The sequence below is a fragment of the Spirosoma aureum genome (genome assembly GCF_011604685.1).
GTDB classification, from domain to species: Bacteria; Bacteroidota; Bacteroidia; order Cytophagales; family Spirosomataceae; genus Spirosoma; species Spirosoma aureum.
This window is the reverse complement of record NZ_CP050063.1, coordinates 5,256,221-5,313,891: the sequence shown is the minus strand read 5'-3', so window position 1 is coordinate 5,313,891 and position 57,671 is coordinate 5,256,221. Positions and strand designations below refer to the sequence as shown.

Genomic DNA, 57,671 nt, shown 5'->3' with positions numbered 1-57,671 from the left:
TGAACCAGTTGTAATGGATACTGAATTTCTGATTCGGCAGGCATTTGATGAGAATGCCCGTCGGGGCTATGAACTTCTGTTTCGACGCTATTATCGAACGCTGTGCAGTCAGGCCGTTCGTTTTGTGCATTCACGTACCATTGCCGAAGATCTGGTGAGTGAGGTATTTTTCAGCTTCTGGAAAAATCAGGTTCATCAGCACATTACAACCTCATATCAGGCTTATCTCTACGGAGCCGTCAGGAAGCGGGCCTATTCACACCTACGGCAGGAATTTCAACAGGAGCCAATGTCATCGGAGGCCGAATCATACGCGACAGATGCCGTTGGTTCGCTCGATCCGGAGCAATTACTTCAGTATACGGAGTTGTATCAGCGAATTGAAGAAACCGTTCGGACGCTCCCGCCCCAGTGTCAGCGGGTGTTTATCATGAGCCGATTCGAAGGCAAAAAGCACCGCGAAATTGCCAATGAACTCCAGATTTCGCCGAAAACAATCGAAGCCCATTTAAGTCGGGCGCTTTCGCAACTACGCCAAATGCTACAGTTGGGCCTTTTCTGCTGGCTAACGGCTTTCGCTAGTATTCAGTCGTCTACCCAGCCGGTCTCCTCTGCATCGGTACAAACGTTCGTCATCAAATGAATCAGGCTATTAGGAAAGAAACGCTTTTTGAGCACTTCGCCGGTCGCTCAACAGCCCTGCAACGAACGATGATAGCCGACTGGTTACAGCAACCGGCTAACCAGATGCAATACGTAGCCTGGCTCGATGAGTGGGAACACCAGAACCTTCAATACCTGGCCGATGAAGACGCAGCGCTTCGCCGGCTTTCGAATAAAATTGAGGTCTGGGAGCAGCAGCAACACCCCCTGAGTACGGAAGCACAACAGGTACCTATTCGTTCGATGCCCATATCCCCACGATGGCTGGTCGCGGCCTCCGTGATCCTGTGTGTGCTGGCAGGACTTTATGCGGGTCGGCAACTACTGCTTTATCAAACGCTGGAAACAGGTTTTGGGGAAACCAATCAGTTAACCCTCCCTGATGGTTCGACGGTAACGCTGAATGCTCATTCGACTCTTCGTATACCGCGTTTTGGCTTTGGTAATAAAACACGGGCGGTGTACTTAACAGGTGAAGCGGCTTTTTCGATCAAACATACACCTTCCCATCAGCGATTTGTTGTCCACACGAATCGGGGTGTTGATGTTGAGGTATTAGGGACAGAATTTGACGTATATGACCGGCCAGCCGGAACCAGAGTTGTTCTGAGCAGGGGAGCTATTCAACTTAACTATACCAGCTCATCGAAACCTGTTCGCCGGTTGCGTCTAAAGCCGGGCGATGCGGTTAGTGTAGATTCGTTGGGGCAACTAACACAAAGTTTCACCACACAGCCCGAAGTTAGTATGGCCTGGCGTGACCACCGGTTTGTGTTTAAAAGTACGTCCGTTCGGGAAATCGCAGACCTTCTTCGCGATACCTATGGTCTGCGTGTGATCCTGAAAGACCCGGAGTTAGCCAATCGTACGGTTACGGGTTCTTTTCAAGTCAATAATGCGGATGAATTTCTGCAGGTGGTGGCCGAATTGCTGGAAATCAACTATAAGCAGAAAGACGATACAGTCACTCTTTTCGAATAACCATCCGACTTACTTACCCTTACACAAAGTCACTATGTGTTCACGTTTGAACTCCGCTATGCTGCTGTTTTGCGCGTTGTTGAGCGGCCCTCAACCTGCCAGTAGCCAGACAATTGCCATGGCCGGGCAACAGACTCGACCGGCTCCAGCCCTTCCGGCAATTGCCACACTCCGACTGGCTGATGCATTAAGTGAGCTGAAAATACGTTACCGGACCGATATCCTGTTTGAAGACCGGACCATTGCCAATCTGACCGTTCCGGCCGATGTTTTAGCCGGAAGTACGAGCCTGGAAAATGCGTTAAGCCGATTACTAAAACCGTTTGACCTGCGCTACAAACAGGTTAAACCGGGCATTTGGGTCGTTCTGAACCGGAAAAAGTCAGTGTCAGACAACAGCCGAACCGGTGGATCGCCCCGATTTCCGGAAGCTCTAACCACGGAGCAGGGTCTTTCCGATAATAAACAGCTTAATCTCCGGTTGCCATCATCGACGACAACGTCGATGGTTACAGCCCCTGAGGATATTTCAATCAGCGGTCGGGTGAGTGCTGCCGACAATAGCCGTACTGGTGGATCTGAGCCTTTGCCCGGCGTCAGTGTGGTCGTGAAAGGTACCAATCGGGGAACGACCACTGATGCCAATGGCCGTTATCAGTTAAGCATTCCAGAACCGGCGTCAGGGCCGGGCTCGTTAACGCTGGTGTTCTCCTATGTGGGCTACGTTGCCCAGGAAATCAGCCTGCTCAATGGAAACGGCCAGCCGCGGTCCGAGATCAATGTCCAGTTAGAGGAAACTAATCAGTCCCTGAATGAGGTGGTCGTTGTGGGATATGGTTCTGTACGGAAAAGTGACCTGACCGGATCAGTAACCTCCCTAAAAGCGCAGGATTTAACCCGAGGGACCAATGTTAACCTACAACAAACTCTGATCGGGCGATCGCCGGGCGTACAGATCTATCAGAAAAGTGGTGAACCCGGTGCAACGATGAGCGTACAGATTAGAGGAATTACGTCCATTACGGGCAATAATGACCCTTTATACGTAGTCGATGGGTTACCGGTCAACGATGGTACGGCTATTGGTACGGCGAGCGCTGGCGGTACGACCAGCAATCCGAATAATAGAACGCCCTTGAATAGCCTGAATCCCGCTGATATTGAGTCGATTGAAATTTTGAAAGATGCATCGGCTTCGGCGATTTATGGTTCCCGTGGAGCGAATGGAGTGGTGATTATTACGACCAAAAAAGGCAAGGAGGGCAAACTGAAGGTCGAGTACAACGGAACGTACGGCGTTCAGAAAGTTGCCCATACCCAGCGATTTATGACCGGCGATGAATATACAAAAGCCATCAATGAAATCATCGATCTTGGAAAGTTAAGTACGCCTAAAGTAACCGGTTCAAATGCCAATACGGACTGGCAAAAACTCTTGCTGCGGGATGCGCCCATTCAATCGCATGACCTTTCGTTTAGCGGAGCCGGTGGAAACACCAGATTTTATATGTCGGCCGGTTACTTCAATCAGGACGGGATCATGCTCAAGTCGGGTACACGCCGGTATAATGCGCGGGTGAATGTGGAGAATGGCATTGCAAACAAATACAATATTGGCATCAGCCTGACGACATCGTATACCCGTGATTACTACAACGCAACTGGTGTGGGGTTAAATGACAATGCGAGTGCCTTGTATATGGCCCAGAATTACGACCCAACAGCACCACCTTATAACGCCGATGGCTCTTACTACCGATCGCCGTTGATGGCCCCAATGGATAATCCCCTGGCGGTTATTAATGGACAATACGGGATGGGTGACACGTATCGTACGTTTGGTAATCTGTATGCCGAATACTTCCTGGCTCCAGCTTTATCGGCCAAAGTACGAGTAGGTGTTGATCTGAACGACAACCAGCGTTATTTCTGGATTGATCCAACGACATTAACCGGGTTATCCTACAACGGTTATGCCGACGTGCGTGACGGTAAACGCGGTTACTACCTGGCTGAAGGTACGCTGAACTACAATAAATCGGTTAAAGATCACCGGATTAGCGCTGTGGTCGGCTCCACCTATGAGCGTTACACGTCGAGTTCATTAACGGCCAGTTCACGCTCCTTTGCCCTTGCTGACCTTACATACGATGCTCTGGGCACTGGCGATAATACGCTGAATGGCGTCAGCAGTGGTCGTCAGGAGAATAAACTCATCTCGTTTCTGGGCCGGGTGAACTACGCCTACAAAGGGAAATATCTCCTCACTGGCTCCATCCGCGCCGATGGCTCGGCGCGGTTCGGCCCTAATAAACGGTTCGGTTATTTTCCATCTGCCGCTCTAGCCTGGCGTATCCATGATGAGGATTTCCTGAAAAACAGCCGGTCGTTGAGCGAATTGAAATTTAGAGCCAGTTACGGCGTAACCGGTAACCAGCCAACCGTCAATTACCTGTATTTTTCGACCTACTCAGCGGGTCGCAATGCCGTATTTAATGGAAACAAAGTTAGCTCCTTACAACCTTCCCGGAGTGCCAATCCCAACCTGCAATGGGAGTCGGCGGTGCAGGCTGATATAGGTGTTGATTTTGGGTTCTTTAACTCCCGCCTGACGGGTAGCATCGACTACTATAATCGGAAAACGTCTAATCTCTTGTATGATATTCCACAGCCATCGAGTACCGGTTTTGGCAGCCGTACTGAGAATGTAGGCAGTATGCGTAACAGCGGGCTTGAATTTGCCCTGAAAGGTGTTGTGCTCAACAAGAAAGATTTCAGGATCGATGCGGGCTTTAACATCACCACGTTAAAAAATCAGGTCCTAAGCCTAGGAAATGTGAGCCAGTCTATTGGTACAGGGCCGGGTAGCATTGGGCAGGTCAGCATACTGAAACCGGGCGAATCCATCGGATCATTCTACGGCTATATTGTCGATGGAGTCTGGCAGACAGGTGACGATTTCGGTCAGGCTCAAACGGGAGTTCGACCCGGTGATCCAAAATACCGGGATCTGGACGGCAACAAAATTATCAATGCCAATGATCGTGTCATTCTTGGGAAAGCGCTGCCCGATTTTTACTACGGCTTCAACTCAAGCGTTTCGTTCAGGGGACTTGTTCTCGATGTATTTTTAGAAGGATCGCAGGGAGCTAAAATGCTGAATAGCAGCCTGGTCGATTCATACTATCCGGTCGATTACCGGCGCAATAAACTCGCTGACCCTTACCTGAACCGCTGGACGCCAACGAATCCAACCAACGAATACCCTTCTTTCCTGCCGAATGATGTTCAGGGGCAGAGGCAGGTAACCAACAAAACGGTTGAAGATGCTTCTTATCTGCGCCTTCAGGCCATACGATTGTCGTATAAAATTCCAGTACCTACTAACCGATATATCAGTGGTGCCTCGGTATTTGTGAACGGGCAGAACCTCTATACCTTCACCAAATACAGTGGCTCCGATCCGGCAGCTAATGCGCTGGGTGATAATATTTTACGGATCGATTATAATACATACCCACTAACGAGAACCTTTACAACCGGTCTTAATCTGCAATTCTGAACTAAAGAGACATCACGTACAGAATGAAACTGGATCTCCCATGAAAAAGATAGTCCTCTATATATCCCTGACCTGCTCCCTGTTTGTGCTTTCTTCCTGCGAAGAAGCACTGGAGGTAACCCCAAAGTCTGAATTTTCACCGAGCAACGTACTGACGTCCGAAGCAGGTATCAAATCGCTGTTATTTTCGGCTTACGCACAGCAGCAAACGCAATCCAATTCCCGCTACGTCATTAATGATTCGGAAGTATGTACCGATATGGGGTTTAATACGGGTGGGGCCGAGAATGGGCAGCTGATTACGCTCATCAATTTTACCTGGGACCCCTCAATTGGAACCTTTAACGATGATATGTGGACCCCAAATTATCGGACGATTCGTGATGCCAATGGCGTTATCGATAACATTGCCAACGTAAATACCACCGATGCCATTAAAAAACTGTACAAGGCCGAAGCGCGGGTTTTGCGGGCCCAGGCCTATGCACTTCTGTACAGTTTTTTTGGAACGGTTCCCCTCAGAACGCCCACTAATCAGACCGGTGATCTGGCACGAGCGACCGACGATGAACTCAAAACCTTTATCGAAACCGACATTACCCAATCCATTGCTGATTTGCCCGATCCGGGAAAAGAAGAAGCCTTTGGCCGTTTAAACAAGGGAAATGCGAACGGGATTCTGGCCAAGTTTTATCTGAATACGAAACAGTGGCAAAAAGCGGCTGATGCTGCGAAGGCTGTCATCGACCTGAATTATTACGCCCTGAATCCTAGTTTTGTAAATCTGTTTCGGGTAGAAAATGAAGGCAGTAGCAACCGCGAAATGATGTTAGCCTTACAATGTCGCCCTGAAGACCCGTTCGGGAACTGGTATCAGGCGGGTGCTTTGCCTCCTGCCTATAAAAGCAGTCCACAATTCCCTGCATACGTCTATAAGTCTACCATGTCTAACTTTGCGACTCAGTATCGACTACGTACGGCCTTCACCAATACGTTTGCGGCAACGGATAAACGGCTGCAACTGATCTGTACCAGTTACGTGAACAACAGTGATCAGACAGTCGATCTATCGACGGGAGACAATGCCCGCAGTTTTAAATACTGGGACAACAGTACCGTCGGGAATAACAGCGGAACCGATGTGCCGGTTATTCGCTATGCCGATATGTTGCTGACACGAGCAGAAGCCCTAAACGAGTTGAATGGCCCGACAACGGAGTGTTTTTCATTGATCAATCAGGTTCGTGCCCGTGCGGGTATTGCTAACCTGACAGCCGCCGATGTACCGACCAGGGAGGCATTTCGCACGGCAATTTTCAGAGAAAGAGGTTGGGAATTCGTTTCAGAAGGCAAACGCCGGGAAGATCTGATTCGTCAGGGAACGTTTATCTCACTGGCCCAGGCCAGAGGAGTAACCAACGCCAAACCAGAACGGGTATTATTCCCAATTCCGCAGTCAGAGATCGATGCCAACAAGCTCTGCGTTCAAAATCCTGGCTATTAGATTAGCCCGTAACTAAAGATGGCTGGTGTGTCTGTCGCCGGGTTTTAGTCATTCTGCAAAAAGTGAATGACAGGAAACGTACCCAATCCTGTATGCATTCAATTGAGATTCCGAATTATTTTCTATGAAAAAACTACTGATCGTACCTATTTTCCTGTTGCTTTCCGCAGCCGGTTTACATGCTCAAAAAAAGATTTGGTCAACTGAAAAAGCCAACGAATGGTACCAGAAACAAGGGTGGATGAGAGGTTGTAATTTCCAGCCAAGCACCGCCATAAACCAGTTGGAAATGTTTCAGGCCGCTACGTTCGATCCCCAGACCATCGATCGTGAATTGGGCTGGGCCGAAGGACTGGGGCTAAATGCGATGCGGGTCTACCTGCACCATGTCGCCTGGACTTCGGACAAAGCCGGGTTTAAAAGTCGGCTTGGTCAATATCTTCAGATAGCCCAAAAACACGGTATCAAAACCATTCTGGTATTTTTTGACGACTGCTGGAACGATGAATACCATCCCGGTAAACAGCCAGAACCCAAAACGGGAATTCACAACAGTGGCTGGGTGCGCGACCCCGGAACCATGATTCTGAATCATCCGGATAGCCTTTCGGTGCTGGAAAGTTATGTGAAGGACGTGATGACTACCTTTAAAAATGACGACCGGATCTTGCTCTGGGATCTGTATAACGAACCGGGTAACAATCAGTACTTCGGCAAAAGTTTACCTCTTCTTAAGGCAGTATATGGCTGGGCTCGTTCGGTTGACACTTCGCAACCGATTAGCGCAGGGGTTTGGAACTGGGGCGAAAAGTTTAACGAGCTAAACAAGTTTCAACTGGAAAACTCGGACGTGATTACCTACCACAATTACCGGTATATTGACAATCATCAGAACCTGATCAAAGACCTGCGAAAATACAATCGTCCGTTAATCTGTACGGAATACATGGCCCGCAAAAACGGCAGCCTGTTCCAGACCATAATGCCCATGCTGAAAAAGGAAAACATCGGCGCGATCAACTGGGGGTTTGTTGCCGGAAAAACCAATACGATCTATGCCTGGGGAACGCCCATGCCTGATGGCAAGGAACCTGAGTTGTGGTTTCATGATATTTTCAGAAAAGACGGAACCCCCTTCAGTGAAGATGAGGTCAGTAACATAAAAGCGTTAACCGGTAAAAAGTAAGCCTTGGCACAATTACAATTTGTCTCTATGAAAAAAGGGCTATTTATCCTGTTTTTTCCATTGATGGCCGTAGTTGCTATCCTGTTTTCCGGCGGATTCAACAAAAAACGCCCGGAGATGCAGTTACCAAGGGCAACATCCCGGCCCAACATCATTGTGATACTGGCTGATGACCTGGGTTTTTCGGACATAGGTTGCTATGGAAGCGAAATCCACACCCCGAACATTGATTATCTGGCCAATAACGGGATTCGTTATACGCAGTTTTATAACACTTCCCGTTGCTGTCCGACGCGAGCCTCATTGCTGACCGGACTCTATAATCAGCAGGCAGGCATTGGCAAGATGACCGATGCAGAAGATGAACCTGGTTATCGGGGACACATGACCGAAAACACGGTTACACTAGCCGAAGTACTCAAATCGGCAGGCTATCAGACAGCCATGACCGGTAAGTGGCATGTATCCAATACCAACGTACAGAAAACCCCGCAGGAGCAGTTGGACTGGCTGAATCACCAGAAAGATTACGGCGATTTTGCCCCCATCGAGCAATATCCTACCAGCCGTGGATTCGACAGGTATTTCGGAAATATCTGGGGCGTCGTTGATTTTTTCGATCCATTTAGTCTGGTGAGCGGTACCAAACCGATTAAACAGGTGCCGAAGAATTACTATCATACCGATGCGATCAGCGATACGACAGTGGCCTACATAAAGTCCTTTGCAAAGTCATCGGCCCCGTTTTTCCTGTATGTTGCCGAAACTGCTCCGCACTGGCCACTGATGGCTCCCCCCGAGGATATTGCCAGATACAAAGATACCTACAAATCGGGTTGGGATTCCATCCGGAAAGCCCGTTATCAGAAAATGAGTAAACTAGGGTTGATTGATCCAGCTCAAACCAAGCTTTCTGAACGTTGGGAGGATGAACTGACCTGGGAAAATAACCCGGATAAAGAATGGGATGCTCGTGCAATGGCCGTTCATGCGGCCATGATCGACCGGATGGATCAGGGAATTGGGCGCATGCTTAAAGCCCTTCGTGAAACGGGTCAGCTGGATAATACGCTGATTCTTTTCTTATCAGACAATGGAGCGAGTCCTGAAAACTGCACCGCCTACGGTCCCGGATTCGACCGGCCCAGCAAAACCAGAGATGGTCGCCCGATTGTCTATGACCTGAAAAAGAAGGTAATGCCCGGTTCCGAAACCTCCTACGCTTCGATTGGCCAGCGTTGGGCAAATGTGGCTAATACGCCCTACCGATACTGGAAGTCTGAGTCGTATGAAGGTGGCGTTCATACGCCATTGGTAGCCTTTTGGCCAAAAGGCATTACGGCCAAAAAAGGTAGCTACAGCCCACAAGTGGGCCACGTGATGGACTTTATGCCTACTTTCGTCGAACTGACCGGTGCAAAATACCCGTCGACCTTAAACGGTCATCCGATCACACCAACAACCGGAGTTAGTCTGGTTCCTTCTTTACGAGGCAAGGCGTCTGCTGGCCACGAAACGCTATTTAACGAGCATTTTGGCGCCCGCTATGCCCGGTCGGGTGACTGGAAGCTCGTTTCGGCAAGCCGTGACTCTAGCTGGCACCTGTTCAATCTCGCCACCGACAAATCCGAAACTCAGGATGTGACGGCCCGATACCCCGACAAAGTACGCCAACTGGAAAGCTTGTGGCAGCAGTGGGCTCATACGCATCAGGTATTTCCTAAGCCGGGCAAAAAAGCCAGGTAGTGCGACCTCGACGGAAGGCCCGACAAAATTCCTAAACCAGCAAATAGCCTACTCCATGACAGGCTATTCGCTGGTTTAGGAATTTTATGTGATTTGATCAGACACCAAAATGCATTCGAGCAACTAATTCTGATGCTTAGCGCCCCCCAATGGGGATCAGGTAGCCCACCGACAACATAGCGTTCTGGGGCGTTAATTTCGTCTCATCACTGCTATTCGAGAATAAATACGAGTATCTGCCTTCCAGCAAAAACTTACCCGGTCCGGCCTTCAGCGATACACCGGCTCCACCCGACGCGCCATAGGAAAACCGTCCTTCGTTGGTCATATCCATGGTCTGCGAATCAGATTGACCCCCTTCCCGAACCGAAATCGTTCCACTCAGCGTGTAGGTAGCAACAGGCCCGGCATTCACAAAGAATTGGGCGTTGGACGTACCAAATGTAGCTTTCAGGAGAACGGGCACTTCCACCAGATTGTATTTGATCTGTAGGTAGTCGGCGTTAAACGCCATGCGAACACCGTATTGTGTATACAGAATTTCGGGTTGAACCGAGAACGTTGGACCACCAATGTTGAAAACGACTCCGCCATGAAAGCCAGTTACCCGTTCTAATTTAACACCTGGGCCTAACTCGGAAACGTCGACACCACCGATTGTAGACGAGTTGCCGCCGAGCCGGAAGCCAATCTGGAAATGACTTTCCCTGGCAGGTATCGTCGGTTGAAGGGCCGGACGGCTGGTTGCCAACGTCTGAGATTTAGCCGGTGTAGGTGTCGGAGCAGCCGTAGCCTGTTCCTGATAGGCGGTGGCTGGCTGAGGAGTGGGTTTCGTTGCCGCAACGGGCTTATTCTGGGGCGTTGTGGTTGTCTTGGCTGAATTTGACTGCGTCGCTGTCGTACGAACGGCGGGGTTAACAGGCTTACGCACAGCGGGTTTTGGTTGAGCCGACAAACTTAGCGATACTAAGGTAAATGCAAAAAGCGAGAGAAGGTTCTTCATGTTAAATTGTCTTTGGTTGTTTACGGCTTCAAAGTTGAGTCTTTGCCTGGCAGTATCCAGCACCTGAATAGCTGAACTGGCATTTCAACGGGTTGAACCGAAAAAAAGACTGTTCGAAAGCTGTATTCACCGCAGGCATGCATACGGTCATGCTTAGCCCGAGCACCGATTTATTGATGACCCGTATCGGGTGGGACAAATAAGTCGATATATTGACGTTCGAATTCAGCAGGACCTGTCGAATAAAACAGTGAAAAACACGCGTCGTCGTTTCATCAAGCAGAGCGCATCGTTTGCCGCCCTGTCAGTAACCGGGCAATCTGCCGAAGTGCCCGCCCAGTTGGATATCGCCCGTGAATCCTACAGTAAAGACGGGGGAATTCAGTTCTGCCTGGCTCACTTCTATGGCATGGATAAGCGCCGGATAGAGCTGTCGAAGCAGCTTCAGGTGATGAATGCGGTAGGGGGTATCAATGCCCGAACACTGGGTGTAACGGATGTCAATCCCTGGGATTACAAAGCCATTATGGCCGTTAAAGAGGCCTGGGCTAAAGAAGGATTGACGTTTCGGGTGGTCGAAGGCCCACCTGCCCTCAACGAAAAAACAAAACTGGGTCTGGATGGTCGAGATCAGGAAATTGAAAACTTTATCAGCTTCATCGGCAATCTGGCCAAAGCCGGAATCGACACGATCTGTTATAACTGGATGCCGGTTATCAGTTGGGCCCGAACCAGCATGGATCGTCCCAGCCGGGGTGGGGCGCTGGTCAGTGCATTCGATATCGATGGCATAAAAGACAATACACTGACTTCCTTTGGTGAATTTACGAAAGAGACCATGTGGAAGAATCTGACCTATTTTCTGAAAGCCGTTGTGCCTGAAGCCGAAAAGCATGGTGTTAAGCTGGCACTGCACCCCGACGATCCACCGGTAGATGCAATTCGGGGCATACCCCGGATTATGACGTCGGCAGATGCCTTCAAACGAATGATCGAGATTGTGCCAAGTCCCAGCAATGGCATTACACTGTGCCAGGGTACGTTTGCGACAATGGGCGAAGACATTCCGGCCGTGATTAAGTACTTTGGCAAGCGTAACAAAATTCATTTTGTCCATTTTCGCGACGTTCGCGGGGATCGGAATCATTTCGAGGAAACCTTCCACGATGATGGTAAAACTGATATGTACGAAGCCATGAAGACCTATTTTGAGATCGGATTTCGTGGACCTATGCGTCCCGATCATGTGCCAACCATGGCCGGAGACAGCAATGAACATCCCGGCTACAGTAACATTGGTGCTTTATTCGCCATCGGTTATATGCGGGGCTTAATTGAAGCCATCGTTAAAGGCCGTCGTTCCTGACAGTTCTGGTCTAAAATCCATGAACCATTGCATATAAGCCCCAGTAAGTATGCCAGCCCACAGGCTGATGTGTACGTACTGGGGCTTATAATTGTTGCTGTATCCCGGTTCACAGGAGCCAGTTAGTCAGAAGAATCGAATGCAAATCTGCCCTTGATTTAATCAAAACATGTCGGTTTTGTTCTATCCCGGAAATTTGAGTACGCATAGCTTTGCAGTCGATTCCCGACCTGGCTTTCAACGATGTAGTAACTGATTTGCATTAAAGTCGACACCTGAATAGAAAATTGGGTGTAAGCAGTAGTGTCGTAAACTGGTAAACTTTTGGCGTATCTGGATAATCATGTTAAGAAAGAGCACCACTACTTTTGATGGAGAGTGAATAAGCTTCCATTAAAAATGCCTGATTTGTCGCAAGATGACTATAAAATTGCCGGATTCACCCCCTGCGGTCTTAGGCAAAAGGATGTAAGTTTGGGCACTAATCGGCCTTGAATTCACTCCCTAATCGTCAACTGTCGGTTTTGACCTGACACAGGCAGAAATAAGCGGAGAATTTGTCAATGGATAGGGATCAGGCGGTTTCTAAACCGCGGAGGAAGCTAATGCAGGTTGTTTTACAGCAAAGTAAAAAGGAAAATTTATTGCTATGACAGCAAGTAGGCCAGAGGAGATGCAACGCCATTATTCGAATTACCTGATCCGGGAGCGTCATGACGACGAACCCGTTCCGTATGATCTGTTGCTCCTGGCGGACCCCAACCCTGAGCAAATTGATACCTATTTACCCGACAGCCGAATCTATTTGCTAGAGGTGGAAGGAAGGATCATAGGTATTGGCGTTTGGCAAATATACGAATCAGGCGCAGGGGAAGTACTTAACCTGGCCGTTGCAGCCAACTATCAGAATCAGGGATTCGGAAAGGCGATGTTACAGGCAATAATCGTTGCAGCCCGGCAGAGTAGTGTGCAGCGGTTACTGATTGCAACGGGAAATTCAAGTATCGGTCAGATTGCTCTTTACCAGCAACAGGGATTCGACCTGATCGACATTGATCGAGATTATTTTGTACGCCTGTATCCCGATCCCATTTGGGAGAATGGAATTCAGTGCAGGCATCAATTGATTTTTCAGAAGCGATTAAGCCACAGCTGACGATGTGGCCTTAGTAGCCAATTACAAAATACACTATAAAATTTCTTGAGAATCAATTGATGCCTTTGCCGGGTTCAGATATACGCTAGGAATCGATCCCAAATAGCCCCACAATTACGCCCAACGCGCCCACCAGACTCAAAATAAGGCCAATAAAAGCAACCGTACCACTTCCCAGGATTAACAAAAGTAAGCCTGCAACCAAGAGAACAATACCACCAATCAGCTTTCCACCATTGACAAGTGCCTTGTCGGGATGAGTCGCAGCCAGTTGCTTGCCGATTCGCTTGTTTAGTTTCTTTTGTATCAGCCGTTCAAGCCCATTTTTCGAACCAGGAGCATGTGTGGTCTTCATGTCAGGCACGCCTGAAGTAGAAGCCAGCAATGTCTTAATCCGGGCCATGTGCCTACTCAAATTTTTGTTTGCGGCCAGTTTGTTATCGTTACGGACGTAGGTGTCAAGCTGGGTAATAACTGAATTTGCCTGCACGAGTGGCTCTTTTTGTACCGAAATAGATTCGGTAGGCGTCTCTACTGATATGGTGCCGGAAGGAGCAGAGGCATAGCTTTTACTTGGGCTCTTCTGAAAATAAGCAACCGGACGACTACAGGAGCAAACTAATATAGTGCCAATTAATGCAACCCAAATGTACTTCGTGAAGGTAGAAATCATTGATTACGTTAAGTTTGAGCGAAAAAGTTGTTTTAGGGCTTTTCTCCGGAATCGTATTAACTACTAAAAAGTAGAGTAATGCGATCGGGAATAAAGCGTGTACTTAGTAAACCAGTAAAAAGTGCAAAGCCCAGGTAAACTGGGCTCAGTGCGTCAAATGTAGGGCGGTGAGACGTACAGCTAATTAATTATCGCTTAAATTCCAGTCGGGAGTTGCAAAAAAATGCCCAACTGTGTCGGGTGATAGTAACAGTAAGATTACGCCCATTTTCATCACAAAGGCTTTGAATCGCCCAGCCTATACCCAGCTAACCGGATTTACTGATTTTGTCGCGTCCTGAACATTATCTGAGCGTTTTTGGAATGATTTATCATGAGAATTAAATAATCTGAAAAAAAATAATCGAAAAATAGGATTAAAAGCGAATAAACTTGGCATTAGTATATATAGAGCCCCTGGTTGGGTCGATAGCTCCAGCCATTGCTCTGATTGATCCATCACTAACTCATAAAAATACGGTGCCGATACAGCCTTCTCCCAGCGACCTATGGTATGCCTTTCGTCAGGGGGATGGTGCAGCCTTTCAACAGATTTACCGGCTCTACGCCCCTGATCTGCTGAATTACGGCCATAAGGTTACGAACGATGTACCCCTGATCGAGGATAGTATTCATGATCTGTTTATTGAACTCTGGCAGAGCCGGGCTAATCTGAGCGATACCGATTCGATCAAATTCTACCTGTTCCGGTCGTTACGGAATAAAATCAATAAAGTTCGCAATCGTGATTTATTCTTTCAGGCGTCTGATATTGACTCGGCACCCATTCCCGCTGATGACTTTGTCATTGAAAACAACCTCATCGAGCGTGAGGAAATCGAACAACTTTTCCGACAGCTCCGCAAAAGTTACGCTTTGCTGACACCTCGTCAGCAGGAAGCGCTGAATTTGCGGTTCTACCAGCATTTCAGCAACGAAGAGATTGCTCAGATCATGGGGGTCAATTACCAGTCTGCCTGCAAATTTATTTACTCAGCCCTGAAAACACTCCGCGAAGTCGTCCGAATTTTTTCGTTATCGCTGCTGTGGTTCGAATTAGCACGATTAGTTTAAAGATCATAGAACGCTGATTGTTAAGGTGATTAAGATGAGGTATGATTCCCTTTGTTTTTTGTGAAATCATACACCTAAAATTTTAATTATTGATGATTATATATGGTTTGTTGTTGGAAAAATCATGTAAACCATAAGAATCTTAAAAATCAGCGGACTATTGAAAAGCGCTACAACCATGAATTATTATCAATTTAATGCGGAGGATCTGGCGGCCGACGACTACTTTAAGGAGTGGATCAACGCGCCCACGCCAGAGACAGAAGCGTTCTGGAAAGAATTTCTGCGGGAATATCCGGAGCGATATTACCAGATCGAGGAAGCCCGGCGGTTAGTCACTGGTTTGCAGCATATTCAGCAGACACCAGTATTGAGCGAAACAGTCGATACCATCTGGAACCGGATTGAAAACACGCTGGAAGAGTCACGCACAATCCCGATGACGCGTTGGCTGAACTGGCAGCGTGGCTGGAAAATTGCGGCCTCGATTGGGCTGATCCTGGGTATTGGTTTACTGGTCCGACAATTGACCAAAAAAGAAACAGACGCTGCACCGGGAGTCGCCCGGACAGCCGACGAATGGGTCGAAACCGTAAATGAAGCGAATCAGATCATGCAGGTTCAACTGGCCGATGGAAGCCGGGTTGATCTGAATAAAGGGGGTCGATTGCGTTACAGAACTGAGCTGGCAGGTGCCCAGCGTGAGGTATATCTGACCGGAGAAGCATTTTTTGACGTTAAAAAGAATCCGAAAAAACCCTTTGTCGTTTATGCCAATGGTCTGGTTACCAAAGTTTTGGGTACGAGTTTTCGGATTAAAGCGCTGGTCGATGCACCGACGGTGACGGTAACCGTGCGAACGGGTCGGGTTTCGGTCTACCCAAATCAGCCGGGCCGGGTCCATGATCCGGAATCGAAAGGCATGGTTCTGACCCCCAATCAGGAAGCTGTCTTTCAACGCGATGCGTCTACGCTTAATAAAACATTAGTCGAAAGTCCTCGCTTACTTATTCCCCAAAAAGAGGTGCTGGCGTTTGCATTTGACGATGCATCAGCAGCCCAGGTATTTAAAGCCATTGAGCGGGCTTACGGGGTCGATGTCATTTATGACGAAGAAGTGATGCGGTATTGCACGCTAACACTAAGTCTTACGGATGAAGATCTCTTTCAGAAATTAGATGTCATCTGTAAGGTACTGGATGCGGATTACAAGCTCATCGACGCCCAGGTAGTCATTTATAGTAAAGGTTGCCAGAAACTGAATTAATCACCTAAACAAATATCCAGTCATAAGCACCAGATAGCATCTCCAGAAAAAAGAACATCCGTAGTGCTCGTAACACCACGGATGTCGGAAATCCCCTTCACGCGTTTGGTTCGCAGGCATCTCATGAAAAGATGCAGGGGGCGTTTTTGTCCTAAAACTTTCAAAAACAGGTAAAACTAATGAAAAAACCAGTACCCGTCCAAACCCTCTTTCACCTCATGAAACTCTCGCTGTTACAAGCGCTTTTAGTGGTGATTTTTGCGGGGGCTTCACTGGCAAACGATGCCACCGCCCAGGAATTACTCAATAAGCGGGTGACTTTCCGGCTCGAAAATCAGGGTCTCCGTAAAGTGCTGAAAGAAATTGAAAGCCAAACGAATATACGGTTTGCGTTTCGGCCGCGCGAAATACCTTTTGACCTCAAAATCACGGTCGTAGCCACCAACGAATCGCTGGGCGAGGTTCTGGATAAAGTCGTCAAACCGCTTCGGTTACGGTACGAAGTCGTGGGTCGACAGATCGTGTTGAGTCCAGTGGCGGTGCCCGATGAAACTCAACCCTCATTTCAGGCTGAGGCCATCGTTCCCGCTGATCAGACCGTTTCTGGAACCATCTCCGACGAAATGGGGCAGGCGCTACCGGGAGTAAGTATTGTGGTGAAAGGGACAAACCGGGGCACTACCTCGGATGGGGACGGAAAGTTTCGCCTTTTGGTGCAGGATGGAAGATCGGTACTGATCTTTTCTTATGTTGGCTATGAGCCGCAGGAGGTAACCGTTGGCAATCAGGCAACGATCAATATTGCCCTTAAAGCCGATAACAAATCACTCAATGAGGTCGTGGTCATTGGGTATGGTGCGGTCAAAAAACGGGATTTAACCGGTTCGGTGGCTTCAATCGGGTCAACCGAATTGAAGGCACAGCCGGTTACTTCCTTTAATCAGGCTTTGCAGGGACGGGTATCAGGTGTGCAGGTGACTAACTCCTCGAATGCGCCGGGAGGTGGGGTCACCATCCGAATCAGGGGCGGCAACTCGATTTCTGCCTCCAACGATCCCCTGTATGTCATCGATGGTTTTCCGGTAACCAATCCCACAACGGCGCAGGGAGCCGGAGGTTCCGTGGGTTTTCCAAACGTTCTGGCAACCATCAATCCAAGTGATATTGAGAGTATCGAAGTACTGAAAGATGCGTCGGCAACGGCTATTTATGGCTCTCGCGGGGCTAACGGTGTGGTGCTGGTTACAACCCGACGGGGTAAGGAAGGTCAGTCGAGCGTTGATTTTGAAGCCTATTATGGCGTATCGAACATCATTAAAATGCTGGATTTGGCAACTGCCGAAGAACAAACGGCGCTTAAAAATGAGCAGCTACGAAACCTCGGCTTTGCTGAACGCTACGGTTATACGCCTGCTTACCCCAAAAAACCAGCAGAATACGGCGTCGGTACGAATTGGCAGAAGGAAATTTACCGGGCAGCTCCCATGCAGAATTACCAGCTTTCCTTTTCAGGAGGCACTGATAAACTGCGCTATTTAGTGAGCACCAACTATTTCAATCAGGATGGGATTATTATTGCCAATAACTACAAACGGTATACGGGTCGGATCAATCTGGACGCGAACGTAAATGACCGGCTAAAAATTGGGACGACACTCACCGTAAGCCGGAGTGTTAATAATGGGGTCAATGAGAGTGGATACGGGGGAAGTCCTGTTGGATCGGCCCGGACCATTTCTCCGGCCAGCCCCGTATATGATGCCAGCGGCAATTGGCAATTGCTGAACGTGGGACCAGGCTCGGGTATGGCCAGTATCGCCAATCCAGTGGCTTTGTTACGAACGTCCACTAATATTTTGTATAGCGATCGGGTACTGGGTAGTCTTTTCGGAGACTATAAAGTGCTGACCGGGTTAACCGCGCGCGTTAGTGTAGGTGTTGACTTGCTCAATACCCGACGAAATGTCTTTTTTACCCCACAGACCCTGGTTGCCAATACAGTAAACGGATACGGCTCGAACGGGACATCGAGCAACGTGAATCTGTTGAACGAAAACACACTCACCTATGCGCGCACACTGAATGCCAGCCATGCCTTCGATGTACTGGCGGGGATCACATTCCAATCCAATCGGGAGGAACGAACCTATCAGGAAGCTCAGAATTTTGCCAATTATACGCTGGGCGCGAACAGTCTGGCTCAGGCATCGGTGCTGATTGCCCCCACCAATTCAGTTCAGAAATGGGGCCTGAACTCCTATTTAGGTCGGGTCAATTACCGGTTTAAGGATCGGTATCTGTTCACGCTCACAGGTCGGGTAGATGGATCTTCCCGGTTTGGGCTTAACAATAAATATGGTTTCTTCCCTTCCGGTGCCTTTGCCTGGCGGGTATCCGATGAGCCCTTCCTGAAAAATGTGCAGGCACTTAGTGATTTGAAGTTTCGCCTGAGCTATGGGATTACCGGAAATGATGGTATTGGTCTCTACAATTCCCTGTCGGCTTACGTCACATCCCGTACTGTTTTTGGCGATACGGAAGTGCTGACAACGCAGGCTGGCCGAATCGGCAACCCCGATCTGCGTTGGGAAAAAACGGCCCAGTTTGATGTCGGATTCGATTTGGGGCTGCTCAACAACCGAATTCAGCTAACGGCTGATTATTATCAGAAAACGACCTCCGATCTATTACTAGCCATCGACCTGCCTGCCACCACTGGCTTTACAACCGTCACCCGAAATATTGGCAGTCTCGAAAATAAAGGATTTGAACTGGGCATTACTTCGGTGAATATAGACGGGAAATTCAAGTGGACGACCAACGGAAATATTTCTACGAATCGGAATAAAGTGCTCCGACTGGCCGATGCAGATCAGTATCTGGTGACCGATGGCGGTACAAGCATGCAAACGATTGTTAAGGTTGGGGAAGCGGTTGGGTCGTTCTATGGTCGGGTTTTCGATGGTGTATGGCAGTCAAATGAAGCGGTGAAAGCGGCCGGTGGCCTGGCGCAGACTGGCGACGTAGGAGGGGCACCCCGCTACAAAGATGTAAATGGCGATGGGGTTTTCAATAACGCGACAGACCGGGCGGTGATTGGAAATGGCTTGCCAAAATTCATCTTTGGCCTGACAAACACCTTTTCGTACAAAGGACTGGATCTGGCTATTTTTCTCCAGGGTGTACAGGGCAATCAGCTGTACAATCAGACCCGAAATATTACCGAAACGGACCCCGGCGCTACGCCACTGAAAAGCTTTATCAATGACCACTGGCAAACCGAAAAACCGTCCAACAATCGACCATCTGCCCGCCAGTGGAGTATTTTCAATAGCTCGTATCTGATCGAAGATGGGTCATTTTTACGACTCAAAAACATCTCACTGGGGTATCGACTCCCGTTGAAAACCAAAGCCATTCGCGCAGCACGAGTTTATGTAAGTGGGCAGAACCTCCTGACTGTCAGTAAGTATTCTGGCTATGATCCGGAAGTCAATTCAAACTTCACGAGCAATACCACCTACGGCATCGACAACTTCGCATACCCACCGGCCCGAACCTTCACGATTGGCGGCACGATCACATTCTAATTACTTATTCTCTCTGGAAAAACTTAACCGATCTATACGGCAATGAAACCATTCAAATTCGTAGTATCCATGCTGTGCCTTCTGTTGATGGGCAGCGGTTGCGAGAAAAATCTGGAAGAAGAACCCATCAGTTTTTTGAGCGAATCGAACTCGTTCAATAACGCGGCTGATGCCGTCACCGCAATCAATTCGGTTTATGACAGGGCAAAAGCCATTTACAGCATGCCAATGATCAGTCTGGGCGATTTGAGCGGAGAAGAGTTGACCCTTCGGCCCGATGGCAGTGCCTCGATCAGCGAAATCGACCAGCACAAATACACCTCGGCAAACACCCAGTTCGATGACTTCTATACGAATTCATATGTTGCCATTGACCGTGCTAATCGAGTTGTTGAAAACGTGCCCCGGATTGCGATGGATACGAAACTTCGTGATCAGGTTGTGGGTGAAGCGAAATTTCTGCGCGCGCTGTTTTATTTCAATTTAGTTCGTGCTTTCGGGGATGTACCGCTGGTGGTGAAAACCTCGACCGATGTGGTCAACGTCCGGGTTTCCCGCGACCCCGTCGACAAAGTTTATCAGCAGATTACCCAGGATTTACTAGATGCTGAGAAGGTGCTTCCAGCCACCTACACCGTTGTGGGTGAAATCGGTCGGGCAACGGTCGGAGCGGCCAAGTCCATTCTGGCGACCGTTTATCTGACCCGGAAAGACTGGGCCAATGCGGCCGCTAAAGCGAAAGAAGTTATTGATTCAAAGACTTATAGTCTGGTAGCCGATTATCGGGATCTGTTTACGCCAGAAAAGGAAAACGGTCCTGAACATATATTTTCCATTCAATACAGTTGTGTGCTTCCAAAATACGGGAGTCCGATGGCCGAAAATTTTGCCATTTATTTTAGCTATCCAATCAACCTGACTGGCGGATCTTACCAGGTCAGTAACTATTTCGCCAACTCGTTTTTAAAGGGCGACTACCGGAAAGATGTAACGGTCATTCTGGAAAAAAAACTGGCCAATGGAACAGTGGTGGCCTCCCGCACCGGCCCTCATCTGGATAAATACTGGGACCCACTGGCATGCGGTTCACAACAGGCCCGTAACAATTTTCTGGTTACCCGGTATGCCGACGTGCTGCTGATCTATGCCGAGGCCTTCAATGAACTAAATGGCCCCGGTTCAGAAGCCTATTCGGCGATCAATCTGGTGCGGGCGCGAGCCAGAAAGGGTAACACGGCATCGGACCTGCAAGACCTGAAGGGATTGACTCAGGCGCAATTTCGGGAAGCAGTGCTTCAGGAAAGGAGCTGGGAGCTGGCAGGGGAAGGGCATCGTCGCTGGGATTTGCTGCGCACCGGTAAATTTCTGGAAGCCGCTCAAAAAGAAGGCTTTACCAATGCTACAGAAAAGAATTTGCTGTTTCCTATTCCCATTTTTGAAATCGACGTGAACCCGGCGCTCAGGCAAAATCCCGGTTACTAAGCCGCACTGTTTGGGTCAGCTATCATATTCTGTCAAGTCTCCTTTCAGCCAGTAGCGGGAGCGCTACATTAATCTCAAATTTTACGATGAAATCGATTTCCTTATTTTGCCTACTACTAGTCTGTTGCTGTTCGTTCCAGCTTAAAAAGCCAGCTCAAACAGAAACCTACGACGTAGTCGTTTACGGAGGAACGCCTGGTGGCATTATTTCGGCCGTAGCGGCTGCTCGCGAAGGTGTCCGTGTTCTGCTTATTGAGCCCACCAAACATGTGGGTGGACTCAACACCAGCGGCATCGGTACGGCCGAATCAGAACACATGATTGAGGAGACCTATTCAGGCCTGCCCCTGGAGTTTTATGAACGATTGGGCAAGCATTACGGTAAAAGCGGCCCTACGTTTTACTTTGAGTCGCATGTAGCCGAAAAAACCTTTACCGATTTATTGAAGGAAGCGAACGTGACCGTTGTGTACGAAGCGTTTGTTAAATCCGTTCAAAAAAAGGCCACAGTTATTCAGTCCGTAAGTTTGACGAATGGAAGAAACGTAGCGGGGAAAGTCTTCATCGATGCGACCTATGAAGGTGATCTGATGGCTCGTGCGGGGGTATCTCATACGCATGGCCGGGAGAGTCGTGAACAATATGGGGAATCGTTGGCTGGAGTACGCTTTATCGATACGCCTATTGAGGCTGCTCCTTATGACGATTCGGGCAGGTTATTGCCGGGTTTTGTGGAACGGAATACATTGACAGAGGGCCAGGCCAGCGATCGGGTAATGAATTACAATTTTCGATTGATGATGTCCACCAAATCGGATCGGCGGCCTTTTCCCAAACCAGCATTGTATAAACCGGAACGTTATCTTTTGTTGACCCGATTGCTTAAAAACCACCCGGAAACGACCTTAAAGGATATAATCGATCTATATTCCTGGACATATCCCAAGGGTAAATTTGAGACGAATAATAAGCAGAAAGCGGTTATCTCCCTGGGCCATTTCGGGGGGAATGTCGATTATCCGGAAGCCGACTACACCCGACGTGATGCTATTTATCAGGACCATAAAGCCTGGACCCTCGGGCTGATGTATTATCTGGCCAATGACCCATCCGTTCCGGAGACCTTGCGAACAGAAACGTCGGGTTATGGCTTGAGCGCCGATGAATTTACAGACAATGAAAATTTTCCATATTACCTCTACGTACGGGAAGCCCGCCGGATGATTGGCGCTTATGTGCAAACCCAGAAAGACATTTTACAGGAACGTACAAAGCCCGATGCCATTTGTTTGGGTTCACACTGGATAGATAGCCACCATGTTCAGCGGGTTGCCGTTTCGAAGACGCAGTTTGTGAATGAAGGCCGAATATGGGAGCCGATTACCCAGCCCTATGAACTGTCATACCGAATTATTACGCCAAAAGCTACGGAGTGTACCAACCTGCTCGTACCCGTATGTGCTTCGTCTTCTCATGTTGGTTTTTGTTCGTTACGGGTCGAATCGACCTGGATGCAACTGGGCAATAGTGCGGGTATTGCGGCTGCGATGGCCATAAAACAGAAAAAAAACGTGCAGGATTTGGCTTACAATGCCTTAAAAACGGCACTGGAAAAGAAAGGGGTGATTTTGAGCATCGATCATCAGACCTGGAATGGCACTAAGGATGTGACGAAATAATCACTGAGAACTAAGATCAGACAGCTAGCTGGCGAAAGGCCGTCAAGTTGGGATTCGGGAGATTCTATACCCTAATTCTAACTTGACGGCCTTTCTTATGTCAACTTATCGCGAACCCAGACCGATTCTAGTATTACCCGACTTTGGCAAATTATCTCTAACGAACGATGACGCTGGATATAGAAGGGAGAAACCGAAAAAAAACATCGCTATTTTTTATAGAATTGTAAGAATTCACTCCCTGACTAGTACTAATATAGTAAATACCGGGTGTCATGAGTGAACTAGAACAGAATCAAACCTTTACCCAGTGGCTTGGCCAACATAAAGCATTGCTGTTTAAAGTAGTGCGGGCTTATGCCGTTACAGCCATGGACCAGGATGATCTTTTCCAGGAGATCATTATTCAGGTATGGCATTCCATTCCTGCCTTCCGTCAGCAGTCGTCAACCACCACCTGGATTTACCGTATTGCGCTAAATACGGCCATTAAATGGGCCAATAAAGAACGGAAACATACCCAAAGCACCGAAACGCTTGACCAGCTTCCGCCTATTTTACAGGAGACTGCCATTCAGATTGATGAACGCCTGACCTGGCTCTATGAAGAAATTTACAAACTCGATGAGATAGATCGTTCGCTTTCTCTATTGATTCTGGATGGGTTCAGCTACAAAGAGATGGCGACAATACTGGGAATCACGGAATCAAATGTCGGGGTGAAAATTAATCGCATCAAGAAACTGCTTATCAGTAAATCTAAACAACAGGATTATCATGGAATTTGATGAATTGCAAAAAATCTGGGATTCCCAGACAAAGGAACCTCTCTGGGTGATCAATGAACACGGATTGCATAAACGCATTCTGGCAAAAAAGAGCCAGGCTCATCATATCACTAATTTTAGTGAGTTGCTCACAATTTGGGTGAATCTGGGTGCCGGGAGTTTTGTGCTTGGAGTTAATTTCTTTAAGCGTCCTGAGAATTTATTTATGTATGTAATGGCTGGCTGGATGCTTGTGACTGCGTTATTTGTTGTTGTCAGTCGGATTCGTCGGCTTAAAAGTGAAACGACGTTTGATCGTTCGATGCTGGGCGAGTTGAATGAAGCGATCGCAATGGCTACTTACCAGGTTCGTCTGTCACGGCTGCTGCGTTGGAATATTGTTCCCATTGGTGCTCTTAGCCTGCTCAGTGTCTGGGAGGGCGGAAAATCAGGGTGGCTTTTAGTTGTCCTCCTGATCTTTTTTGTCCTGGTCTATTTCGCCAGCGGCTGGGAGCATCGGATCTATGCGGTCAAAAAAAGGGAGCTGGACGTATTATTAAAAAAGCTACAGACAGAAGAGACCGTCAGTTAAAATCTGGCTCTATGCTGTAACCCGGCATTCAGGCATGATCGTTCCGGCGGAATCAGTGTGATCAGGCGGCAGTTTTGCTAGGTTCAATTGGCATAGCCTAATCAATTGTCGCCAAGTAAGCAGGGGTGGTCACGTCGCGCAGTGCGAGCTGACCACTCTTTCTTGTTGTGAAATATCCCATGTAGTCAAATGCCGGTTTTAACGGGTTCATGAGTAGGGCAGGAGGTAGAGGGTATGCTATCTCACTACAGCTATTAAAAATAGTCGAACCTGGAAGTGTCTACTTCACGGTCAACTTTGTCTGGTTGCCACACTTCGTGATTGAGCGTCGTGTGCTGGAAGAATACTTTTGAGGAAACAATCAGACTTGAATCTTAAGACAATGGAAACGAATGATCTCGAAGTATTAATCCTGAATTCGACCAAAATTTTCGAAGAAATCAACATCAATGAAGTTGGGAAAGTACTTTATACCGGTAAAACTCATACGACCGGCGGTCGGGATGGCGCATCCAGAAGCTCGGATGGACGACTGGACGTTAAGCTCTCATCGCCGGGAACACCGGGCATTGGTACCAATCCCGAGCAACTATTCGCTGCTGGCTGGTCGGCATGTTTCGAAGGAGCGATGGGGATTGCGGCCCGCGACATGAAGATTAAACTCCCAGCTGACCTCGCCATCGATGCGGAAGTTGACCTGGCTAACACGGCTGGAGCTTACTTACTTCAGGCTCGCCTTACTGTGAGCTTACCCGGATTGGACAGTGACGTTGCTCAGACATTGGTGAAAACGGCGCATCAAACCTGTCCCTACTCGAAACTTACCCGAGGCAATATTAACGTTGTTATCAATCTGCTGTAAACCAAATCAGCCTGACTAGATGGCCTGCCGTTACAACACGGCAGGCTATTTTTTAGCCGGAGCTGGCTTATAGTGAACGCAACGGTTGTGCTTGATCACAGAATTCTACATAAATCGTTCTTGCTTAAATGAGCGAGGAAGATAAGCTTTGTGCTGGCTGGTTTTGTACTCCCAATTTATTAGTCAATGAGAAATACAAACTTTAAAATCTCTCCTGGAATCATATGGGTCAGTTCGATTTTCCTGGGTTTGTTATCATCCGTACCTCAGATAGCTGAGCGACATTTCAACGCTGCGGAAGCAGCGGTCAACTCGGCCATTACCAGTCTGTTTTCTCTTTTTGTGTGGTATTATAACCTATACACGCTACCCAAACACTACTCACAATACGGCAACAGGACCATTTCCTACTATCGGCTATTAAGCAGCCTGTTAGTTGGTATGGTGGTTATGTTGGGATTAGCTTCCCTCCAGCAACTCCTGTTGGCTCATATCAATTTCGGACCCGTGATGCTGATGGTTGAGGTGAGGGGAATACTTATTAACCTGGTTTTTTACATGCTCCTGCATCTGCTCTATCAGAACTACAGGAATCAGCAGGTGAACATCGAACTCGAACGAACAACGGCCGACAACCTGGGAGCGCAGTACGAATTGCTCAAACAGCAGATCAACCCTCATTTTCTCTTCAATAGCCTGAATACATTGAAGGTTATGGTTGAAAGTGGGGATAAAAACTCGGTGGATTTTATTCTGAAACTGGCGAATTTCTATCGATTTACCCTGGAGAGCCGCAAATTAGACCTGATCCATTTATCGGAAGAGCTGGAAATCGTAGAGGCTTATAACTTTCTGTTGAAAGCACGGTTTGAGGAAGGTTTTATATTTACCAATACCGTTCAGAAAGACTATCTAAACACGCTTATACCTCCGTTTACTTTGCAGTTACTGATCGAAAATTGCATTAAACACAATATCGTATCGCTGGAACGGCCATTGCAGATTAAACTGTATACCGAGAATGATGCACTCGTTCTTGAGAACCAGCTTCAACTAAAAAGAAGTGAGGAGTCTTCATTAGGCGTTGGGCTTCAAAATATCAAACAGAGGTATAGTCACCTGTTGGACAGGCAGATAGAGGTCATAACACACGATAATACCTTCAAAATAAAACTCCCCATCATTCATGAACATCATCATCATTGAAGACGAAGTAAAGGCGGCACGATCCCTTGAAACGATCATAACAGAAGTAAGACCAGAGGCCAAAGTAATTGCAAAGCTTCAGAGTATTGAAAGTTCGGTGAAGTACCTGACTGAAAACAAGCAGCCTGACCTCATCTTTATGGATATCCAACTGTCGGATGGATTATGTTTCGAGATTTTTAAGACAGTTAAAATTTCGTGCCCCATTATTTTTTGTACTGCATTTGACGAATATTCGCTGGAAGCCTTTAAAGCCAATAGCGTTGATTATGTTCTAAAACCATTTTCAAAAAATGATATCATCGACGCCTTCAGGAAAGTGGATGAACTGCGTTCTTTTTTCCAGCAGAGTGCCATAACTGGCCTAAATGACCTGTTGGCTCAATTGACACCGCCCACCGGCAAAAAGAGTTTCCTGGTATTTAAAAACAATAAATACATCACCATTGCGACAGATAGTATCGCTTTCTTTTATATCAGGAACGAACTGTCTACGATCAAGTGCTTCGATCTACAGGAGTACACGGTCAATCAGTCGCTCGATCAGATCAGCAGTCTATTATCACCCAGTCAGTTCTTCCGATTGAACAGACAGTATATCGTCAATTTTAGCGCAGTAAAAGAAGTAGAACATTATTTTATGCGTAAACTATACGTAAAACTGGTTATTCCGACGCCCGATAAATTGCTGATCAATAAGGAAAAAGCACCAACTTTTTTAAGCTGGCTCGAAAACCGATAATTGTTATGTAGCAATTGAGACTCTAACAGACCCTAAAGTTCGATTATCAAAAACACTCACTGGCAACTGGACAGTAAAACTGTCCAACTGGCCGATCAAAATGCCCGGTTAGCCCCTGAAACGCTGTTTCCGGTTTGACGAAAGGAATAAGTTTGATCAGAATTAAACTTAGTAACAATTGTCAAATGGAAAATCAAGCCAAAGTTGACCGTCGCCACTTTTTATGTACTTCAGTCTTGACCCTTGCCGCCACTCAGTTCGGCTTGTTTCGTGCTGCGAATGCACAATCTGAAGGTGTAAAACCAATAGGGCCTAAGACGAATCAGCAAAGATCAGACGCACAATTTGGCCCCATCAGGCAGATAAATGCGGGCGTACTGACTATTGGTTACGTCGAAGTCGGACCTGCTACCGGGCCAGTCGTTCTACTCCTGCATGGTTGGCCCTACGATATTCATAGCTTCGCCGATGTAGCCCCTTTACTGGTATCAAAAGGGTACCGGGTAATCATGCCCTATCTGCGCGGCTTTGGTACAACGCGTTTTCTGTCACCTGAAACGTTTCGGAATGGGCAGCAGTCCATTTTTGCGGTCGATATGATTGCGTTGATGGATGCGCTCAGGATCGAAAAGACAATCGTCGCCGGATTCGATTGGGGCGCGCGAACCGCTGACATTATGGCGGCTCTATGGCCTGAACGCTGCAAAGCGCTTGTCTCCGTGAGTGGTTATCTGATCGTTAATCGGATAATGAACCAGCTGCCATTGCCGCCCAAGGCCGAATATGGATGGTGGTATCAGTATTATTTCACTACAGAGCGCGGCAAACTCGGCTACAGCGAAAATCGGTATGAGTTTAACAAGCTCATCTGGAAAAATGCCTCCCCGAAATGGGACTTCGATGAAGCCACCTTCAAGCGCACCGCAACCTCTTTCGACAACCCGGATCACGTCGCCATTGTGATCCACAATTACCGCTGGCGTCTGAGTATGGCTGAAGGCGAATCGAACTATGACGATCTGGAAAGCCGACTTTCTGCCGGTCCTGTCATTTCGGTGCCTACGATTACTATTGCCAGTGATTTCGATGGAGCGGCCGCCGACGGAGCATCTTATAAAAAGAAATTCACCGGCAAGTATTCGCACCGAATCCTGAAAGACATTGGCCACAATGTTCCCCAGGAAGCCCCCAAAGCCTTTGCCAAGGCAATTTTTGACGTTGACGGTTATTGATTGGCGAGGTTCAAATTACACCCACAATACCAGTCCAGTCATCCGATTGGTGCTGAGCTTGAGGCTTTGACCAGACTATTGCTGAGTAAAAAAAATAAAACTGAAACCATGAAATCCATTAACGTTTTGACATTCATTGCCAGCCTTTTGATGTTGGTTCTACTAGTAAATGACTTTATTAACGGTAAAACGAAAATTGAACCGCCTGTTGGTGGTAAAGGATTTGCCCTGATCGAGCTGTTTACTTCCGAAGGTTGTTCAAGCTGCCCGGCTGCGGATGATTTGCTGGCTACTATTCAAAAAGAAGCTCAAGACAAACCTGTTTATGTACTGGCTTATCACGTCGACTATTGGGATCGCCTGGGTTGGAAGGACAGATTCAGTAATTCCGAGTATTCCCGGCGGCAGGTAGCGTACAGCCATTGGCTCAACGAACCGCAGATTTATACACCACAGGTTATCATAAACGGGAAAGCTGGCTATGTTGGGTCAGACGAAACGGCTCTTCGCAAAGCCTTAAACAGGTCATTAACAACCGAATCGTTAGCTAGTGTTACACTCAAGGCCCAGCAGAATGGTGAAAGCTTGACCGTAAATTATCAGGTAACCGGAGGGACAACTTCCGATCGGCTACTGCTGGCTGTTGTGCAAAAAATGGCCAGTAGTAAAGTACGCAGTGGTGAAAATAGCGGGCGCACGCTGTCCCATGCTCAGATTGTACACGGATTGTATCAGATGAGCTTAACCCAGCAAAAAAAAGGACAGAGCACAATTAAACTTCCTGCCTATTTTAATCAGCAGGACTGGGAGGTCATCGGCTTTGTACAGAATGCCACTACGGGTGAAATTTTTGGCGCAACAAGGGCAACGATCGCTGATTTGCCAGATGCTGGTTTGTAAATGGTAAGTTCCTTCATAAAAGCGTTTGAGATCAACATATACCAACAGCAGAAGCCTGAGCCCTATGACTCAGGCTTCTGCTGTTGGTACGAAAAAACACGCTTGGCTCAAAACAAAGCAGGAGCTATTAACTATGTCAAATTGGTTAGTCAAATTAGAGAAACAGATTGAAGTTGACCCCCCTCAACTCGTTTATTTGACGTTTTTTGAGAAAAAAATCACTTTCTTTTGAAAACCAGTAAGGGTAAAATTGTGCAATTAAGTCTTTGATTCGTTTAAGCAATTCCGAGTCAATGGCTACCTTTACCGTATTGTCTACTAACCCCTCGCCCGACCCCTGGTCTTCGCCCTCAGTAAACGGAGAAAAGCCGATGTCGACGGTATATGATTCAGAACTTTTTCTGCGAAAAGCTTTTGAACAGGAGCCACGCAAAGGATTTGAGTTACTGTTCAGGCAGTATTATACGCCATTGTGCAGCCATGCGGTCCGGTTTGTGTATTCCCGGCAACTGGCGGAAGATCTGGTAAGTGAAGTATTTTATCAGTTCTACCGATCGGAGGCTTATCGGAAAATACACTCGTCTTACATCAGTTACTTGTTCACGGCGGTTCGAAACGAGGCCTATACGCACCTGCGCAAAGAATTCGGCAAAACAGATTCGATCGAGTCGGCCACTGAAAATCATTTGCCGAGCAACCAGCCGCAGCCCGATTCGGAAGTTCATTTCAATAACCTCTTTTTGGCTGTCAATGAGGCCATTAGTCAGTTGCCCGTCCAATGTCGCCGGGTCTTTCTGATGAGCCGGTTCGAGAACAAAAAATACGACGAGATCGCTGCTGAATTGCAGATTTCGCCCCGAACCGTTGAAGTTCACATCTCCAAGGCCCTCAAACACTTACGCCAGACATTGCGGGAAGAATGGACCCTGCTGCTTTGTTTACTCAATCTTTTTTTCTAGTGAACTAAGGGGGAATACGGCTTTCGAAGTCTCTCGTTCAAATTCTACGAATATGAATCATTCGTTATCGAAACATAACCTGTTCACCTATCTGGCTGGACAGGCCAACCCGCTCGAACGACAACTGGTTGAGGAATGGCTGAAAAATCCAGACAATGCCGAAACCTTCCATGGCTGGCTGCTCGAATGGGAAATGCGTTCGCTGCAGTTTTTACCCGATCAGGAAGCGGCATTTGACAAACTGACGCAACGCCTGGATCAGGTCGAAGCGCCGGAAGCAGTCGAAAACCCGGTGTCGATGCGACATTCACCAGTTCAATTGTGGGGATGGAAACCCTTTCTGGTGGCAGCAACGGTTTTGATCGTCCTTGGCCTTGCTTTAAGCCCATTGCGAAACAGATTCCTGTACCAAACCTATCAGACAACTGCCGGTCAGGAGCAGACCATCCGGCTCGAAGATGGTACCGATGTTAACCTGAAACCCAATTCGTCACTTCGGGTACCCCGCTTTGGTTTTCAGAATGATGTCCGGCAGGTACAGCTAACGGGTGAAGGTCGTTTTTCGGTAACACACAAGCCAGATCACCAGCGATTTGTGGTTAAAACGTCTGATCAGTTTCAGGTCGAAGTGCTGGGTACGGAATTTACAGTGTATGCCCGAAAGCAAAGGACCAACGTCGTGCTGGACCGTGGAAAAATCCGGGTCGATTACAAAACAGCAACGAAGGAACAGCAGGTAATGATGAAGCCCGGTGAAATGGTGATGTTGAGTCAGCAGGGTACGATTCAACTACGAAAACTGGCCCCGGTGAAGGCACTGACCGCACAACAGGAGCATCTGTTCCTTTTCCGGAATACCTCTTTGTGGGAAGTCTGCTATCTGATTGGCGAACACTTCGGGGTTAACGTAGAAATTACGGATGACTCGCTTGCCCACCGAACCATCTCCGGGAATTTCCGTGCCCGGACCGGTAATGAACTTCTGGAACTGCTGACAGCGACATCCCGGCTCCGTGTCGATTCCACCGAAAATACCCTTCTCCTGAAAGACAACTAATTATTCTGCCTCTTTATACGATTAGACCACATGAAGAAAACCGTTTACCACTTAAGTTTTCTGGCTGTTTTATTGACAGGTTATCCTATAAACGTCTTTAGCCAGACACTCGCGTCGGCGCAGGTTTTGCAACGGTCCGCCGGCCGAAGCATTCAGACGCAACTCAAAAATGTTTTACTCGATTTGCAGCGTCATTATCGGGTCGAAATTGTCTTTGAAGACCAGATCATGGTCGGCAAAAACGTCTCCGCAGATGCCTTGAATCTGAATCTATCGCTGGAGAAAAACCTGCACCAGCTCCTGAAGCATACGGGTTTACGGGTTCGGAAAATTCGGAAAGATACCTACGTGATTACCGAAGCCCGGCGCGAAAAATCAACGGTTTCAAACGAGGAAGCAGAACCGGCAGAATCCAGTAAGCAGACTGCTCAATCCGACGAACCAACCGTTATTCATGTGTCGCAGCAACCCGTGCCACAACAAACAGATGTGGCCGATCTGAGCGTTAACGGAACTGTAACGGACGAAACGGGAGCTGTTTTGCCGGGCGTGAGCGTAATCCTGAAAGGTACGACGCGTGGTACGAACACCGACAGCAAGGGCTTTTATCAGGTGAATGTTCCAGACGAGAATGCCGTGCTGGTGTTCAGCTTTGTCGGCTACCTGTCGCAGGAAGTATTGGTTGGTAAGCGTACCACCATCGGTGTAAAGCTCGCAACCGACACCAAAGCACTGTCGGAGGTGGTCGTTGTGGGGTACGGAACCCAGAAAAAAGTAAACCTGACGGGGGCCGTGTCGTCTATTTCCAGTGAAGAGATAACCCGCCGGCCCGTTGGACAGACATCGGCCGCTCTGCAGGGGTTAATGCCGGGTGTGACCGTGTTTCAGCGGTCAGGCAGGCCAGGTGGCGATGGCGGAACGATTCGGATTCGGGGCGTTGGAACCATCGGGGGCGAAAATGGGAGTAGTCCCGACCCGCTGGTTTTGATTGATGGTATCGAAGGCTCAATAAATAGCATCGACCCAAACCTGATTGAGTCGGTCTCTATTCTTAAAGATGCGGCTTCGGGTTCGATTTATGGCGCCCGGGCAGCCAATGGCGTTATTCTGGTAACGACAAAACGGGCCAAAGGAAGCCGGATATCAGTTAATTACAATAACTACATCGGCTGGCAGACACCCACCAATCTGCCCAAAATGGCGAATGCGATCCACCACATGGTGATGACCAATGAAGCCTATGTCAATGTGGGTCGTTCGCCTTTGTATGCCGATGCCCTGATCCAGAAATACCGGACCGAAGGGTCGACCAATCGTGATTTATATCCGGATACCGACTGGCAAAAGGAAGTACTTACGGGCTCCGGTTTACAACAGAGCCATTTTTTGAGCGTGAATGGTGGGAGCGAAAAGATTCGTTTCCTGACATCGGTCGGATATCTGGATCAGAAAGGGATTATTGCAAACTCCAGTTTCAAGCGGTTCACCTTGCGCAATAATACGGATATTCAGTTTTCGCAGAAATTCAGCGCCCGTGCCGACCTGCAACTTGTGGCCGCTACGACAATTGAGCCGGGACGGGGTTCCGAAGAGGTATTTCACTGGATGAACCGGATTCCAGCCAATCAGATCGGTATCAACTCCAACGGCACCTGGGGCGACGGCTGGAACGGCGATAACCCAATTGCCATGTCGCGGGATGGGGGTACGAAGAAAAATAATAGCCCTTATGTGCTGGTGAATGCCGCTCTGGTTTATAAACCCATCGAAGGGCTGACGGCTGAGGTGGCCTACGCACCGAAGTTCGCTTTATCGACCGATAAGAACTTTAACAAGGCTATCCAGGCATACAAACCAGATGGTACACTGAGTTTCCTGGCACCAGCCAAAAGCTCCCTGACAGAGTCGACCAACCAATCGTTGTACACCACCCTGCGAGGAACCCTTACGTTCGATAAAACCTACGGCGAAAACGGATTGAAAGTTCTGGTTGGTTTTTCCCGTGAGGATTTCCGAAACGATAACAACTCGGCCTATCGGGAAGGGTATTTACTGCCTGACTATCAGGTAATCAATGCGGGGGCTTCCGACATCCAGCGGACGACGGGTGGCGCATCGGAATGGGCGCTCCAGTCCCTTTTTGGTCGTGTAAACTATGATTACAAGCAAAAGTACCTGCTGGAAGCCAATGCTCGTTATGACGGTTCGTCCCGGTTCGCAAGTGGACATAGATACGGATTTTTTCCATCAGTATCGGCGGGATGGCGCATATCGCAGGAATCATTCATGCAGCCACTGCTGAAGGTTGTCAATGAGTTGAAAGTGCGCGGGTCGTGGGGACAATTGGGCAATCAGAATATTCCTGGCGGTAATTATCCGTTTATGTCGTCACTGCAATTTGGCCCCTATTCGCTGGGCAAACAGATCGTCAACGTAGTGGCGCTGAATACGCTGGCCAACTCCGATATTTCTTGGGAAACTACCGAGATGTCAGATATCGGTCTGGATGCAACATTATTTTCAAGATTGTCCATTACGGCGGATTATTACAACAAGCAAACGCGCGACATTTTGCTCCGGCTGGATGTACCAACGATTATTGGATTAAACCCACCGTATCAAAATGCGGGTATCGTCGAAAACAAGGGCTGGGAACTGGGTTTGACGTACAAAGGTGCTGTCCGGGATTTTCGCTACGATATCGGATTTAATCTTTCGGACGTAAAAAATAAAGTAGTCGATCTGCGGGGAGTCAATCAGACTGGTTTGACCGTTAATCGGGAAGGGTATCCGATCGGCTCCATTTACGGTTTGCAGGCGGAGGGCCTTTTCCAGACGGCCGACGAAGTATCTGCCCATGCCCAGCAATTTGGGGTGATCAAACCCGGCGACATTAAATACAAAGACCAGAACGGCGACGGCATTATCAACGGTGACGACAACGTAGTACTTGGAAGCACGATTCCCCGGTTTACGTATGGGACTACGCTGAATGGGTATTACAAAGGCTTTAGCCTGAACATCGTGCTCCAGGGAGTTGGCCAGGCCGACGGGCTGCTGAACGAGCAGGGCATCATGCCGTTTTTCCTCGGTGGAACTGTGCAGGAACAGCACAAGGATCACTGGACGCCGGAAAATCCGAACGCAACGTTTCCGCGCCTGGCTTTCAGCGAATCGAACAACGAAAAGATCTCCAGCTTCTGGTTGCGAAATGCCGCCTATCTGCGTCTGAAAAACATTCAGCTCGGTTATTCGCTCCCCACAGCACTGACCCAGCGGGCCGGCATCAATAACGTACGGGTTTTCGTCAACGGCCAAAACCTGCTGACCTGGGATAAATTCTGGAACGGCTACGACGTTGAGTCGCCGGTCGGTACGGGACGCAGTTATCCGCAGGTAAAAATGGTCAGTTTTGGGATCGATGCCAGCTTCTAAGATCTGCGTGATTTATAGCTACTTTCAAAGACATCATAACGAATGAAAAAGATACACTACTGGTTTTTGCTGGCTTGCCTGATGCTGAGCACGACAGCCTGCGAAGATTACCTCGAACGTTTTCCGCTGGAAGGCCCGGCCGATCAGTCTTATTTTGCCAATGCCAGCGAACTCGAACTGGCCGTAAACGGCTGTTACAAAGGCATGAACTTTCATCCCACCGATGCAATGCCTACCCAACTACTGCTCGATGATTGTACTGATCTCGGCTGGGATCGGAACAACAGCACCCTGCAACAGCTCGGGAAAGGTAGCCACGATAGCAACAACGGATTTGTGAAATCTGTCTGGGACAACTCGTATAAAATTATCGGCCGCTGTAATTTCATTCTGGACAATATGGGTAAGCTGGATGGCAAAATGGATGCAACGCTGCAAGCCCGTTACCGGGCAGAAACCCGATTTGTCCGCGCCTACATGTACCATTACCTGATCGAATTGTTCGGAGGTGTGCCGCTGGTTACCAAAACCGTAGGACTGTCGGACTCGCAGGTACCCAAAGGCAGTAAGGAAGACTGCGTCACGTTTATTTTGAGCGAACTGGATGACGCGGCCAAGGATCTGCCGGTAAGTTATGATGCCAAAAATGTTGGCCGGGCTACCAAAGGTGCCGCCCTGGCTACCAAAGCCCGAACAGCCTTGTACAACGCAAAGTGGGATGTTGCGGCCAAAGCGGCCAAGGATGTGATGGATCTGAACGTGCACAAGCTGCATCCCAACTATGGCGAGCTATTCTCCTACAAAGGGCAGACATCGAATGAAATTATCTTTGCCTTGCAGTATTTGAAAACAAGTACAGTCATCCACAGTACACCCCAGAATTTCCTGTCACGAAATGCGCAGGGCGCATCTAATAAAGTGCCGGGTCAGATCCTGATCGATTCCTACGAGTGCACAGACGGCTTGTCGATCGATAAATCACCCCTTTACAATCCGAAAGATCCGTTCAAAAACCGCGACCCGCGACTGGATTTTACAGTGGCTGTGCCGGGCTCCAACTACTTCAATTTCAAGTTTGAAACCCACAAAGACAGCGTCAAGACGATTAACTACACCACCGGTGCCCGGGTCGACAACCAGGATGCGATTCATGCGTTTGCCACCTACACCGGTTATTGCTGGCGCAAATACACCGATATGACCGACAAAGATGACCGCAGTAATTCGGAGCTGAACGTCACGCTGATCCGGTATGCCGAAGTGCTGCTCATCTATGCCGAAGCGAAAATCGAAGCTAACCAGATCGATCAGTCGGTCTATGATGCCATCAACGCGGTTCGTCAGCGCCCGACGGTCAATATGCCTGCCATCAAAACGGGTAAAACCCAGGCTGAACTGCGCTCGGTTATTCGTAAGGAACGTAAGTATGAATTGACCAACGAAGGCTTTCGATTGATGGACATTCGTCGCTGGAAACTGGCCGACAAACTGCTGGCGGGCAATTTTCTGGGCCGAATTCCAAAAGGACTGCTGGCTACAGCCCCCAGTATCGACGCGAACGGAACACCTGATTACAGTACGGTTCCCAACAAAGCCGATATGCGGGTGGTCGAAGTCCGGATCTTTAAACCTGAGCGGGATTATCTGTGGCCGATTCCGTATATCGAAACGGTGACAAATAAAGCGCTCACCCAGAACCCCGGTTACTAAAAAGCTTTTCATTTAATTTCGTTGACGCAAAATGCCCACAACCCGACGGCACTTTCTGAAATTATCCGGCCTGAGCGGCCTTGCCTTCACAACTGGGCTCGCCGAACTCCACGCTGGCGATGCCATCCCGCTCGCTGAAAACGACTATGACCTGATCATCGTGGGCGGAACACCCGGCGGGATTATGGCGGCAGTAGCGGCCTCCCGACTGGGTAAAAAATCGCTGATTCTGGAGCGGACGGCCCACATTGGCGGCTTACCGGCCAATGGACTTGGCGCTACCGACATTGCCACCCGCGGTGCCACCGGTGGCTTGTTTCTTGAATTTGTTCAGCGCATCAAGGCGTATTATGTCGGGAAATACGGTGCCGATTCACAACAGGTGAAAGATTGCTCGGATGGTTACCATTTCGAACCGTCGGTAGCCGCCAAAATCTTCGCTGATTTTCTGAAAGAAAGCCCCAACGCTACCGTTTTGACCATGCGGCAATTCGACTTTGAACCTGAAAATCTAACGATTCAGAACAATAAGATTGAAGGCATTCGGGTAATCGATCGAAACACGAAAAAGACAGAAACATACCGGGGACGTTTTTTTATCGATGCCACCTACGAAGGGGATTTGATTGCGGCCGCAGGCGTTCCGTTCTTTCTTGGCAGAGAAGGGAAATCTGACTACAATGAAGTAGGAGCCGGGCGGGTGTATAAATACTGGGCCGGACCGGAAGGGCCGGGCTCGACGTTTCAGGGCGATAATGCCGTTCAATCGTATAATTACCGGCTTTGCGTAACGAACGATCCGAAGATTCGGGTGAAAATTCAGAAACCGGCTCGTTACAATCGGGAGGAATACGTATCGTTGATCAACGATGTCAAAACGGGAACGTATACGGGTGTTGCCATGATGAAACTGACCGACGCGCAGAGGGCCGAAAATCAGCGACGGGCCAAAGCCGGTTTGCTGCCCGACATGCCCGGTATGCCGAAAGGTATTGCCTGGCTGACGAATATGGTTAAACTGCCCAACGGGAAGAATGATGGCAATAACCAACACCACGCTTTTATTTCAACGGATTTACCGGAAGAAAACTGGCCTTATCCAACCTCGGGCTGGGAATGGCGGGACCGCTTTGCCCAACGGCTTCGTGACTATACGGAGGGCTTGTTTTACTTTGCGCAAAACGACACTGAACTGCCTGACTGGTTTCGGAAAGAATGCGCCGAGTGGGGGTGGGCCAAAGACGAATACACCGACAATGGTCATTTTCCCCGGCAACTCTACGTCCGGGAAGGTCGACGGATGAAGGGTAAATACATTTTCAAGGCACTGGACGCTCAACCCGTCAGGCCGGGCGAACGACCTCCGCTCCACCCCGACAGTATAACGGCCAGCCATTATGCCCTTGATTCGCACGCCGTACGGAAACGGGAAGCGGGGCGAATTCATCTAGATGGTTTCATTAGTTATCCGTCGGCGGTTTATACGGTACCATTCCGGGTAATTGTGCCAGACTCTCCATTGGAAAATCTGTTGGCTCCGGTTCCCGCTTCGGCTACCCACATCGGTTTTTCGACACTTCGGATGGAACCCTGCTGGATGGCGCTGGGTCAGGCTGCCGGAACGGCTGCGGCTTTGTGTGTGCAGAAATCGCAGTCTGTACATGAGTTGGCGGTTCCTGAATTACAAAGTGCCCTGCTTCAGCAAAAAGCAATTCTGGTGTATAGCAAAGGTATGGCAACCACTGACCCGAATTTTGAAGCAAATCAGCTCGAAACGTTAAATGGAAAATAAGCTAGGTATAAAGCAATCAGTTAACTTCCTGAACAGCTACGAACCAGTCATACCACAAAACCACAATATCATGCGTTACACGATTACAATCTGTCTCAGTTTATTGCTCACATACTCCGCCATTGCCCAGCAACAGGTCGATATCTGCGTATATGGTGGCACGTCAGGTGGGGTCATTGCTGCTTTTACTGCCAGAAAAGCCGGTAAAACTGTGATCCTCATCGAGCCGGGCAAGCACCTGGGTGGCATGACCTCCGGTGGATTGGGTTTGACAGATATTGGCAATAAATACGCCATCACGGGTCTGGCCCGTGATTATTACCGACGCATCGGGCAACATTACGGGAAGTTTGAGCAGTGGATTTTTGAGCCTCATGTTGCCGAGGACTTATTTAGTGAATATGTCAAGCGCGGACAGATCGACGTATTACTTTCGCATCGGCTTTCGAGCGTTAAGAAAAGCAGTGGGCAGATTCAGGAAATTGTTCTGGAGAATTCGGATAAACCGTTGGCCAAACGAACCATTCGGGCTAAGATGTTTATCGATTGCTCCTATGAAGGCGATCTGATGGCAAAAGCCGGTGTTTCCTACACCGTTGGGCGTGAGGATAATTCAAAATACAATGAAACCATCAGTGGTGTGCAGTTGATGACCGGTCATCAACTGCCCGATGGAATTGATCCTTACAAAACACCCGGAAATCCAGACTCGGGCTTAGTCTGGGGCGTCAGCCCGGCGAAACTGGAACCCAACGGAACGGGTGACAATAAAGCGCAAGCCTACAATTACCGCATTTGTCTTTCGTCTGATCCGGCCAATCAGGTGGCTATTACGCGTCCGGCCGGGTATGATTCAACAAAGTACGAATTGCTGGTACGGCTGATTGCTGCTCAACCCCAGAAGCGGTCGCTCAACGATTATTTTATCTGGAGTGGAATGCCCAACAAAAAAACCGATATCAACAATCGAAACGGTTTCTCGACGGATATGATCGGGATGAATTACGGATATCCGGACGGAAGCTACGAAAAGCGGGCGCAGATTATCCGTGACCACGAGTTGTATACCAAAGGGTTGCTCTATTTTTTCGGTCATGATTCTCGCGTGCCTCAGGAGCTTCGGGACCAAATGCTGAAATGGGGTTATCCGAAAGATGAGTACACCGATACGGGCAACTGGTCGCCACAACTCTACATTCGGGAAGCCCGCCGGATGGTAGGAGCCTATGTCATGACGCAGGCGAATTGCCAGGGTAAGGAAGTAGTAACCGACGGGGTAGGTATGGCGGCTTACACAATGGATTCGCATAACATCCAGCGCATCGTCATTGAAAAAGATGGCAAGAAAATGGCTAAGAATGAAGGGAATGTGGAGGTCGGTGGTTTTGGGCCTTATCCCATCTCGTACCGTGCCCTGATCCCAAAAGAAAACGAATGCCAGAATCTGCTGGTGCCGGTTTGCCTGTCGGCTTCGCACATTGCATACGGTTCTATTCGAATGGAACCCGTTTTCATGGTATTGGGTCAATCGACTGCGTTGGCAGCGGCCATGGCGATCGACGCGAAAACCAGTGTGCAAAAAGTGAATATTGCTAAACTACAACAGGAACTGAAGGCCAATCCACTGGCCGATGGGAGTACTCCCGAAATTCTGGTAGACAATGATAGCCAAAAGATGACCACAATTACTGGCCCGTGGCGTGTCGAGAACAAGAGTAAAGGTGGGTATGGCCCATCCTATCTGATTTATGAAGGTCAGGGAGAGGAAAAGGCAACCGTACGGTTTACGCCCGACATCGTAAAAGCGGGTAAATACCGCGTTTACGCTTACTTCCCGCGTTTAGCCAAAAGTGCTTCCGAATTGGGGATTACCGTTTCAGACGGAAAAAGCAGTAAATCGATTCCGATCAAAACAGCGGATATTGTTGTTGTCGGACAGACATCGGGCGAATGGGTTGCTTTGGGTGATTATGAACTGCCCAAAGGTCAGGCTTCATCGGTTGAAATAGCCGCCAAGCAGGTAGACGGGCCGGTGGTGGCCGATGCGGTTTTATTCGTACCGGCATTCTGATTTTTGTCAAGGAAACCAGCCAGGTTTCATGACAATAACCTGATTTAGTTAAGGAAGTGTGCTATGATTAAACGGCTGCGATCAGTCTGCACTGGAAGCCCACTGTGGTCTAATCGTTGACTGAATAGGCGTTGTCTGTATAGCTGATTGTGAAGATGTTACTGTAGTTTGTGATTGAGTAAGCATTGCATCATCCGATTTTTTGCTGCATGCGTTAAGGGTAAGGGCGATGAAGATGGTTAGCAGAGTAATTAATTGAGCCGTTTTCATGATTGACATCCTGTATAGTTAGTTTGGTGAATCAAAGGTACGGCTATCCAATAAGCTGATGGTCAGGAGTGTATATCTGGTGGAATAGACTTCAAAGCTGGCGGTAAATACCCTATAATTGGTTGCCGGTTTCACCTGCAGTAAACCGACCTGTTCGCCAGTAGGAATTCTGGAATTCCTACTGGCATATGTTTTATGTAAAGTAGGCTACATTAAAACGGTTGATTCGTAGGGTGTTAAATCTACTAGAATTCCAGACGGAATTGGCCTTCGGTAATGCTGATTTTCGTAGTACCTATGCCATTTTCACTATAGGCATCGAAATAAAAGGTTCCTTCAATTACCTTATCATCTATTTTAGTAATAGAACACTTACCATTGGCTTGTACTGCGCTGTTCGCGGCATATATTTCGGTCTTTCCTTTTGAATAACCACCGCCCAGAATGGTCATTGTTTCGGGTTTTCGGTGTTCGTAACCAAGGCAGGTAAAGCCAAATTGTTCAACGTTATTGGGACTGACAAACACACTAAAGGTGGCATTGACATAACCATTCGGTTCACTATAATTCATCATCTGATTTTTATTGCTGGCATCATGAAAAAAGTCGACACCATTGATTTTTGCTTTAACAAAATACGCCGACTGAACTCCATCGGTGCTTTTCTTGCCGCAGGAAAAGGTGGTAAAAATTAAAAAAGTGTAAATCAGCGTAATGAAAATACGTTGCATGGTTGTGTGATTTAATGAATGAATCCTCAAACGTGAGTGCTTTCGTCATTAATCCCACTACTAAAAGCAATAGTAACATCACCCGTTGAAATTACTTTCAGTAGCGAGATTACCTGCCCCATAATTTTCCCAACTATTGAGCCCAGTTGCGTTGGCGTAAATCTGTCTACTATCGTTAGTCGCCTTATTGGATGTATCATCTCAACGATGATAACCTCAATTTTTTAGGGTTGAATGGTTATCCCATCTACGCCAGTTCAACCGGTTTGACAAACAAAGTAGCCAAGCCATGCATCTGAAAATTTCTTAATAAGAAATCGATGAGGTCTTTATTTCTTAAACAGACATATGGAGGAAAGTTTGCCCTATTAATTCTCCCACTCTTCATTCAAACCGGAAGCGGATGGTCGACCTGCAGGAGCTGGTTTAAGGACCTAAACTCGCGCTAATAAATCTGACCTCACTCAGTACACTACCCACATTAAACAGTGTCAAAGCGGTCCATATCAGCAACTTTACTGAGATTATCCAATAAATAGTAGAGCAATACGTCTACAAAGTGAAAGTCGCTTGTCGAAAATACTCCTACTGGCCTGGATGGTAGAATTCTGTAGTTAAGGCCAATATTGAGAAGCTTCTTCCTTTCAAGCAAATACGTACTGTTACTTCGGGATCGATCATTCGTCTAATCGCCGTCAAAGTCCCTTTTTCTTATTAATACGATAGCTGAATCCGAAGTAGAAATGGAGCTACGGAACAACCAAAAAGATAGATGTTTTTAATATAGTTCGGAATACAGTGATCCAGTGAGTTTGGGGGATAGAAATAGGACAAAGCTAAGCCATACACACTTGTGTGTAATTTCTGCTTTATAAATGAATAAAGATGGGTTTAGCAACGCCTGATTTTTCACTTAAAAGACCAAATTGAACATGGCCGTTTTAGTTAAAAAAATTTACAAAATAATTACTTTTATATTATTTTCGACACAACTGATTGCTCAAAAAAGTGAAATATTTAATATTCCCAAAAATATTGAAGAGCCAGATTGGGTCAAAAAAGTGGATTGGAACAATCCCAATGTTTTTGTAATTGAATCTTTAATTAAAGAAAATAAGAAAAAAAAAGAATCATCAGTAAAAGACGTTCAAGAAAATGAAATTGAGGACGAGAAGGATGAAGATCCCTATGAGGTAGCATTTGAAAGGTGGTTAAACCAAAATCGAGTATTTATTCAAAATGATGGTTCTGTTAAAATCGATAAGCGACTTTACAAATCACTGCAAAGTGAGTTTGAAAAAAATAAAAATCAGGCGGGTAAAGGCGCGAAAAAATCGACAAATTCGGGATCATGGTCTCTTTTAGGACCTGTGCAAACTTTTAGCGATAATAATAAGGGACTCAAAAACTATCAGGTCAACATCTATAGAATAGCAATAGCACCCAGTGATTCCTCTATATTGTATGCAGGCTCCGAGACTGGTATAATTTTTAAATCGACGGATAAAGGACTAAATTGGAACTCTATCAATGATAACTTTTTATCCGGATCTGTAAGTGCAATAGCTGTTTCTCCGGGAAATGCAAATTTGGTTTATGCATTTTCTAATAATGTTGGCTTATTGAAAACAACAGATGGAGGAGCTACATGGACAACTTTAGCTACATTTACTCAAACCAAAGTAAACAAAATCTTAATTCAGCCCAATGGGAATGTAATTATAGCTGCTCAAAATAATATTTACCTGAGTAGTGATGGGGGGGCAAGCTGGAAAATACCCGTTTTTCTTACATCGCCAATTCCAAACAAAATTCCGATTGGCACCAAACTTTACGATATAATTTATAGTCGAAAATCCCCTGATATTGTTATAGCGGTGGGGGCGTCATCGGCAGATACTATAAAAATATTTTACTCAACTGATGGAGGTGTAAGTTTTTCAGAGAAGCCATCCCCAGCGAATACTTTTTCGAGAGGAGCCAGATTAGCTACTACAAATTCCACTACAGTTAGTCCTGATATTGTTTTTTGCATCACCTTACAGAATGATTTCCCCAAGCTGTTGAAAAGTACTGATTTTGGGCAGTCTTGGTCAGTAATAACTACGTTTACAGGAACAGGTTTAAAAGGGCGTGATACAACTAATGGTATGTCAAATGGGCAAGGTTACTATGATCTGGCGATAATGATGAACCCAGCCAACGCCGATCATCTAATCGTTGGAACGACCTCAGCCTGGAAATCAACGGATGGTGGTGCCAATTTCAAACCGATTGGCGGATATATTGGATCATTTCCTTTGCATCCTGATATGCAAAGCATGGTAGCAAATGGAATGGACTCCTATATTTCCACTGATGGGGGCGTGGTTTATTCCAGTGATTTTTTTTCAGAAACTGCTAATTTTTCGATTCGCCATAAAGGCCTATCTGGTTCAGATTTTTGGGGTTTTGATCAAGGTTGGGCCGAAGATTTAGTCGTGGGGGGTAGGTATCATAATGGAAATGGAGCCTTATATGAACCGTATGGTTCAGGAAATACACTTTTGGTTGGTGGGGGAGAAGATGCCACCGGCCATGTATTTCCAGTACCAGGTAAAAAAGGCAAGATAGGTTTTAGAGATGTTGGCACAAAAGTTATTCCTCAATCACTTGCTGGAAAGATCGAAAATGCCGATAACCAGAATCAAAAATGGCCATCAAATGTAAATTATGGAGAATTTAGCAGCAAGTTAATAGTTCATCCATATTACAGTAATATTTTTTATGTTGGTTATAAAAACAGCTTATGGAAGTCAGAGGACAATGGACTGACCTATTATGAGCTTAAAGATTTTGGCACAAATGTTTGGCGATATGATATATCGAAAAGCAATCCTGACAGAATCTATCTGATTACTACAACAGGGTTATGGAAAACTACAGATGGTGGAATTACATGGTTGCAACTATTTTTGCCAAGTGGAGTGGTATTTAAATATTACAACAGTGATATTGTTGTGAATTCTGGCAATGAAGATATATTATGGTTTTGCCAAAAAGGTGGAACCGCGTCCAATAAAGTATTTAAGTCGGTCGATGCCGGAAATACCTGGGTTAATTATACAGGTACATTACTAAATAATAAAAACATTAGCTTTTTAGCCGCTCAGGGAGGCACTAACGATGGAATTTATGCAATACAGAATACGCCGAATGCCAGTGTTTATTATAGGGATAATAATTTAGCTGACTGGGTAGATTTTAATACAGGCCTGCCACGAAATTTCGAAGCAAGGCAAGGTGGAATTATTTTTTATAGAGATAATAAATTGAGATTGGCCGGTAATAGAGGTATTTGGGAGAGTCCATTATATTCCGCAAGTACACCCATTTCTATTCCCATGGCAAATAAAAATAAAATAAGCTGTGATAAAGATACGGTAACATTCACCGATAATTCAATACTTGATTATGCAGGAGCAAGCTGGAAGTGGGACTTTCCCGGAGCTTCTTTTGTGAATAATTCAAACGTTCGCGAACCAAAAGTCACTTATCCTGGCCCAGGCCTTTATACTGTTTCATTAACAGTAAAAAATAATCAGGATAGTTCGTCAATCAGAACAGTGAGCAATATGATTAATTTTAATAAAAGCTTATGCATATCCGATACCTTACCAGGCAAAGCACTTACTGTATCAGGTGAGCGTAAAGAAATTAATATCGGTACTATCGGCATTAACTCTAATTCGTTTTCTATTAGTTGTTGGATCAAACCCAAGGGTAATCAAAAAAGCTTTAGCCAGATAATTGGGCAGTATACGTATCCAAATTCTATATATGGTTTTGGCTTGGGTTTCTCATATAATGGATATACTGAAAACCTGAACTTATGCTATACGGATAATACTGTTACATTTCGGCAAAAAAGCAAGTTAATCGCTGATTCAACGCAATGGAACCATGTCGTACTTGTTTACTCACCAACTAATGTCAAAATTTATTTGAATGGAGTTGCTGAAATTGTAAACGCTGGGCCAATGCTACCTATCAACCTTTCAACAAAACCTTTTTTTATTAACCCTGATATCCTTCATCAGGGTGGTAATTTTGAAGGTGAAATTGATGAGGTGAAATTTTATAATTATGCGTTATCTCAAACTGAAATTCGCCAAAAAAAACATTTGATATTAAGAGAAGGAATAGCCGAAACTGGTTTGATAAAATACATTCAGTTTAATCAAACCGGACCTTCAAATCCACGATATGTTTGGGAATTAGTTTCTGGTTCATTGATAACTTTACCTGATTCCAATTTTCTAATACCGTCAACAGCGCCAATTGCTTCGGGTCAAAGCTTTAGTAAGGATATAACTGTCGGTGGACAGCATACATTTCCTGGAACTGGAATCGAACTTTTTTGGCCTAATGTTGGCACATTTCCTAATGGCGAGGTAGTTGCCTTTAGATTGAACGGTGCGCCAGATAGCTACCCAGACTCAATCTCCTATTCAGTGCCTAACAAAGGCTATTATATCATTAATAATTATGGAACAAATGCGACATTTACTCCCATACAAAAAATAAAATTCGGCAAATTGCCGCTACCGGATAATAGCAGACTAACGAATTTTAATCTGTATAAGCGGCCATCGAATTCATTTGATAGAACAACGTGGCTAACTAAGCTGGGCAATGCGATTAATTTTACTTATGCTGCAAATAGTGAAAGTTCTTTGGAGTTTTCAAATGAAAAAATTGACTCTTTTAGTCAATATTTAATCTCAATTAATGATAATTTCTGCATTAATGAAACGCTAAAATCGGGTAATTGGAACGATCCAACTGTTTGGTCCTGCTCTGTAGTACCAGGTGTTGGTAGTCTGGTGAAAATAAATAAGGGACATATAATTGAGGTTCCTAATGGAGTAGTTGCTCAGCCGAGTTTTATAGAACTTTCAGGGAAGATTCTGATTCGGGTTGGAGGGATTGTAAAACTACCTAATTAGGTGCAACCCTACAGCCAGACTTTCCATCGTAGGTGAAGATTAACTACGTAAAGTTGCTTAGATGGCTACCCAATTTGACACCGCTTTGCAAGTATTGATATAAGATAGAGTACTTCAACCTGACCATTGGAGTACATAGAGCTTCAGCCATAATGAGCGATCAGGTTTTAAGAAGCGACATAGCCAACCAGTACTTGGGCGAACCGTCCTCACCTGTGTGGTTTCTTCAAACCGCCAGCACTATAATGTGTACTGACTGAGCTTACGGATTTAATCGCTATTTCATTGTAAGTAGCTGATGATATGTACTTTCTGGCTGTGTATTTCTATCTTGCTGACTCGTTTTTATTTTCATAGCAAAACTTGCCAAAGAAAATCATGGATGATGCAAATGCATACGTGACCGCATCGCGGTATGAAACGTTTATGTGCCGTGCGCTTAACTGTGGCAGTGATCCAAGCGATGAAACTCATCTTTCAGTAATGAAGGATTTGATTCTTTTAGAAGAGGGCAAGCCCAGACTTAATCGAGGTTCAGTAGAAGAGCACTTTAAGTATGTTAAGAAGCTAATAGGCAAAGGATTAGCTTATTCTTTGAGATACTCCTTGCCTAGTCATGAAAAGGACGTATTAATAAAATTGCAAGATCAGCTTGATCTGGCTTCTAATTCCGGGGATTTAATGGCTGTTATTGACTCGGCTATAGAAGCAACTGATTTACTTCTATAGGTTTAAGGTTGAGTAGAAACGGCCAGGGTGTAAAGAAGCTTTCGATTGGGTAGAAAATACTGTAAATAGAAAGTGAAGATTTTGGTAAGATTCAGCGTCTATACGCTTAGACGTAACAATTCGAAAGTAGACCTGCCATTTCCTATTTAATGCAAACGCTAATAGGCTAAACGGTAATTATCCTTTTTGGGAGATTGTCGTTTGAGAGTTCCTCGCTCGCTCGGATTTCGTTGATTTCAATCCTAAATGTAGCCATCCATATAGCATCAAAAGGCCAAATGTACCATACACCAAAGCCTTTACAAGCGAGGGCAGGCGTTTAGGTAGCGTCATTGGCTCTTTGTAAGCCTGCGTCGCATAGTGAAGCGAAAACAGGAGATGAGCTCCAATACTTAGCAGAATAAACACTTCCTTCATGATTAAAGCTTTCTTAACCTATTCTACTATTTGGACCCATTTTGAGGATAACAGGTTGTATTATTTACTGATCGGCGGCCCAAACGGGAAATAAGCATGGTTCTGCCCATACCCAGTAGCCTTCTTTAGCTGATGATGTTCATGAAGAGCAAGCGTGAGTTTCTTCAAACAAAAAAGCAGTGTATGGCGCGCTAGTAGATGATGACGATATAAAGATGGGACAATTAATAGATTCCAGTAACCCTTAATCAAGCCAAGTAAACAAAATAGCCCCGCTAACTAAAAGCCAGACGGGGCGTTCACATAATCAAAAGGTATAAACGGCGTCTATCTCGTTGTCCCTAGATGACTTACCCAAAGGTATGCAAACGGCCTGGAAATTCTGGGTGAATTTATTAAGCGTACTTAATCGGTTAGGTACACAATAACCTCATCCGCTAACTAATATCAGATATGACTAAACTAAGTAATAGGCCCGGCTTATCCAAAGGAAGAGCCGGGACCTGTATTCCTATCTATTGTTTAAACCTGAGAACAAAAACAGGTTATAATAAAGACGATCAATTAGCATAAAGCATTGCACCAAACCAGATAATATTAATCGTGAATTAAGAATCAAACCCGGATAAAAAATAAAGACAGCTTCATCAAATACAGATTAACACAACTGTTGCCAATCCTCCCAGCTACCCTGATTAACTGTTAAATGAGCAGGATGCAGGCAGTCTTGAATAGTGCATTGCTGACGTATACAATGAGTTAAACAACACAAATGGCCATCCAGCATAACTCAGTAATAATCACGAAATAGCACAAAGTTCCGCTGTCCGACGGGAAGTCTGGCACAATAATCTGTACCTTTGGGCGTCAAAAAATAAACTCACAACCTATCATTTCATCATTCCTGCAGTATGAAGCACCTACATTTCCTGCCAGTTGCCTTTACCATTCTAATTACGCTTTCTTCACTCCCAATCGCTCAGGCTCAGCTTAAAGTGCCCGCTGCCAGTCCTTCACAAACCACTAAACAAAGCTTCGCCCTGGGTGATATTACACTCGAGTACTCAAGACCGGCCGTAAAAGGACGGAGCATCTTCGGCGATCTGGTTCCTTATGATAAAGTATGGCGGACGGGGGCCAACGCAACTTCAAAAATTACCTTTTCATCGGATGTGAAACTAGAAGGGAAAGAGGTGAAAGCGGGTACGTACGGGCTGTTTACAATTCCAGGCAAAACCAGCTGGGAAGTAATGCTTTCTAAAGACCTTGATCTGGGTGCTAATGTGGGAGATTATAAAAAAGAAAACGAAGTCGTACGGGTTCAAGTGAAACCTACTACATTGGCCAACAAAGTAGAAACTTTTACGATCAACATAGCTGATATCCTGCCAAGCTCGGCAGTGCTGGAAATTATGTGGGATAAAACCCGCGTTCCTGTAGCCATTACCGCCGATATTGATCAGACTATCGTGAAGAATATCGAGGCTTCGTTGGCATCTGATAAACCGGCTTATTTTGAGGCCGCCAGCTATTATTATGATACGAATCGGGATTTGAAACAGGCATTAGGCTGGGTAACCAAAGCAACGGAACAAAACCCGAAAGCATTCTGGGTGATGTTGCTGAAAGCCCGGATTGAACTGAAATTAAAAGAAAAATCCAGTGCAATTGCCAGTGCTGAGAAAACGGTTGCGCTGGCGACTGAAGCAAAAAATGCAGATTACGTAAAAATGGCAAATGACCTCATTGCTACTGCTAAAAAGTAAAAGCAAGTCAGTAACATTCACCCAAAACGGCTGGCTCTGGTAGAGTCAGCCGTTTTTTATAGGACTCGATAGTTCATCGAATACTTTTTCAATTCAAATACGCAATCAAGCTTGTGCCTGACCAGCAAGTGGCTCTGTCGATTCGGGTGCCGGTTAATCTACAGACATGAGTACTGTAGCGTCGTGAGGGTATTGTGAACAATATAACGTCCCACGGTTCAGGCTGTGGGGCGTTATGATTCAGGTTAATCAAGACAGTGCGTTTCCTGTGCATGAAGTGCAGTAAACAACCTCATTTTAGGTGGCTCCTCTGCCACTTCTTCACTTCCCGTTTACTCATTTCCTGTTCAATAATTGATTCAGGATGATCGGACAGGTATGGCTTTCGGGGTTCTAACCGGCCCGATTGCTTCTCGTCCCTGAGCCAGAATCGAACGGGTACGTAGGCCCAATAATGCTTCTCATCGGTTAGCTTACCGTTTTTGATTATAGCAGCTTCGTAATTATAATGCACCGTAAAACGCACGTGCGGCCCATAATCGTAGTTTTCGCCCCCAACGATACCCAATGGGGTTCCCGCTTCAACAAACTGACCCGGTACGACGAAAATACTTTTTGGCCGGAAAACGGTGTAGGTGGCAAAGCTACAGTCGGCATGATTGACCTCCACCATGTTGTCGTCGCGGTTAAATCCTAGATGAGCCCCCGTGGGCACGGCATCACTGCGCACAGCCGATACCCTTCCCCGACGGGCCGCAAACACCGTATCTCCGCTATTCATTTTAATGGCCAGTGAATACCAGTCTTTGGGTTCTGCCTGACCGGCGTAGAGCTTGCCCAGATAAGCTAATTCGGTAGTACTAACTCGTTTGCCAGGACTCACCGGTAGCAGATACACCAGGGCCGTATCTATTTTAGGTCGTTTACACCCTTTTATGGAACTGACGTTATACCGAAACGAAGTGGATTGATTGGGTTGAGGTTGAAGCTTGAAAAGCGACTGCTGCCCCGGCATGACATCTGTCTGATAGGGTAGTATTGCCGAACTCCGCAGCCCGTTCAATTCGGTGAAGGTAATGGTAATCGTGTAGGGGCAGTAGCTCGAATTTCGACAGGAAAAGGCATACGCGCCAAGGTTATCTTTTTCGTAAAATACCTCAATGGGCGATTGGGCACTGGCACTGACAAAAAGCAAAAAGGTTAAGCCAATGAGCGTGAATAGACGTATCATCACAAGATTGAAGTAAGGGGTTTTCAACGGAATAAAGCAGGCGAAAATAAGTTTTTTTTCGTAATGCGTTACATCTTTTCCTGTTATGTGTGTAATAACCAGGCAATTCTGTATGACTTTTATAGCGAACGCAGAAACGATATGAAAACGACCGTCATGAACCCACTTGCACTGGATGCTATCGGCAGCACTGTCCATGCTGATGCTGCGAATCTGAACGCCCTGAACTTACTGTCAAGATTCGGATTCGTAACCAGGTCGATGCCCTGTTCTCAAACAAGTCAACAAATACTCTTGATGAAGGCGAGGTGCTAAACGGTCTGACTTTGTTTTGAACCCGGTTGAGAGGATTTAAGTAGGGTAATAACAAAGGCCAACCAGCAACTGTTAAGCAGGTACTTAGACATCGTTAACTTACTTTATTGGCAAACATGGACGAAAATATTGGTCGATTAACGAGTCGGTGGGCTTGTCTAATGGCCGCCTTTTAGGAAATAAGCATAGCCTGAAACCATTGACACGTATGAAAAAACACGATTTCCATGAAGCACAGATTCCAAATCCAGCCCTTAACCAATTCAGTAAATTGGTCGGTGACTGGAAAATCTCAGGAACACACCCATCTCTTCCAGGTAAGCTGGTAAACGGACGATCTTCTTTTAACTGGATTGAAGGGGGCGCTTTTCTGATCTGGCATTCTAAGGTGAATGAAGAGTTGTTCCCGACTGGTATTGCCATCTTCGGCAGCGACGATGATACAGGTGAATTATTTATGCTCTACTTTGATGAGCGGAAAGTATCAAGAAAATATGATGTTTCCTTTCACGATAATGTGTTGACATGGTGGCGAAACGCCCCCAATTTCTCACAACGGTGTACCTGGACATTTACTGACGGCGATAATACGATTATCGGTAAAGGAGAATTGAACAGAAGCGGCACGAGTTGGGAGCCAGATTTAGAGCAACTATTTACTCGTATACAGTAAGCGGACAATAACGGCATCCTGGTTGTACAGATCCTAATCAAGTATTTACACGTTTTATCGACTCCACCAAAGTTGTGTCCCTTACTTTTTAAGGTAGTGTACTTTTATAGTGAGCGTTCACGAAAGTCAATCTTTTCGTGAACGTTTTTAAGCTTACAAAATAAACGCTCTAGGTTGCCAGTTAGCTGGAATGGTGGTGCACTTATCGAAGAGTTTACATAAACTTTTCATTTAAGTCGTAAATTTACGGGCTTGGCGATTTGGTGAACTACCTCAGTAAGTCTTTATGAAAGTCGACTGTTTGACAAGGATTAGACCAGTATGACTTTGTCTAAAGAGGCTGATGAAAAAATAGATTGGAGCGATTTGCAACATCTTATAAACACAACAAGGTTTCCCCTAGAAACCACGTAGCTCAATTCCAGTAAAACGTTTATAATGAACACCTTCCTGCTTGTCTGTATCGTTATTTCAGCCTCCTTTCCAGCTTTTTCTCAAGCCATTACATCAAACGTTTACGCCTATAACCAGTCACCAATTATTAAACATACAGGCTACGACGAGCGAACCCTGTTGGAAGGAACCACCCGGGATTTTTCCCACTTAATTGTTCAAGACATAACCTTAAAGGCTAATCAGCCCAACCAGCCTACTCAACAGCTTGATGAAGAGGCTGTGCTGATCATCAAAACGGGGGAATTAACACTGACGCTTGGGGGCAAACGCAAAATTCTGGGACCCGGTTGCGTTGCGGTAATCATGCCAGGAGACGATTATCGGGTAGAAAATAAAGCGAGCCAATCGCTAACTTATTACCTGATGCGCTACACCTCCAATGAAATGCCGGATCTGGATTTGTATCGGCTGGTTGGCGACTCGTTCTGGATCGACTGGCAGGAGATGAGTGCTAAAGCTGAGGGAGAGAACCGACAAACTAAAGCTTATTCGACTATAATGAGCAATCGCATGGTCGCGCAGATCGTGAAACTCGGAGCTGGTTTGGGTAAGCAACCGGCTCATTCTCACCGGGCGGCAGAAATTCTTGTCATCCTGGATCACCCGGTTCAGGTGCAACTTAATGGAGAGCTGAAAGGGGCGCAGACAGGGGATTTTATTTTTGTTGAATCCGAAACAGCTCACAGCATTTATACTATAAAGTCAGAAGACTGTACCTACTTATCACTCCAATTTTAGTACTAATTTATAGTAAGTTATAAAGACGAAGTACAGCGCAATCTCAGGATAGAAAATCTCCCATATTGCCCAGCCTTCTATTGTTATATGTGTCAATTATAGCTAAAGTAATCTAGCTGCAATCTGACAAGTCGATCAAAAGTCAAGTTCTTTTTGTTAATGGATGCCTTCCTTTCCAGGTCGCAAGAGTTAAGAACAACGTTTGATTCACCAGAACCTACCAATAGACGAGAAACATGGTTTTCTGATGATAAAAATAAAGGTGTCAATTTGACAATTAAAAAATAAGTGTCAAATTTACACCTTTAAATAGAAGAACGCTTGTTCAGCTAGCCATAAACGGATCTGGTCGAGTTGTCGGCTCATCGAAGCTGGGGTTCTCAAACAAATCTAACAGAGTGAATTAACGCCTAATCAATTAATCATCATGTCAAACATTACACTGGGCGACCAGGAATACTTCAAGGGGATTGGCTCCATTGCCTACGAAGGCCCTAAATCGAAAAATCCGTTAGCGTTCAAATGGTACAATCCTGAACTAGTGATCGGGGGTAAAACCTTACGTGAGCAGTTGCGCTTTGCCATCAGCTATTGGCACACATTTACCGGAACAGGGGGCGATCCATTTGGCCCTGGCACACGCGTTTTCGCCTGGGATCAGGATCAGGATGCCAACGTACGGGCGAAAATGAAGATGGATGCCGCCTTTGAGTTTATTACAAAAATTGGAGCACCTTATTACTGTTTTCATGACATTGATCTGGTCGATGAGGGTTCATCGGCAAGCGAGTACGAAAAACGCCTGCAAACCATTGTCGACTATGCGAAGCAAAAGCAGGCAGAAAGTGGAGTTAAGTTGCTGTGGGGAACCGCAAATGTCTTCTCAAATCCACGCTACATGAACGGCGCGTCGACTAATCCGGATTTTGCCGTTCTAGCCTATGCCGGAACGCAGGTAAAGAATGCTATTGACGCAACGATTGCGTTGGGTGGAGAAAATTACGTGTTCTGGGGTGGGCGGGAAGGCTACATGTCACTGCTAAATACGAACGTCAAAAGGGAGGTAGAGCACCTGGCTCAATTCTTGACGATAGCGCGCGATTATGCTCGTAAACAAGGCTTTACTGGTACGTTTTTCATTGAGCCAAAGCCGATGGAACCGACTAAGCATCAGTATGATTACGATGCCGCAACGGTAATTGGCTTCTTGCGTCAATACGGGCTTGACAAGGATTTTCAGTTGAACATCGAAGTAAACCATGCTACACTGGCTGGGCATACTTTCGACCACGAATTGCAGATTGCGGCTGATGCCGGAATGCTGGGGAGCATTGACGCGAATCGGGGCGATTACCAGAATGGCTGGGATACAGACCAGTTTCCAATCAATATTTATGAACTGGTTGAAGCGGCTCTGGTCATTCATCAGGCGGGCGGTATTAAACCAGGTGGTATAAACTTCGATGCCAAAGTGCGCCGAAACTCTACGGATCTGGATGATCTATTCATTGCCCACATCAGTGGCATGGATGCTTTTGCCCGTTCATTTATTGTGGCTGATGCAATTTTACGTGAATCGGATTACCTCAAATTTAGAAAAGAACGGTATGCCTCTTTTGATCAGGGGCAGGGTAAAGCGTTTGAAGCCGGGCAATTGACGCTTGACGATTTGCGTAGTTATACACTGGAAAATGGCGAACCTCAATTGCGCAGTGGCAAGCAGGAATGGCTCGAAAGTATTATCAATCAATATATCTAATCTGAATTTTGGGTCATACGCACACTGTTTTCGAGATTGTTTTTTATTCCACAAACTATCGTCCTCGGTGGAAAATATGAAATCAGGTGATTGATAGCCAATGTAGCTTGTTATATGACAAAGCAATCGGTTAAGTGGTGTAATATTTTTCTGTATTGACCTGTTACTTTTTGTATTTGGATGGAATGATCTGTTATAACCCGAAGGTTATCCAGATTTGTTCTAGTTGGCGTAATAGATAATGGTCCACTTCCGGGCATCAGACGGCTAAAGCTTTTCGCTTACTTCCACACCTTTCAACTCCCACCCGGTCCAATTTACATTGGACCGGGCTTTTTTTTGCTGAATAGCTATTTAATGTACCATCAACTTTTTGGCCAGGTAATAGGCTAATCCAACTACAACTGCCGGGGAGTTCACGAGAGTTTAGGTGATAATCGGTGCGTTGACACTCTCAAATCGTGCCGATTTAGTAAGTGACCGTTAGCATAAATAAGGTTGAAATAGAAGGTCTCCATTTTTTAATTCAATTTTTCAAAAAAATAATCAAATAAGACTAAGTGTTTTTGGGTGGCCTATCAGTCTTATTAGCATATAGGCTTTCTTAGAAAATAGACAACTCCGTGTTATTGACTAAGAGAGGGTACAGAAATGAACGATCGGCTTCATTCACCAACAGAGATGGGACAAATCTGGCAACTAACTCAGCATCAATCAGCAGAACAACCATCCGGTTTGGCACGAGAACAGACAGGCCAGGACCCTGAGCAGCAGGCACGATGGGACAACGAATTGTTTCTTCGGAAAACCTTTGAGCAGAACCCTGACGCGGGCATTAGCCTCCTGTTCCGCCAGTATTATGCCCTCTTGTGCAGCCATGCTATTCGGTATGTCTCCTCCAAAGCCATCGCTGAGGATATCGTTTCGGATATCTTCTACGAGTTTCATGCCAATCTGCGCTATCAGTCCATTACCATTTCCTACCGGGCCTACCTGTTTACGGCCGTACGAAACCGGGCCTTCGATCACGTTCGGGCCGAGATGCGCCACACCACCTCGCTGGATAAAGCCGACTCGATTGCCGCCCACATCACCCAAAGCCCCGACTCGATTACCCAGTATGAAGAGTTGTACCACGATGTGGAGAACGCCATCAATGCCATGCCGCTCAAACGGCGTCAGATATATGTGATGCACCGTTTTGAAGGGAAGAGATACCAGGAGATTGCCGATGAGCTGCATCTGTCGCTCCGCACCATCGAAGCCCATATTTATCAGGCCATGCGCCAGATTCAGAACACTCTGAAAGACAAATGGCTGATGATCTTATTTGTAGTAAGCCAGTTCTATTTTTTAGCCACATGACTAAGTGTTTTTTCTAATAAAAACCGTCATGATGCTATTAACTATCTCCACATGAAAAACCAGGTATCGAAAGAAGCACTCTTCAACTACTTTGCTGGCCGGGCAACGGCTTTGCAAAAACAGGCCATTGACGAGTGGGCTAAAGAGGAAAGCAATCGAGAGCTCTTTTTCGAGTGCCTGGCTAGTTGGGAAAGCCAGAATCCGCAATTTATGGCAGATGCCAATGCCGCCTTCAAACGGCATCAGCAACGAATGGCTGTCCAGCAAAATATACATGTACAGTCTCAGGAAAGCTCCTGGCTGGAACCCAGATTTAGTTGGTTAAGTAGTAGCCGGTTTCGCTGGATGATAGCCGCTTCCGTTAGCGCAACCATCCTCCTGCTGGGCGGGCTCTTCTTCAGAGATACCCTCCTGTTTGCCACCCACAGAACCGCTTTCGGGGAAACCCGTAGCCTCACCCTCGACGATGGCAGCCACGTCACGCTCAATGCCAACTCCTCCTTACGCGTACCCCGATTTGGCTTTGGCCGTAAAACCCGCCATGTAGCCTTAGTGGGCGAGGCTGATTTCGACATCAAACACCTGGTTGACAATCAACCCTTTGTGGTACAGACCAATAAAAATTTCGAAGTACTGGTGCTGGGCACTCAGTTTCTGGTCAACACCCGCGAGCAAGGCACCAAAGTGGTACTCAACAAAGGCAAAGTCCGGCTGAAGTATCAGGAAGGCACCACCAGCAAGCAATTGACCATGAAGCCCGGCAATCTGGTCACCTTCGATCAGAAAGGCCATATCAGCCTCCGGCAAACCCCTAAACCGCAGGACTATACCTCCTGGAAGGAGCATCGGTTTGTCTTTGATGGCACTACGTTGGCCGAGATCAGCGGTTTGTTTGCCAGCAACTATGGCATCCAGGTTCAGATCCCGGATAAAGCGTTGACGCAGTGGACGATTTCGGGGGCCTTCACGGCCTACAGTGCCGCCGAGCTGATGGAGACCCTGGCGAGTGCGTCCAATCTGAGTTATCGACAGCAAGGAGATACGATTATCATAACCCAAGCTCATTAACCCCAAAACCTACTACAAACTATGAAGAAAATTGTACGCGTGCTACTCCTGGCAGGAGTGGCGCTGGGAGGAGTACGCCCTGGATTTTCGCAAACGCTGGCCAGAGCACAACCACCCCAGCAGAAGGAGGCTGTAATAAAAACTTCCTCGAAGAAACTGAAAGATGTTCTGAAAAAACTACAGGATCATTATGCCATCGATATCCTGTTTCTGGATCGGAACGTAGAGGGGCTGACCGTGGATGCAGATGCTGTTAATTTCAATGCGAACATTGAGAAAAACCTGAGCACTATTTTAAAACCGCTGGGATTACGCTACAAAAAAGTAAAAAACGGGGGCTATGTCGTTGTGGCAAGGGAGCCACTGGGAAAGCCGGAAGTTAACAGTGTACCCGTCCAGGCTATATCCCCTGAAGCGCTGAACAAGCCTGAAAATGAGCCGGATAACCGACAGTCGTCGTCTGATAGTGGCTCTGAAGCACCTGTTGACAAGGAAAAAACGGCTGATATAACCGTTCAGGGAACCGTTAAAGATGATAAGGGCGAAGGGTTGCCAGGGGTGAGTATTGTGTTGAAGGGCGCGCAAAAAGGAACGACCTCCGATGCTGACGGACACTATAAACTGGATGTGCCGAATGCATCAGCCATCCTGATCTTTAGTTTTGTTGGCTACCTGGCCCAGGAAGTCACCGTTGGCAATCGGACTTCGCTGGATATTGTGCTGAAAACAGACAATAAGACGCTTGATGAGATCGTCGTGATCGGGTATGGTTCGATCGAAAAGAAAGATCTAACCGGCTCAATTGCTTCTGTAGGCAGTAAATCCATTCAGGAACTGGCCGTACCGCGGGTTGATCAGGCGCTTATGGG

39 protein-coding genes (2 of these 39 running past the window's edge) are annotated in these 57,671 nt (G+C 46.7%); 35 read left to right on the top strand and 4 right to left on the bottom strand.

The genetic code is table 11. The features are described from left to right. From G8759_RS21180 to G8759_RS21155, 6 genes are all read left to right on the top strand, one after another. On the top strand, positions 1–643 hold the 3' portion of the coding sequence (locus tag G8759_RS21180) for an RNA polymerase sigma-70 factor (protein WP_167212039.1). The gene continues 59 nt to the left of window position 1, outside the view; 643 of the gene's 702 nt are visible here — the last part of the coding sequence; the start codon falls outside the window, past its left edge; its stop codon occupies positions 641–643. Further along, positions 640–1,644 (top strand): FecR family protein, encoded by a 1,005-nt coding sequence (locus tag G8759_RS21175; protein ID WP_167212038.1) that lies wholly within the window; start codon positions 640–642, stop codon positions 1,642–1,644. The genes G8759_RS21180 and G8759_RS21175 overlap by 4 nt, the downstream gene beginning before the upstream one ends. Positions 1,645–1,678: 34 nt before the next feature. Then, a complete protein-coding gene (locus tag G8759_RS21170; protein WP_197933033.1) occupies positions 1,679–5,206 on the top strand; it encodes a SusC/RagA family TonB-linked outer membrane protein in 3,528 nt (1,175 codons plus the stop codon). 40 nt (positions 5,207–5,246) lie between these two features. After that, positions 5,247–6,710, top strand: a complete 1,464-nt coding sequence (locus tag G8759_RS21165; protein WP_167212037.1) for a RagB/SusD family nutrient uptake outer membrane protein — start codon at positions 5,247–5,249, stop codon at positions 6,708–6,710. 124 nt (positions 6,711–6,834) lie between these two features. Beyond that, positions 6,835–7,896 carry a glycoside hydrolase family 2 TIM barrel-domain containing protein gene (locus G8759_RS21160; RefSeq protein WP_167212035.1) on the top strand — a complete coding sequence of 354 codons (1,062 nt, stop codon included), beginning with the start codon at positions 6,835–6,837 and terminating at the stop codon, positions 7,894–7,896. A gap of 27 nt (positions 7,897–7,923) precedes the next feature. Further along, the gene (locus G8759_RS21155; RefSeq protein WP_167212033.1) at positions 7,924–9,642 is read left to right on the top strand and encodes an arylsulfatase; all 1,719 of its coding nucleotides are present in this window, start codon (positions 7,924–7,926) and stop codon (positions 9,640–9,642) included. Between the two features lie 136 nt (positions 9,643–9,778). Here G8759_RS21155 and G8759_RS21150 read toward each other — a convergent pair whose 3' ends face one another. After that, positions 9,779–10,645, bottom strand: a complete 867-nt coding sequence (locus G8759_RS21150; RefSeq protein WP_167212031.1) for a porin family protein — start codon at positions 10,643–10,645, stop codon at positions 9,779–9,781. 250 nt (positions 10,646–10,895) lie between these two features. Between G8759_RS21150 and G8759_RS21145 the strand changes: the two genes are divergently transcribed. Continuing rightward, a complete protein-coding gene (locus G8759_RS21145; protein ID WP_167212029.1) occupies positions 10,896–12,011 on the top strand; it encodes a mannonate dehydratase in 1,116 nt (371 codons plus the stop codon). Positions 12,012–12,660: 649 nt separating this feature from the next. After that, entirely contained in the window at positions 12,661–13,167 is a 507-nt protein-coding gene (locus G8759_RS21140; protein ID WP_167212021.1) for a GNAT family N-acetyltransferase, read from the top strand. 85 nt (positions 13,168–13,252) lie between these two features. On the opposite strand, the gene G8759_RS35980 is transcribed toward G8759_RS21140, so the two are convergent. Further along, positions 13,253–13,840, bottom strand: coding sequence for a hypothetical protein (locus G8759_RS35980; protein WP_232073893.1), 588 nt, complete (start codon positions 13,838–13,840; stop codon positions 13,253–13,255). Positions 13,841–14,272: 432 nt separating this feature from the next. Here G8759_RS35980 and G8759_RS21130 point away from each other — a divergent pair, with 432 nt between their 5' ends. From G8759_RS21130 to G8759_RS21045, 18 genes are all read left to right on the top strand, one after another. After that, positions 14,273–14,953, top strand: a complete 681-nt coding sequence (locus G8759_RS21130) for an RNA polymerase sigma factor (protein ID WP_232073892.1) — start codon at positions 14,273–14,275, stop codon at positions 14,951–14,953. A gap of 178 nt (positions 14,954–15,131) precedes the next feature. Further along, on the top strand, positions 15,132–16,220 hold the full coding sequence (locus tag G8759_RS21125; protein ID WP_167212019.1) for a FecR family protein: 1,089 nt from the start codon (positions 15,132–15,134) through the stop codon (positions 16,218–16,220). A 179-nt stretch (positions 16,221–16,399) separates the two neighbouring features. Further along, positions 16,400–19,810 carry a SusC/RagA family TonB-linked outer membrane protein gene (locus G8759_RS21120; protein ID WP_167212016.1) on the top strand — a complete coding sequence of 1,137 codons (3,411 nt, stop codon included), beginning with the start codon at positions 16,400–16,402 and terminating at the stop codon, positions 19,808–19,810. A gap of 42 nt (positions 19,811–19,852) precedes the next feature. Next, on the top strand, positions 19,853–21,292 hold the full coding sequence (locus G8759_RS21115; protein WP_167212012.1) for a RagB/SusD family nutrient uptake outer membrane protein: 1,440 nt from the start codon (positions 19,853–19,855) through the stop codon (positions 21,290–21,292). Positions 21,293–21,378: 86 nt separating this feature from the next. Continuing rightward, positions 21,379–22,971 (top strand): FAD-dependent oxidoreductase, encoded by a 1,593-nt coding sequence (locus tag G8759_RS21110; protein WP_167212008.1) that lies wholly within the window; start codon positions 21,379–21,381, stop codon positions 22,969–22,971. A 275-nt stretch (positions 22,972–23,246) separates the two neighbouring features. Beyond that, a complete protein-coding gene (locus G8759_RS21105; protein WP_167212004.1) occupies positions 23,247–23,759 on the top strand; it encodes an RNA polymerase sigma factor in 513 nt (170 codons plus the stop codon). Continuing rightward, positions 23,749–24,330, top strand: a complete 582-nt coding sequence (locus tag G8759_RS21100; RefSeq protein WP_167212001.1) for a hypothetical protein — start codon at positions 23,749–23,751, stop codon at positions 24,328–24,330. Before G8759_RS21105 ends, G8759_RS21100 begins: the two co-directional genes overlap by 11 nt. Before the next feature lie 382 nt (positions 24,331–24,712). After that, entirely contained in the window at positions 24,713–25,192 is a 480-nt protein-coding gene (locus tag G8759_RS21095) for an organic hydroperoxide resistance protein (RefSeq protein ID WP_167211998.1), read from the top strand. Positions 25,193–25,378: 186 nt separating this feature from the next. Then, a complete protein-coding gene (locus G8759_RS21090; protein WP_167211995.1) occupies positions 25,379–26,398 on the top strand; it encodes a sensor histidine kinase in 1,020 nt (339 codons plus the stop codon). Continuing rightward, positions 26,379–27,140, top strand: a complete 762-nt coding sequence (locus tag G8759_RS21085) for a LytR/AlgR family response regulator transcription factor (RefSeq protein WP_167211992.1) — start codon at positions 26,379–26,381, stop codon at positions 27,138–27,140. Before G8759_RS21090 ends, G8759_RS21085 begins: the two co-directional genes overlap by 20 nt. A gap of 185 nt (positions 27,141–27,325) precedes the next feature. Beyond that, entirely contained in the window at positions 27,326–28,372 is a 1,047-nt protein-coding gene (locus tag G8759_RS21080) for an alpha/beta fold hydrolase (protein ID WP_167211989.1), read from the top strand. Between the two features lie 108 nt (positions 28,373–28,480). Further along, the gene (locus G8759_RS21075; protein ID WP_167211986.1) at positions 28,481–29,272 is read left to right on the top strand and encodes a DUF1223 domain-containing protein; all 792 of its coding nucleotides are present in this window, start codon (positions 28,481–28,483) and stop codon (positions 29,270–29,272) included. Positions 29,273–29,565: 293 nt separating this feature from the next. After that, on the top strand, positions 29,566–30,231 hold the full coding sequence (locus G8759_RS21070; RefSeq protein ID WP_167211983.1) for an RNA polymerase sigma-70 factor: 666 nt from the start codon (positions 29,566–29,568) through the stop codon (positions 30,229–30,231). Positions 30,232–30,283: 52 nt separating this feature from the next. Further along, positions 30,284–31,288, top strand: a complete 1,005-nt coding sequence (locus G8759_RS21065) for a FecR domain-containing protein (RefSeq protein ID WP_167211980.1) — start codon at positions 30,284–30,286, stop codon at positions 31,286–31,288. Positions 31,289–31,318: 30 nt separating this feature from the next. Next, positions 31,319–34,723 (top strand): SusC/RagA family TonB-linked outer membrane protein, encoded by a 3,405-nt coding sequence (locus G8759_RS21060; RefSeq protein ID WP_167211977.1) that lies wholly within the window; start codon positions 31,319–31,321, stop codon positions 34,721–34,723. A 42-nt stretch (positions 34,724–34,765) separates the two neighbouring features. Then, positions 34,766–36,433, top strand: a complete 1,668-nt coding sequence (locus tag G8759_RS21055; RefSeq protein WP_167211975.1) for a RagB/SusD family nutrient uptake outer membrane protein — start codon at positions 34,766–34,768, stop codon at positions 36,431–36,433. Positions 36,434–36,464: 31 nt separating this feature from the next. After that, positions 36,465–38,225: an FAD-dependent oxidoreductase gene (locus G8759_RS21050; RefSeq protein WP_167211972.1), complete on the top strand. Its 1,761-nt coding sequence runs from the start codon at positions 36,465–36,467 to the stop codon at positions 38,223–38,225. A gap of 70 nt (positions 38,226–38,295) precedes the next feature. Next, positions 38,296–40,296, top strand: coding sequence for an FAD-dependent oxidoreductase (locus G8759_RS21045; RefSeq protein WP_167211969.1), 2,001 nt, complete (start codon positions 38,296–38,298; stop codon positions 40,294–40,296). 515 nt (positions 40,297–40,811) lie between these two features. Here G8759_RS21045 and G8759_RS21040 read toward each other — a convergent pair. After that, positions 40,812–41,297, bottom strand: a complete 486-nt coding sequence (locus G8759_RS21040) for a hypothetical protein (RefSeq protein WP_167211966.1) — start codon at positions 41,295–41,297, stop codon at positions 40,812–40,814. Positions 41,298–42,229: 932 nt separating this feature from the next. Here G8759_RS21040 and G8759_RS21035 point away from each other — a divergent pair. The 3 genes from G8759_RS21035 to G8759_RS21025 all read left to right on the top strand — a co-directional run bounded on the left by G8759_RS21035 (position 42,230) and on the right by G8759_RS21025 (position 49,197). After that, entirely contained in the window at positions 42,230–46,285 is a 4,056-nt protein-coding gene (locus G8759_RS21035; RefSeq protein WP_167211963.1) for a LamG-like jellyroll fold domain-containing protein, read from the top strand. 378 nt (positions 46,286–46,663) lie between these two features. After that, entirely contained in the window at positions 46,664–47,014 is a 351-nt protein-coding gene (locus G8759_RS21030) for a hypothetical protein (protein WP_167211960.1), read from the top strand. Between the two features lie 1,328 nt (positions 47,015–48,342). Further along, entirely contained in the window at positions 48,343–49,197 is an 855-nt protein-coding gene (locus G8759_RS21025) for a DUF2911 domain-containing protein (RefSeq protein WP_167211957.1), read from the top strand. A 292-nt stretch (positions 49,198–49,489) separates the two neighbouring features. On the opposite strand, the gene G8759_RS21020 is transcribed toward G8759_RS21025, so the two are convergent. Continuing rightward, positions 49,490–50,428 (bottom strand): M23 family metallopeptidase, encoded by a 939-nt coding sequence (locus tag G8759_RS21020; RefSeq protein WP_167211954.1) that lies wholly within the window; start codon positions 50,426–50,428, stop codon positions 49,490–49,492. Between the two features lie 523 nt (positions 50,429–50,951). Between G8759_RS21020 and G8759_RS21015 the strand changes: the two genes are divergently transcribed. From G8759_RS21015 to G8759_RS20990, 6 genes are all read left to right on the top strand, one after another. After that, the gene (locus G8759_RS21015) at positions 50,952–51,416 is read left to right on the top strand and encodes a hypothetical protein (protein WP_167211951.1); all 465 of its coding nucleotides are present in this window, start codon (positions 50,952–50,954) and stop codon (positions 51,414–51,416) included. Between the two features lie 438 nt (positions 51,417–51,854). After that, entirely contained in the window at positions 51,855–52,610 is a 756-nt protein-coding gene (locus tag G8759_RS21010) for a cupin domain-containing protein (RefSeq protein WP_167211948.1), read from the top strand. Between the two features lie 427 nt (positions 52,611–53,037). Further along, on the top strand, positions 53,038–54,369 hold the full coding sequence (xylA, locus tag G8759_RS21005) for a xylose isomerase (RefSeq protein WP_167211944.1): 1,332 nt from the start codon (positions 53,038–53,040) through the stop codon (positions 54,367–54,369). Between the two features lie 651 nt (positions 54,370–55,020). After that, positions 55,021–55,734 (top strand): RNA polymerase sigma-70 factor, encoded by a 714-nt coding sequence (locus G8759_RS21000; RefSeq protein WP_167211941.1) that lies wholly within the window; start codon positions 55,021–55,023, stop codon positions 55,732–55,734. A 51-nt stretch (positions 55,735–55,785) separates the two neighbouring features. Beyond that, positions 55,786–56,802, top strand: coding sequence for a FecR family protein (locus G8759_RS20995; RefSeq protein ID WP_167211938.1), 1,017 nt, complete (start codon positions 55,786–55,788; stop codon positions 56,800–56,802). Positions 56,803–56,823: 21 nt separating this feature from the next. Then, positions 56,824–57,671, top strand: the 5' end (the start) of a protein-coding gene (locus tag G8759_RS20990) for a SusC/RagA family TonB-linked outer membrane protein (RefSeq protein ID WP_167211935.1). 2,671 nt of this gene lie beyond the right edge of the window; 848 of the gene's 3,519 nt are visible here — the first part of the coding sequence; it begins with the start codon at positions 56,824–56,826; its stop codon lies off the right edge, out of view.

Bases quoted from the DNA above. Each gene is read 5' to 3' on its own strand.
- G8759_RS21175 (WP_167212038.1), top strand. From the start codon at position 640: ATGAATCAGGCTATTAGGAAAGAAACGCTTTTTGAGCACTTCGCCGGT.
- G8759_RS21170 (WP_197933033.1), top strand. From the start codon at position 1,679: ATGTGTTCACGTTTGAACTCCGCTATGCTGCTGTTTTGCGCGTTGTTG.
- G8759_RS21165 (WP_167212037.1), top strand. From the start codon at position 5,247: ATGAAAAAGATAGTCCTCTATATATCCCTGACCTGCTCCCTGTTTGTG.
- G8759_RS21160 (WP_167212035.1), top strand. From the start codon at position 6,835: ATGAAAAAACTACTGATCGTACCTATTTTCCTGTTGCTTTCCGCAGCC.
- G8759_RS21155 (WP_167212033.1), top strand. From the start codon at position 7,924: ATGAAAAAAGGGCTATTTATCCTGTTTTTTCCATTGATGGCCGTAGTT.
- G8759_RS21150 (WP_167212031.1), bottom strand. From the start codon at position 10,645: ATGAAGAACCTTCTCTCGCTTTTTGCATTTACCTTAGTATCGCTAAGT.
- G8759_RS21140 (WP_167212021.1), top strand. From the start codon at position 12,661: ATGACAGCAAGTAGGCCAGAGGAGATGCAACGCCATTATTCGAATTAC.
- G8759_RS35980 (WP_232073893.1), bottom strand. From the start codon at position 13,840: ATGATTTCTACCTTCACGAAGTACATTTGGGTTGCATTAATTGGCACT.
- G8759_RS21125 (WP_167212019.1), top strand. From the start codon at position 15,132: ATGAATTATTATCAATTTAATGCGGAGGATCTGGCGGCCGACGACTAC.
- G8759_RS21120 (WP_167212016.1), top strand. From the start codon at position 16,400: ATGAAAAAACCAGTACCCGTCCAAACCCTCTTTCACCTCATGAAACTC.
- G8759_RS21115 (WP_167212012.1), top strand. From the start codon at position 19,853: ATGAAACCATTCAAATTCGTAGTATCCATGCTGTGCCTTCTGTTGATG.
- G8759_RS21110 (WP_167212008.1), top strand. From the start codon at position 21,379: ATGAAATCGATTTCCTTATTTTGCCTACTACTAGTCTGTTGCTGTTCG.
- G8759_RS21105 (WP_167212004.1), top strand. From the start codon at position 23,247: ATGAGTGAACTAGAACAGAATCAAACCTTTACCCAGTGGCTTGGCCAA.
- G8759_RS21100 (WP_167212001.1), top strand. From the start codon at position 23,749: ATGGAATTTGATGAATTGCAAAAAATCTGGGATTCCCAGACAAAGGAA.
- G8759_RS21095 (WP_167211998.1), top strand. From the start codon at position 24,713: ATGGAAACGAATGATCTCGAAGTATTAATCCTGAATTCGACCAAAATT.
- G8759_RS21090 (WP_167211995.1), top strand. From the start codon at position 25,379: ATGAGAAATACAAACTTTAAAATCTCTCCTGGAATCATATGGGTCAGT.
- G8759_RS21085 (WP_167211992.1), top strand. From the start codon at position 26,379: ATGAACATCATCATCATTGAAGACGAAGTAAAGGCGGCACGATCCCTT.
- G8759_RS21080 (WP_167211989.1), top strand. From the start codon at position 27,326: ATGGAAAATCAAGCCAAAGTTGACCGTCGCCACTTTTTATGTACTTCA.
- G8759_RS21075 (WP_167211986.1), top strand. From the start codon at position 28,481: ATGAAATCCATTAACGTTTTGACATTCATTGCCAGCCTTTTGATGTTG.
- G8759_RS21070 (WP_167211983.1), top strand. From the start codon at position 29,566: ATGGCTACCTTTACCGTATTGTCTACTAACCCCTCGCCCGACCCCTGG.
- G8759_RS21065 (WP_167211980.1), top strand. From the start codon at position 30,284: ATGAATCATTCGTTATCGAAACATAACCTGTTCACCTATCTGGCTGGA.
- G8759_RS21060 (WP_167211977.1), top strand. From the start codon at position 31,319: ATGAAGAAAACCGTTTACCACTTAAGTTTTCTGGCTGTTTTATTGACA.
- G8759_RS21055 (WP_167211975.1), top strand. From the start codon at position 34,766: ATGAAAAAGATACACTACTGGTTTTTGCTGGCTTGCCTGATGCTGAGC.
- G8759_RS21050 (WP_167211972.1), top strand. From the start codon at position 36,465: ATGCCCACAACCCGACGGCACTTTCTGAAATTATCCGGCCTGAGCGGC.
- G8759_RS21045 (WP_167211969.1), top strand. From the start codon at position 38,296: ATGCGTTACACGATTACAATCTGTCTCAGTTTATTGCTCACATACTCC.
- G8759_RS21040 (WP_167211966.1), bottom strand. From the start codon at position 41,297: ATGCAACGTATTTTCATTACGCTGATTTACACTTTTTTAATTTTTACC.
- G8759_RS21035 (WP_167211963.1), top strand. From the start codon at position 42,230: ATGGCCGTTTTAGTTAAAAAAATTTACAAAATAATTACTTTTATATTA.
- G8759_RS21030 (WP_167211960.1), top strand. From the start codon at position 46,664: ATGGATGATGCAAATGCATACGTGACCGCATCGCGGTATGAAACGTTT.
- G8759_RS21025 (WP_167211957.1), top strand. From the start codon at position 48,343: ATGAAGCACCTACATTTCCTGCCAGTTGCCTTTACCATTCTAATTACG.
- G8759_RS21020 (WP_167211954.1), bottom strand. From the start codon at position 50,428: ATGATACGTCTATTCACGCTCATTGGCTTAACCTTTTTGCTTTTTGTC.
- G8759_RS21015 (WP_167211951.1), top strand. From the start codon at position 50,952: ATGAAAAAACACGATTTCCATGAAGCACAGATTCCAAATCCAGCCCTT.
- G8759_RS21010 (WP_167211948.1), top strand. From the start codon at position 51,855: ATGAACACCTTCCTGCTTGTCTGTATCGTTATTTCAGCCTCCTTTCCA.
- xylA (WP_167211944.1), top strand. From the start codon at position 53,038: ATGTCAAACATTACACTGGGCGACCAGGAATACTTCAAGGGGATTGGC.
- G8759_RS21000 (WP_167211941.1), top strand. From the start codon at position 55,021: ATGAACGATCGGCTTCATTCACCAACAGAGATGGGACAAATCTGGCAA.
- G8759_RS20995 (WP_167211938.1), top strand. From the start codon at position 55,786: ATGAAAAACCAGGTATCGAAAGAAGCACTCTTCAACTACTTTGCTGGC.